General features: G+C 74.4%; 51 protein-coding genes and 1 pseudogene (1 of these 52 only partly in view). 27 read left to right on the top strand and 25 right to left on the bottom strand.

Translation table 11 applies throughout. The features are described from left to right. Nucleotides 1-10 precede the first annotated feature (10 nt). Nucleotides 11-709: pseudogene (locus BMX74_RS04725) on the top strand (MFS transporter); the annotation flags it as partial. Nucleotides 710-789: 80 nt separating this feature from the next. Beyond that, on the top strand, nt 790-1,212 hold the full coding sequence (locus BMX74_RS45400) for an MFS transporter (protein WP_337959835.1): 423 nt from the start codon (nt 790-792) through the stop codon (nt 1,210-1,212). 38 nt (nt 1,213-1,250) lie between these two features. Here BMX74_RS45400 and BMX74_RS04720 read toward each other — a convergent pair whose 3' ends face one another. The 4 genes from BMX74_RS04720 to BMX74_RS04705 all read right to left on the bottom strand — a co-directional run bounded on the left by BMX74_RS04720 (nt 1,251) and on the right by BMX74_RS04705 (nt 8,464). After that, nucleotides 1,251-2,045 carry an aminoglycoside 3'-phosphotransferase gene (locus tag BMX74_RS04720; RefSeq protein WP_055501780.1) on the bottom strand — a complete coding sequence of 265 codons (795 nt, stop codon included), beginning with the start codon at nt 2,043-2,045 and terminating at the stop codon, nt 1,251-1,253. A gap of 88 nt (nt 2,046-2,133) precedes the next feature. Continuing rightward, on the bottom strand, nt 2,134-4,290 hold the full coding sequence (locus BMX74_RS04715) for a SpoIIE family protein phosphatase (RefSeq protein WP_256256795.1): 2,157 nt from the start codon (nt 4,288-4,290) through the stop codon (nt 2,134-2,136). A 251-nt stretch (nt 4,291-4,541) separates the two neighbouring features. Then, nucleotides 4,542-5,735, bottom strand: coding sequence for an SWIM zinc finger family protein (locus BMX74_RS04710; protein WP_091098544.1), 1,194 nt, complete (start codon nt 5,733-5,735; stop codon nt 4,542-4,544). Further along, on the bottom strand, nt 5,732-8,464 hold the full coding sequence (locus BMX74_RS04705; protein WP_256256774.1) for a DEAD/DEAH box helicase: 2,733 nt from the start codon (nt 8,462-8,464) through the stop codon (nt 5,732-5,734). The genes BMX74_RS04710 and BMX74_RS04705 overlap by 4 nt, the downstream gene beginning before the upstream one ends. A gap of 129 nt (nt 8,465-8,593) precedes the next feature. Between BMX74_RS04705 and BMX74_RS04700 the strand changes: the two genes are divergently transcribed. The 3 genes from BMX74_RS04700 to BMX74_RS04690 all read left to right on the top strand — a co-directional run bounded on the left by BMX74_RS04700 (nt 8,594) and on the right by BMX74_RS04690 (nt 10,241). Beyond that, nucleotides 8,594-9,211: a DedA family protein gene (locus BMX74_RS04700; protein ID WP_063791951.1), complete on the top strand. Its 618-nt coding sequence runs from the start codon at nt 8,594-8,596 to the stop codon at nt 9,209-9,211. A 96-nt stretch (nt 9,212-9,307) separates the two neighbouring features. After that, nucleotides 9,308-9,841, top strand: a complete 534-nt coding sequence (locus BMX74_RS04695) for a dihydrofolate reductase family protein (protein WP_091098540.1) — start codon at nt 9,308-9,310, stop codon at nt 9,839-9,841. Nucleotide 9,842: 1 nt separating this feature from the next. After that, nucleotides 9,843-10,241 (top strand): hypothetical protein, encoded by a 399-nt coding sequence (locus tag BMX74_RS04690; RefSeq protein WP_055501775.1) that lies wholly within the window; start codon nt 9,843-9,845, stop codon nt 10,239-10,241. Between the two features lie 369 nt (nt 10,242-10,610). On the opposite strand, the gene BMX74_RS04685 is transcribed toward BMX74_RS04690, so the two are convergent. Continuing rightward, the gene (locus tag BMX74_RS04685; protein WP_218153876.1) at nt 10,611-11,261 is read right to left on the bottom strand and encodes a TetR/AcrR family transcriptional regulator; all 651 of its coding nucleotides are present in this window, start codon (nt 11,259-11,261) and stop codon (nt 10,611-10,613) included. On the opposite strand from BMX74_RS04685, the gene BMX74_RS04680 reads away from it, so the two are divergent. Beyond that, complete coding sequence (locus BMX74_RS04680) at nt 11,244-11,960, top strand: alpha/beta fold hydrolase (protein ID WP_143078557.1); 717 nt, start codon at nt 11,244-11,246, stop codon at nt 11,958-11,960. The two genes, BMX74_RS04685 and BMX74_RS04680, sit on opposite strands and share 18 nt — an antisense overlap. A 40-nt stretch (nt 11,961-12,000) precedes the next feature. Here BMX74_RS04680 and BMX74_RS04675 read toward each other — a convergent pair whose 3' ends face one another. After that, entirely contained in the window at nt 12,001-12,291 is a 291-nt protein-coding gene (locus BMX74_RS04675; protein ID WP_055501773.1) for a hypothetical protein, read from the bottom strand. Nucleotides 12,292-12,326: 35 nt separating this feature from the next. Beyond that, a complete protein-coding gene (locus tag BMX74_RS04670; protein ID WP_091098536.1) occupies nt 12,327-12,779 on the bottom strand; it encodes a carboxymuconolactone decarboxylase family protein in 453 nt (150 codons plus the stop codon). Between the two features lie 108 nt (nt 12,780-12,887). Here BMX74_RS04670 and BMX74_RS04665 point away from each other — a divergent pair, with 108 nt between their 5' ends. The 4 genes from BMX74_RS04665 (at nt 12,888) to BMX74_RS04650 (ending at nt 17,353) form a co-directional block, all read left to right on the top strand. Continuing rightward, nucleotides 12,888-15,704 (top strand): AfsR/SARP family transcriptional regulator, encoded by a 2,817-nt coding sequence (locus BMX74_RS04665; RefSeq protein ID WP_218153875.1) that lies wholly within the window; start codon nt 12,888-12,890, stop codon nt 15,702-15,704. A 53-nt stretch (nt 15,705-15,757) separates the two neighbouring features. Beyond that, nucleotides 15,758-16,528 (top strand): MerR family transcriptional regulator, encoded by a 771-nt coding sequence (locus tag BMX74_RS04660; RefSeq protein ID WP_091098533.1) that lies wholly within the window; start codon nt 15,758-15,760, stop codon nt 16,526-16,528. Between the two features lie 94 nt (nt 16,529-16,622). Beyond that, nucleotides 16,623-17,075: an SRPBCC family protein gene (locus BMX74_RS04655; protein ID WP_091098866.1), complete on the top strand. Its 453-nt coding sequence runs from the start codon at nt 16,623-16,625 to the stop codon at nt 17,073-17,075. Continuing rightward, complete coding sequence (locus tag BMX74_RS04650; RefSeq protein ID WP_201784436.1) at nt 17,072-17,353, top strand: hypothetical protein; 282 nt, start codon at nt 17,072-17,074, stop codon at nt 17,351-17,353. The genes BMX74_RS04655 and BMX74_RS04650 overlap by 4 nt, the downstream gene beginning before the upstream one ends. A 12-nt stretch (nt 17,354-17,365) precedes the next feature. On the opposite strand, the gene BMX74_RS04645 is transcribed toward BMX74_RS04650, so the two are convergent. Beyond that, nucleotides 17,366-18,061 carry a CTP synthase C-terminal region-related (seleno)protein gene (locus tag BMX74_RS04645; protein WP_256256772.1) on the bottom strand — a complete coding sequence of 232 codons (696 nt, stop codon included), beginning with the start codon at nt 18,059-18,061 and terminating at the stop codon, nt 17,366-17,368. Between the two features lie 71 nt (nt 18,062-18,132). Between BMX74_RS04645 and BMX74_RS04640 the strand changes: the two genes are divergently transcribed. The 4 genes from BMX74_RS04640 (at nt 18,133) to BMX74_RS45395 (ending at nt 22,061) form a co-directional block, all read left to right on the top strand. Beyond that, nucleotides 18,133-19,119, top strand: a complete 987-nt coding sequence (locus BMX74_RS04640) for a LysR family transcriptional regulator (protein WP_091098529.1) — start codon at nt 18,133-18,135, stop codon at nt 19,117-19,119. 90 nt (nt 19,120-19,209) lie between these two features. Continuing rightward, nucleotides 19,210-20,166: an ATP-binding cassette domain-containing protein gene (locus BMX74_RS04635; RefSeq protein WP_091098527.1), complete on the top strand. Its 957-nt coding sequence runs from the start codon at nt 19,210-19,212 to the stop codon at nt 20,164-20,166. Beyond that, nucleotides 20,163-20,972 carry an ABC transporter permease gene (locus tag BMX74_RS04630; protein ID WP_091098525.1) on the top strand — a complete coding sequence of 270 codons (810 nt, stop codon included), beginning with the start codon at nt 20,163-20,165 and terminating at the stop codon, nt 20,970-20,972. Before BMX74_RS04635 ends, BMX74_RS04630 begins: the two co-directional genes overlap by 4 nt. A 75-nt stretch (nt 20,973-21,047) precedes the next feature. Continuing rightward, nucleotides 21,048-22,061 carry a Clp protease N-terminal domain-containing protein gene (locus BMX74_RS45395; protein ID WP_082534673.1) on the top strand — a complete coding sequence of 338 codons (1,014 nt, stop codon included), beginning with the start codon at nt 21,048-21,050 and terminating at the stop codon, nt 22,059-22,061. 488 nt (nt 22,062-22,549) lie between these two features. On the opposite strand, the gene BMX74_RS04620 is transcribed toward BMX74_RS45395, so the two are convergent. The 6 genes from BMX74_RS04620 to BMX74_RS04595 form a co-directional block, all read right to left on the bottom strand. Then, nucleotides 22,550-23,431 (bottom strand): helix-turn-helix domain-containing protein, encoded by an 882-nt coding sequence (locus BMX74_RS04620; RefSeq protein WP_256256771.1) that lies wholly within the window; start codon nt 23,429-23,431, stop codon nt 22,550-22,552. Between the two features lie 9 nt (nt 23,432-23,440). Then, the gene (locus tag BMX74_RS04615) at nt 23,441-24,274 is read right to left on the bottom strand and encodes an alpha/beta fold hydrolase (RefSeq protein ID WP_256256770.1); all 834 of its coding nucleotides are present in this window, start codon (nt 24,272-24,274) and stop codon (nt 23,441-23,443) included. A gap of 181 nt (nt 24,275-24,455) precedes the next feature. Beyond that, a complete protein-coding gene (locus BMX74_RS04610) occupies nt 24,456-25,628 on the bottom strand; it encodes a nitroreductase family protein (protein WP_091098520.1) in 1,173 nt (390 codons plus the stop codon). A 567-nt stretch (nt 25,629-26,195) separates the two neighbouring features. Further along, entirely contained in the window at nt 26,196-28,532 is a 2,337-nt protein-coding gene (locus tag BMX74_RS04605; RefSeq protein WP_091098517.1) for an ABC transporter permease, read from the bottom strand. Beyond that, entirely contained in the window at nt 28,525-29,202 is a 678-nt protein-coding gene (locus BMX74_RS04600) for an ABC transporter ATP-binding protein (protein ID WP_201784435.1), read from the bottom strand. Before BMX74_RS04600 ends, BMX74_RS04605 begins: the two co-directional genes overlap by 8 nt. Before the next feature lie 116 nt (nt 29,203-29,318). Next, nucleotides 29,319-29,894 carry a TetR/AcrR family transcriptional regulator gene (locus tag BMX74_RS04595; protein WP_063792059.1) on the bottom strand — a complete coding sequence of 192 codons (576 nt, stop codon included), beginning with the start codon at nt 29,892-29,894 and terminating at the stop codon, nt 29,319-29,321. Between the two features lie 629 nt (nt 29,895-30,523). Here BMX74_RS04595 and epsC point away from each other — a divergent pair. From epsC to BMX74_RS04570, 5 genes are all read left to right on the top strand, one after another. Further along, nucleotides 30,524-31,096, top strand: coding sequence for a serine O-acetyltransferase EpsC (gene epsC / locus BMX74_RS04590; protein ID WP_091098516.1), 573 nt, complete (start codon nt 30,524-30,526; stop codon nt 31,094-31,096). A 144-nt stretch (nt 31,097-31,240) separates the two neighbouring features. Next, nucleotides 31,241-32,227, top strand: a complete 987-nt coding sequence (gene cysK / locus BMX74_RS04585) for a cysteine synthase A (protein WP_305728615.1) — start codon at nt 31,241-31,243, stop codon at nt 32,225-32,227. A 70-nt stretch (nt 32,228-32,297) separates the two neighbouring features. Then, nucleotides 32,298-32,519 carry a FeoA family protein gene (locus tag BMX74_RS04580; protein WP_091098513.1) on the top strand — a complete coding sequence of 74 codons (222 nt, stop codon included), beginning with the start codon at nt 32,298-32,300 and terminating at the stop codon, nt 32,517-32,519. After that, nucleotides 32,512-34,653 (top strand): ferrous iron transport protein B, encoded by a 2,142-nt coding sequence (gene feoB / locus BMX74_RS04575; protein ID WP_091098509.1) that lies wholly within the window; start codon nt 32,512-32,514, stop codon nt 34,651-34,653. The genes BMX74_RS04580 and feoB overlap by 8 nt, the downstream gene beginning before the upstream one ends. Continuing rightward, nucleotides 34,650-34,943 (top strand): FeoC-like transcriptional regulator, encoded by a 294-nt coding sequence (locus tag BMX74_RS04570; protein WP_055501758.1) that lies wholly within the window; start codon nt 34,650-34,652, stop codon nt 34,941-34,943. Before feoB ends, BMX74_RS04570 begins: the two co-directional genes overlap by 4 nt. Here the strand turns inward: BMX74_RS04570 and BMX74_RS04565 are convergent. From BMX74_RS04565 to BMX74_RS04555, 3 genes are all read right to left on the bottom strand, one after another. Continuing rightward, nucleotides 34,894-35,310 (bottom strand): putative zinc-binding protein, encoded by a 417-nt coding sequence (locus BMX74_RS04565; RefSeq protein WP_091098508.1) that lies wholly within the window; start codon nt 35,308-35,310, stop codon nt 34,894-34,896. The genes BMX74_RS04570 and BMX74_RS04565 overlap by 50 nt on opposite strands. Before the next feature lie 140 nt (nt 35,311-35,450). Then, entirely contained in the window at nt 35,451-38,678 is a 3,228-nt protein-coding gene (locus BMX74_RS04560; RefSeq protein WP_177227223.1) for an AfsR/SARP family transcriptional regulator, read from the bottom strand. 80 nt (nt 38,679-38,758) lie between these two features. Then, nucleotides 38,759-40,090, bottom strand: coding sequence for a serine hydrolase domain-containing protein (locus BMX74_RS04555; protein ID WP_091098504.1), 1,332 nt, complete (start codon nt 40,088-40,090; stop codon nt 38,759-38,761). A 352-nt stretch (nt 40,091-40,442) separates the two neighbouring features. On the opposite strand from BMX74_RS04555, the gene BMX74_RS04550 reads away from it, so the two are divergent. From BMX74_RS04550 to BMX74_RS04540, 3 genes are all read left to right on the top strand, one after another. Then, the gene (locus BMX74_RS04550) at nt 40,443-41,630 is read left to right on the top strand and encodes a methyltransferase (protein WP_091098501.1); all 1,188 of its coding nucleotides are present in this window, start codon (nt 40,443-40,445) and stop codon (nt 41,628-41,630) included. A gap of 141 nt (nt 41,631-41,771) precedes the next feature. Further along, nucleotides 41,772-43,988, top strand: a complete 2,217-nt coding sequence (gene recD2 / locus BMX74_RS04545; RefSeq protein WP_091098499.1) for an SF1B family DNA helicase RecD2 — start codon at nt 41,772-41,774, stop codon at nt 43,986-43,988. A gap of 179 nt (nt 43,989-44,167) precedes the next feature. Beyond that, on the top strand, nt 44,168-45,364 hold the full coding sequence (locus BMX74_RS04540; RefSeq protein ID WP_055501752.1) for a L,D-transpeptidase: 1,197 nt from the start codon (nt 44,168-44,170) through the stop codon (nt 45,362-45,364). A gap of 53 nt (nt 45,365-45,417) precedes the next feature. On the opposite strand, the gene BMX74_RS04535 is transcribed toward BMX74_RS04540, so the two are convergent. Both BMX74_RS04535 and BMX74_RS04530 read right to left on the bottom strand, forming a co-directional pair. Next, nucleotides 45,418-45,858 carry a hypothetical protein gene (locus BMX74_RS04535; RefSeq protein ID WP_091098497.1) on the bottom strand — a complete coding sequence of 147 codons (441 nt, stop codon included), beginning with the start codon at nt 45,856-45,858 and terminating at the stop codon, nt 45,418-45,420. Nucleotides 45,859-45,997: 139 nt separating this feature from the next. Beyond that, a complete protein-coding gene (locus tag BMX74_RS04530) occupies nt 45,998-46,612 on the bottom strand; it encodes a TetR/AcrR family transcriptional regulator (RefSeq protein WP_055501750.1) in 615 nt (204 codons plus the stop codon). A 93-nt stretch (nt 46,613-46,705) separates the two neighbouring features. Here BMX74_RS04530 and BMX74_RS04525 point away from each other — a divergent pair, with 93 nt between their 5' ends. Next, entirely contained in the window at nt 46,706-47,113 is a 408-nt protein-coding gene (locus BMX74_RS04525) for a nuclear transport factor 2 family protein (protein WP_236714583.1), read from the top strand. Nucleotides 47,114-47,128: 15 nt separating this feature from the next. Here the strand turns inward: BMX74_RS04525 and BMX74_RS04520 are convergent, their stop codons facing one another. After that, nucleotides 47,129-47,851: a phytanoyl-CoA dioxygenase family protein gene (locus tag BMX74_RS04520; protein ID WP_055501749.1), complete on the bottom strand. Its 723-nt coding sequence runs from the start codon at nt 47,849-47,851 to the stop codon at nt 47,129-47,131. A 56-nt stretch (nt 47,852-47,907) separates the two neighbouring features. Further along, a complete protein-coding gene (locus BMX74_RS04515; protein ID WP_091098494.1) occupies nt 47,908-48,861 on the bottom strand; it encodes a radical SAM protein in 954 nt (317 codons plus the stop codon). A 108-nt stretch (nt 48,862-48,969) separates the two neighbouring features. On the opposite strand from BMX74_RS04515, the gene BMX74_RS04510 reads away from it, so the two are divergent. From BMX74_RS04510 to BMX74_RS46460, 3 genes are read left to right on the top strand one after another with little or no spacing between them, the layout of a single operon-like run. Beyond that, a complete protein-coding gene (locus tag BMX74_RS04510) occupies nt 48,970-49,293 on the top strand; it encodes a DMT family transporter (protein ID WP_055501748.1) in 324 nt (107 codons plus the stop codon). After that, nucleotides 49,290-49,874, top strand: a complete 585-nt coding sequence (locus tag BMX74_RS04505; RefSeq protein ID WP_055501747.1) for a TetR/AcrR family transcriptional regulator — start codon at nt 49,290-49,292, stop codon at nt 49,872-49,874. The genes BMX74_RS04510 and BMX74_RS04505 overlap by 4 nt, the downstream gene beginning before the upstream one ends. Before the next feature lie 22 nt (nt 49,875-49,896). Then, complete coding sequence (locus BMX74_RS46460; protein ID WP_143078556.1) at nt 49,897-50,772, top strand: GNAT family N-acetyltransferase; 876 nt, start codon at nt 49,897-49,899, stop codon at nt 50,770-50,772. On the opposite strand, the gene BMX74_RS04495 is transcribed toward BMX74_RS46460, so the two are convergent. Genes BMX74_RS04495 through BMX74_RS04480 form a run of 4 tightly spaced genes read right to left on the bottom strand, consistent with a single transcriptional unit; the run spans nt 50,745 to nt 56,242 of the window. Beyond that, entirely contained in the window at nt 50,745-53,621 is a 2,877-nt protein-coding gene (locus BMX74_RS04495; protein ID WP_091098490.1) for an FAD-binding and (Fe-S)-binding domain-containing protein, read from the bottom strand. The two genes, BMX74_RS46460 and BMX74_RS04495, sit on opposite strands and share 28 nt — an antisense overlap. Further along, nucleotides 53,618-54,130, bottom strand: coding sequence for an FmdB family zinc ribbon protein (locus BMX74_RS04490; RefSeq protein WP_055503815.1), 513 nt, complete (start codon nt 54,128-54,130; stop codon nt 53,618-53,620). Before BMX74_RS04490 ends, BMX74_RS04495 begins: the two co-directional genes overlap by 4 nt. 10 nt (nt 54,131-54,140) lie before the next feature. Further along, nucleotides 54,141-55,427, bottom strand: a complete 1,287-nt coding sequence (locus BMX74_RS04485; RefSeq protein WP_091098487.1) for a hydroxyacid-oxoacid transhydrogenase — start codon at nt 55,425-55,427, stop codon at nt 54,141-54,143. 14 nt (nt 55,428-55,441) lie between these two features. After that, nucleotides 55,442-56,242, bottom strand: coding sequence for an N-acyl homoserine lactonase family protein (locus BMX74_RS04480; RefSeq protein ID WP_218153874.1), 801 nt, complete (start codon nt 56,240-56,242; stop codon nt 55,442-55,444). A 117-nt stretch (nt 56,243-56,359) separates the two neighbouring features. On the opposite strand from BMX74_RS04480, the gene BMX74_RS04475 reads away from it, so the two are divergent. Next, nucleotides 56,360-56,546, top strand: the 5' end (the start) of a protein-coding gene (locus tag BMX74_RS04475; RefSeq protein ID WP_055501743.1) for a GntR family transcriptional regulator. 524 nt of this gene lie beyond the right edge of the window; the window shows 187 of its 711 coding nt (coding positions 1-187); its start codon is at nt 56,360-56,362; its stop codon lies beyond the right edge, outside the window.

Below are 56,546 nucleotides of genomic sequence, written 5' to 3'. Positions count from 1 at the left end.
AGTGCCACTCATGACGGCCTGCCGCGCAGAACCACCCGAGAGCCCGCCGCCACCACCCGCCCGGCAGCGCGCGGGCGAGCCGGGAGAAGCCGCCGCGCCGGGCATCAGGCTGTCGCGCGGGGCGACCCTGCTGTTCGCCGTGGCGAGCGGCACGGCCGTGGCCAACGTGTACGCCGCCCAGCCGCTGCTCGCCACCCTCGGCCAGGACTTCGGGCTCGGCGAAGGCGCCGTCGGCGCCGTCGTGACCGTCACCCAGGCCGGCTACGGGCTCGGCCTGCTCCTCCTGGTGCCGCTCGGTGACGTGCTCGACAGGCGCAGGCTCGTCTCGGCGCAGTCGCTGCTGCTGGCGGCGGCGCTCGCCGTCCTCGGCACGGCAGGGGCTGCGCCGGCGCTGTTCGCGGCGGCGGCGGCCGTCGGGTTCCTCGCGGTCGTCACCCAGTCGCTCGTCGCGTTCGCCGCCGCCCTGGCGGGCCCCGAGCGCCGGGGCCGCGTCGTCGGCCAGGTGACGAGCGGCGTCGTCGTCGGCATCCTGCTGGCCCGCACCGTCTCCGGGCTGCTGGCCGACGTCGCGGGCTGGCGGGCGGTCTACCTCGTCTCCGCGGCGGCGACCCTCCTGCTCGCCCTGGCCCTCCGCCGCGCCCTGCCGCCGCGGGGCGGCGCCCGCCCAGGGCGGCCCTCGTACCCGGCGCTGCTGCGCTCCACCGTCATGCTGTTCGTCGAGGAGCCGCTGCTGCGGGCCAGGGGCGTGCTCGCGCTGCTCGTCTTCGCCGCGTTCAGCAAGCGTTCGGCCTGGCGGGCGCCGCGGGCGCGCTGGCCGCCGCCCCCGCCGGACGGCTGCACGACCGCGGGCACGCCGGCCGCACCACCGGCGTCGCCCTGCTCCTGCTCACGCTCTCCTGGCTGCCGCTGGCCTTCACCGGGGAGTCGCTGTGGGCCCTCGCGGCCGGCGCGATCCTGCTCGACCTGGCCGTCCAGGCGGTGCACGTCACCAGCCAGAGCATGATCTACGCCCGCCGCCCCGACGCGGGCGGCCGCGTCATCGGCGGCTACATGATCTTCTACTCGGCGGGCAGCGCGCTCGGCGCGCTGGCCTCCACCTCCCTGTACGCCGCCGCGGGCTGGCCCGCCATCTGCCTGCTGGGCGCGGCCTTCAGCCTCCTCGCGTCGGCCGTGTGGGCCGCGACCAGGGAACGCCCCGGCCGACGGCCGTGACCGGCGCAGGCCGCCCCGCGGCCTCGGGTGACGGGCCGCTAGGTCAGATCCCAGAGCAGCCGGTAGTAGGCGATGCGCTCGGCATCCGGTTCGACCCCGTACGCGGCGTACAGGATGGTGTCGTACCCGGGGCCGTAGTTCCACTCGGTGCTCCAGGCCGCGACCGCGAGGTCGGCCCAGCGGTCGGCCACCCCGAGTGAGTCGAGGTCGACGTGCGAGGCGGGCGTGCCGTCGTCGTGGAGCAGGGTGTTGGGGACGCACGCGTCGCCGTGGCAGACGACGAGCCTGTCGATCGGCGGCGGGTCGCCGAGGCGCGCCCGGGCCTCCTCCAGGCTCAGGTGCCGGTGCTCGGGCGACCAGTCGGCCGGCCCCTCTCCCTCGGCGACGCGCTCGTCGGCACGGGGGAGCCGCCGCTCGACGCTCCAGTCGTACGGGCACTCGGCGACGGGCAAGGCGTCGTGGAGCAGGCGCAGCCCGCGCCCGATGCCGGCCGCCGCGGTGGCGGGGTCGGCCATCCAGCGCGGTTCGACGGCGGAACGGCCGGGGGCCTCGGCGGTGACGAGCCAGGCGCCCTCGGCGTCGGCGCCGAGCTCCAGGACACGGGGGACGACCGCCCAGCGGCCCGCCCAGGCCAGCCGCTCGGCCTCGCCCGGCAGGTCGAGCTCCGGGGTGCCGGCGGCGACCCACTTGGCGTACCTGACGCCGCCGGGACCCTCCAGCCGGAAGGTCAGGCCACCCAGCTGGTTGCGCCAGACCGGCGTCACGCGGTCGCGCCCGGCCAGCTCGGCCACGACGCGGGGCACGGGGACGGGCCCGGACGGGATCGCGGACAAGACGGTCTTCCCGGTTTCCGGGAGGGGAGCATTCACAAGCACGTGATCCTGCCCCGCCGGAGCTGCCGGGGCAACCCGTTTTCGCCGGTCACCTGCCCTCGGCCGCCTCCCCGGTCAGGCGCAGCAGGAGCAGGGCGACGTCGTCGCTGCGGCGGTTGGTGCGCCTGGCGTAGGCCATGAGGCTCTCGGCGTCGTCGTCCAGGGTGCGTGCCCCCGCGTGGGCCAGCTCGCCGCCGAGCGCGGCCAGCGAGTCGTCGATGTCGAGGCCCGGGGCCTCGATCAGGCCGTCGGTGTAGAGCGCCAGCACCGCGCCCACGTCGAGCGGCAGCTCCACGCACGGGTACTCCGCCTCGGGGTCGATGCCCAGCAGCAGGCCGCCCGGCAGGTCCAGCACCTCCACCCGGCCGTCCGGGTGACGCAGGAGCGGCTGCGGGTGGCCGGCCCTGGCCAGGGAGGCGGTGCGCGCCGCCACGTCGAGGTGGACGTACACGCAGCTGGCGAACAGGTCGGGGTCGAGGTCGACGAGCAGGTGGTTGGTGCGCCGCAGCACCTCGCCGGGCCGCGCCCCGGCCGTGGCGTACGCCCGCACCGCCGTGCGCACCTGGCCCATGAGGGCGGCCGCCGTGACGTTGTGCCCCTGGACGTCGCCGATGATGGCCGCGACCGACCCGCCGGGCAGCCGGATGACGTCGTAGAAGTCGCCCCCGATGTCCATGCCCTCGGTGCCGGGCAGGTAGCGGGCGGTGGCGTCGAGGCCGGGCACGCGGGGCAGCGCGTGGGGGAGCAGCCCTTCCTGCAGGCCGTGGGCGAGCTCCAGCTTGGCGTCGTACAGCCTGGCACGTTCCAGGGCCTGGGCGATGAGGCCGCCGAGCGAGGTGAGGACGGCCCGTTCCTCGACGCTGAACGGGTGCGGCTCGGTGAAGGCCAGCAGCAGCGTGCCGATGGGACGCCCGGAGGCGATCAGCGGCATGAGCGCCCACGACGACATGCCGTCGTCGGGCGCCACCGCCGACGGGTAGAGCTGGTACAGCTCCTTCTCGGACTCGAAGAAGCCGGGCACCCCGGTGACCATGGTGCGCACGCTGGGCGTGGACGAGGTGAGCGAGGCCCGGCGGTACTGCTCGACGATGGGCTCGGGGTAGCCGCGGTGGGCCAGGACGCGCAGCCGTCCCTCCTCGATGGCGAGCACGACCATGGCCTGGGCGCCGAAGGCGGGCATGATCTGGTCGCTGACGAGGCCGAGCACGTCCTGCACCCCGGCGGCCTGGGTGAGCGTGCTCGCCAGGTGCAGGACGTGGTAGATCGCCCCGGCCCTGGTCGGCAGCGACACGCCGGCGGGCGCGGGCCGCTCGGGGCCGAGGTCGGGCTCCACGGGCGCGGGCGTGATGCGCAGGGTGATGCCGGACATGGAGGGGAACAGCTCGAACGTCAGCCACCTGCCGGGCGGCCGGAGCGCGACGAACGACGTCGGCTGCTGGCTGATCATCGCGCGCCGGTAGCGGTCCTCGTAGACGGGGTCGTCCAGCCAGGGCAGCACGGTCCACGGCTGCACGCCGAGCAGCCGCAGCGGCGACTCGCCGAGCAGCGCGGCGCCCTTGGGGCTGACGTAGGTGAGCCGTCCGCGGGCGTCGAGGGTGGCCATGCCCTCGGGCAGGCGGGCCACCATGGCGCCGAGCGCCTCGGCCGGGGCCGTGCCGGACGGCGCGGGCGGGCAGACGGGGCGGTCGCGGCGGGCGGGCGGGCCCTGCCCCGCGATCTGCTCCAGGTGCTCCAGCCGGCGGCCGAGGACCGCGGCGGCGGCGGCGATCCGGTCGCGGGTGCCGGCCGGCGGCGGCGGGTAGGGGCCCGACCACACGACGAAGACGCCGTAGCGCCCGCCGGACGTGGAGACGGGCACGGCGGCGAGGGAGAACTCGTACGGCAGGGCCACCGCGATGCTCGGGTACTCGCGCACCATGTCCTTCTCGGTGGGCACCCAGACCAGGCGGCCCTCGCGCACGGCGTCGGCGACGGGGATCGGCGCGCGCACCCCGACCCGCTCCCACGGCTGGAGGAACTCTCTCGGCAGGCCCGTCATGACGGTCACCTCAAGGGTCTGGCCGTCGGGGGTGAGCCGGTAGAGCGCGCCGGTGTGCGCGCCGATCTCGTGCAGCATCTCCTGGAGCGCCTGTGTGAGGGCGTCGAGGTCGGCCTCGCGCCGCTCCTCGGGAGTGCCCGTGGCGCCAGAGGGCGGGGGACGTCCCACCAACGCTCACCACCTCCGTCCGCGTCAGGCCTGCGACCGACGAGGGGAAAGGCACCCTCCGATTCCCCACATAGTGGAGGTTACCCCTCCTGACCTGGGCATCTTACGGCCTTTACTCGGGCTGTCGCCGCTGGTCCCCGCACAGGCAGGGGATGCGGGCACTCCGATCGCCCCGCTCGACGACCCGGCGTCCGTGCAGCACGTCGTCTCGGTGGCGTCCTGCCCCTTGAGACGAGGCAGGACGGGCCGGGTCAGGCCGGGTGGGGCTGCCTGGCCAGCAGGGACGACGGGTCGCGCTCGGCCGGCCCCGACGGCCACCACTCCCCGTCACGCAGGCTGAACGGGTACCAGCGGCCGTCACGGCCGTAGCGGAGCTGCACGCCGCCCGCCGTCCAGCGGTTGCGCCACGACTCCACCGCGGGCGGCTCCTCGCCCTCCCACCCGGCCTCCAGGAGCGCCCACGCCCTGGCCAGCTCCTTCCTCGGCGGCGTCCACGCCGACTCCAGCGCCTCCAGCCCCCCGGGGCCGCCGTGCCGCCAGGCCGCCACCGCCGCGTCCAGGCCCAGGTCGAGCCCGTGCTCGGCGGCCAGGCGCACGCGGTCCTGGTACTCGGTCAGCTCCGGCAGCCGGCCGCGGGCCAGCAGCTCGCGGGCGCGGGAGGCGGCCGAGGCGGCCAGCACCCGCAGCGCCGCCAGGTCCACGCCGCGCGCCTCCCCGCGCCGCCCGTCACCGCCGCGCGCCTCCCCGGGGCGGTCGCCCTCCAGCTCCGGGGGCGCGAACGTCACGTCGAACGGCGGCGGCGAGGGCAGCGGCGGCACGCCCCGCTCGAACGCCCGCGCGGCCGGCACGCCCGCGGGCACGCCCGCGGGCACGCCCGCCGGAACGTCCCGCTCCTGCAGCGCCTCGACCAGCTCCTCCTCGCCCCGCCCCCGCAGGAGCAGCAGCACGAACGGGTCACGGTCGAGCAGCCACGACGCCTGGTAGCACAGCGCCGCGGCGTGCTTGCACGGATGGCCCCAGTCGGGGCAGGAGCACTCCGGCTCCAGGTCGCCCACGGCGGGCAGCAGCGGCACGGCGGCGTCCTCGGCCGCCTCCACCAGGTCGTGCGGCATGTCCCTGTCGAGCAGCGCCGCGATGTGCCCCGCCTTGGCGGCCACCTGGTCGAGGAAGCGCCGCCACTCGGCGTCGCCGAGCTGCTCGACGCGCACGACCGTGTCGTACTCGTTCTCGGTGACCGCGGCGATGCGTCCCGGGCTGACGGTGATGGGCCCGACCTGCCCGGTCTTGGCGTACGCGCGGCCCTTGCGCAGCAGCCCGTGGTCCAGCGAGGTGTCCTCGACGGCCTGCACCCAGGCGCGCCCCCACCAGGTGGTGGCGAAGCGGGCGCCGGCGCTCTGCGGCGGGAAGGCGGCGAACCCTCTGACGGCTCCTCCGGCGGCGTTCATCTCAGCTCCACGAGTGCGGCGAGTTCGGCGTCTGTCAGCTCGGTGAGGGCCGCCTCGCCGGAGGCGAGCACCGCCTCGGCCAGCGACCGCTTGGCGGCCAGCATCCCGGCGATGCGGTCCTCGACCGTGCCCTCGGCGATGAGCCGGTGCACCTGCACCGGCCTGGTCTGGCCGATCCGGTACGCCCGGTCGGTGGCCTGGTCCTCGACGGCCGGGTTCCACCAGCGGTCGTAATGGATGACGTGGTCGGCGCGGGTGAGGTTCAGCCCGGTGCCGGCCGCCTTGAGCGACAGCAGGAACACCGGCGCCTCGCCGTCCTGGAAGCGGCGCACCAGCTCCTCGCGGCGGGGCACGGGCGTGCCGCCGTGCAGGAGCTGCGCGGCCACGCCCCGGCCCGCCAGGTGCCGCTCCAGCAGCCTGGCCATGGCGACGTACTGGGTGAAGACGAGCACCGCGCCGTCCTCGGCGAGGATGGTGTCGACGAGCTCGTCGAGCAGCTCCAGCTTGCCCGAGCGGCCCGCCAGCCTGGGCTCGGCCTCGTGCAGGTAGTGGGCGGGGTGGTTGCAGATCTGCTTGAGCCCGGTCAGCAGCTTGACGACGAGCCCGCGCCTGGCCATGCCGGACGCGCCCTCGATCCGCGTCATCATCTCGCGGACCACGGCCTCGTACAGGGCGGCCTGCTCGGTGGTGAGCGCGACGGGACGGTCGGTCTCGGTCTTGGGCGGCAGCTCCGGCGCGATGCCGGGGTCGCTCTTGCGGCGGCGCAGCAGGAACGGCCCCACCAGCCTGGCCAGCCGCTCGGCGGCCTCGCCGTCGCCCGACTCGACGGGCTTGGCCCAGCGCGACCTGAACCGGCCCAGCGGCCCGAGCAGCCCCGGCGTCGTCCAGTCGAGCAGGGCCCACAGCTCCGACAGGTTGTTCTCCACCGGGGTGCCGGTGAGCGCGACCCGCGCGGCGGCGGGGATCTCGCGCAGCGCCTTCGCCGTGCCCGAGGCGTGGTTCTTGACGTGCTGGGCCTCGTCGGCGACCAGCAGGTCCCACGGGTGGGCGGCCAGCCGCGCCGCGTCGAGCCGCATGGTGCCGTACGTGGTCAGGACGAACCCCTCGTCGGCGAGGCTCCTGCTGGAGCCGTGGTAGCGCCGGACCGGGACGCCCGGCGCGAACCTGGTGATCTCCCGCTCCCAGTTGCCCAGCAGCGAGGCGGGGCAGACGACCAGCGTGGGGCCCGAGCCCCGGTGCAGGTGCAGCGCGATGAGCGTGACGGTCTTGCCGAGGCCCATGTCGTCGGCCAGGCAGCCGCCCAGCCCGAGCGACGTCATCCTGGCCAGCCAGCGCAGCCCCTGCAGCTGGTAGTCGCGCAGGGTGGCGGCCAGCGCGGGCGGCGCCTCGACTGGTTCCGGCTCGGTGAGCCTGTCGCGCAGCTCCCGCAGCCAGTCGCCCGGCTCGACGGGCACCTGCTCGCCCTCGACCTCGACCGTCCCGGTCAGGGCGGCGCCGAGCGCCTCCAGGCCGGTGAGGGGTTTGAGGTCGCGCTGGCGGGCCTTGCGCATGGTGTCGGGGTCGACGAGCACCCACTGGTCGCGCAGCCGCACGATCGGGCGGTGCGCCTCGGCCAGGCGGTCCATCTCGGCCTCGGTCAGCCGCTCGCCGCCGAGGGCGAGCTGCCAGTCGAAGCGGGTCAGGTGGCGGCCGCCCAGGAACGACGGCAGGTCGGAGGGCCCGGGCTCGTGCCCGCCGACGACGGCGCGGGCGGTCAGGCCGCGGACGAGGGAGCGCGGCCAGTGGATCTCGACCCCGGCGGCGGCCAGCCGCCCGGCCGCCCCGGCCAGCAGGTCCCCGACGTCGCCGTCGGAGAGCGGCAGCTCGTCGGGCACGGCGGCGTCGAGCAGGGACTCCAGCCTGGGCCAGGCGCGGGCGGCCCTGCGGATGGCGAGGGTCGTCTCGATCCTGGCGCGCGGTCCGAGGCCCGGGTCTCGGCCCTCCCACAGCGCGGCGGCGTCCACCATCAGGGACGGGTCGGCCAGGCTGTGGAGCTGGACGACGGCGCGGAACCCCGGCTCGGCCGGGTCGTCGCACTCCAGCCGCAGCGACAGCCGCACCCCCGAGTCGAGCCCCGCGGACACCTCGTCGGCCCAGCGGCGCAGGTGCGGCACCTTGACCGGCCTGGCGGCGGCGAAGGCGGTGGCGCCGGTGGCGCGCACGGCTCCGGGGGAGCGCGGCATCGCGTCGGCGACCGCGTCGAGGAAGGCGCGGACGAGGGGTTCGGCGTCGGGCAGCCGCGGCCCGTCGCCGGTCGGGCCCTCCGGCGGCCCGTCGAGGGGGACGCAGCGGGCGGTCGCGGGCATGGCGGCGGCCAGGTCGCGTACGCGTTCGGCGTCGGCCGCGTCGAGCGGCCCCGCCCGCCAGGAGTCGTACCCGCCGGCGGTGACGCCGGGCAGGATGCGGCCGCGGGCGACGAGCTGGAGCGCGACGAGCGCGACGGCGCCCCAGAAGCGGGCGGCGGGGTGGGCGGAGGCGTCGGCGCGTGCCCTGGCCAGCGCGGACACGGCCTCGGCCACCGGCACCCTGGTGCCGGTGGCCTGCCTGGCGCGCAGCTCACCCTCATGCTGCTCGACGACGGCGAGCCGGTCGTCGCCGCCGGTGTCGATGAACGTCACCTGGCCCGTCCTGGGCGGATCGCCCGGCTCGAAGACGACTGCCCGCTGCACCAGATCCGTCAAGAGACTCACGACCGTACAGCGTACGGTATGCGGGGACCGCGCCGGACCGCCCGGTGCCGGCTCGTCCACGGCGATGGGCGCACTCCCGCGCACCTCGCCGGACATCACCGATCGCGGATCTTCCATAGCCTCTGAGGCATGACTGATTGGCTCGTAGGACTGATGGAGAGCCTCGGCGCGCCGGGGGCCGGCCTCGCGATCGCGCTCGAGAACCTGTTCCCGCCCCTGCCCAGCGAGGTGATCCTGCCGCTGGCGGGCTTCACCGCCGCCAGGGGCGAGATGGACCTCCTCGACGTGCTCGTGTGCACGACGCTCGGCTCGGTGTTCGGCGCGCTCGCCCTGTACTGGGTGGGGGCGATGCTCGGCCGCGAGCGGACGCTGGCGATCGCCGCCAGGCTGCCCCTGGTCAAGGTGTCCGACATCGAGAAGACCGAGGCCTGGTTCCTGCGCCACGGCCGCACGACCGTCTTCTTCGGCCGGATGATCCCGATCTTCCGCAGCCTCATCTCGGTGCCCGCCGGTGTCGAGCGGATGCCGTTGCCGCAGTTCACGCTGCTCACCACCGCGGGCAGCCTCGTCTGGAACACCGTCTTCGTCCTGGCCGGCTACTTCCTCGGCGAGAACTGGCACCTGGTGGAGGCCTATGTCGGCATCGGCACGAACGTGGTGATCGCGCTGGTGGTGCTGGCCGTCGTGGTGTTCGTCGGCGTGCGCCTGGGCGAGCGGCGCAAGGGCAGGCACGCCCGCCGCCGCTGAAGGGCCGGCCGGGGCCATGAGGCCCTGGTCGGCCCTTGACAATTTTATTTGTCGGCGAGAGGATGAGGTCACCTCGAACGAACAAGGAGACCACCGATGAGGAAGATCGTCGCCGGACTGTTCATCTCGCTCGACGGCGTGGTGGAGGCCCCCGAGACCTGGCACTTCCCGTACTTCAACGACGAGATGGGGCAGGAGGTCGGCCGGCAGATGCAGGAGGCCGACGCCATGCTGCTCGGCCGGCGCACCTACGAGGAGTTCGCCTCCCACTGGCCGCACCAGGACTCCTCCGACCCGATCGCCGGCCACATGAACGGCACCACGAAGTACGTGGTCTCGACCACGCTGACGTCGCTCGACTGGCAGAACAGCACGCTGGTGACGCTCGACGGCCTGTCCGAGCTGAAGAAGCAGCCGGGCAAGAACATCTCGATCGTCGGCAGCCCCACCCTCGTCGTGTCGCTGCTGCGCGAGGGCCTGCTCGACGAACTGAACCTGCTGGTGCACCCCATCGCCGTCGGCAAGGGCAAGCGCCTGTTCCCCGAGGACGGCGCGGCCATCCCGCTCGCGCTGACCGCGTCCGCCACGCTCAGCACCGGCGTGCTGAGCCTGACCTACACGGGGGCCTGACATGGCGGCCAAGACCGTGGCGGACAAGCTCCTGGTCAAGCCGGACGCGGCCGTGTGGGTCTCCGACCCGGCGTACCGCGCGCTGCTCGAACCGCTCCCCGGCGGCGCCCGGCACGCCGACCGCATCGAGGAGGCCGCGGTCGCGGTACTGTTCGCCGCCGACGCCTCCGCGGCCCGCCAGGTCCTCGACGAGAACCGCGACCACCTGACGCGTCCCGCCACCCTGTGGGTGGCCTACCCCAAGGGGAACAGGTCCGACGTCAACCGCGACACGCTCTGGCCCGTCGTCGCCGAGTACGGGCTGCGCCCGAACGGCCAGGTGGCCGTGGACGACGTCTGGTCGGCCCTGCGCTTCCGCCCCCTCAAGGAGGGCGAGCCACCTTTCACCGGCGGCCGCTGACCCGGGTGTCCGCGGGCGGCCACCCGCCGCCGATTACGGTGAGCGACCGGCCGCCCAGGTTTCCGGTGTCACCGCCACGCCCGCCGAAACCCCCATATACGCACATCAACCCCCAGGTTTACGGGTGGCTCGCGGATTTTACCCAGCACCCACGGTTCACTGGCGATTACCGGGGGTAATCACGAAGCGTAGTTGCCAGGTCACCGGAAAGGGGGTTACGCATCTCGGCCAGGACGTCCGTCGTGATCTCCGGCGTGGCCGACGCGATCCCGCGCGACCGCGGCCGCGGCGGGCCCGCCTTCCCCGGGCTCTCCTGACCGTGGCCCACACCCGCCGAAGGCCCTGGAACCGGTGAGGCCGCTTCCCGGTTCAGGGCCTTCGGCACCCACCGGCCCCCTCCGAGGGCGCCATGCGGCCGAGGTGGTACCGCAGGACGCGCACCGCCTCCCCGGCGCTGCGCTGACCGAGCAGGACACTGGTGCCCAGACCGGCCGACATGGCAAGCAGCCCCGCCGCCTCGCTCTCCGGGTCGAGGCCCGCGGCGATCTCCCCGGCGGCCTGGGCCGCGCGGAGCCGATCGGTGACGAAGACCTGCATCTGGTTCGGGGCGTCCAGGAAGGGCTGGGCGGCCAGCGCCGGGTCGGTCACCGACAGCACCGCGTAAGCGGTGTACACGAGGTGGAAGATCCGGCTCTCCTCGTCGGCCGGGACGGCCTGGGTGAGGACGGCCTCGACGACGCACAGCGGGCTCACGCCCGCCCCCGCGCCGCCCACCCGCTCCTGGACCCGGGCGGCGATCCGCCGCGCCAGGTGCTCCAGCGCGAACAGCAGCAGCTTCTCCTTGGACTCGAAGTAGTACTGCACGACGGCCACGGCGAAGCCCGCCTCCGCCGCCACGGATCGCATGGTGACCGCGTGCAGCCCCTTACTCCCGGCGATGCGCAGCAGCGCCTCGGCACCGTGCACGTGCACCGCGCCGGCGCCGCGCACGGGGAGCCGATCGTGCTGCTGCACGGCCACGGCGCGAACTCCTCCACCTGGTACCCCCAGATCGAGGCGTTCGGCGAGCGGCACCCCGTCTACGCCGTCGACACCATCGACGATCCGGGCCGCAGCGTCCAGCGCGCCCTGGTGAAGGACTCCCAGGACAACGCGGCCTGGCTGAACGACGTGTTCGAGGGGCTCGGCCTGGAGCGGGTGCACCTGGTCGGCCTGTCCTACGGCGGCTGGCTGACGCTCAACCAGGCCGTGTACGGCGCGGACCGCCTGGCCTCGATCACCCTGCTCGACCCCGGCGGCCTGCAGAAGGTGCCCGCCCGCTTCCTGGCCGGCGCGATCGCCGGCCTGTTCGCGATGGCGTTACCGCGCCGGTGGCGGCCCTGGCTCGCGCGGGTGCTGGCCAACCACGCGCTGATCGCGCCGCCCCGGATGACGGCGCCGATCCTGCTGGGCACGCGGACCTACCGCCCGTCCTACCGCCCCGCGGCCCGGCCCTTCACCGACGACGAGCTGCGCTCGGCACGCGTCCCCGCGCTCGTGCTGCTCGGCGGGCGCAGCACCCTGCTCAGCCCCCGCAAGGCGCTGGCTCGCGTGCGGGCGCTCGTCCCCGGCGTGCGCGCCGAGATCGTGCCGGGCGCCGGCCACGGGCTGCCGCTGGAGGCGCCCGACCTGGTCAACGCCCGCATCCTGCGCTTCATCGACTCCGAGGTTCAGGCGTAGCCCGCTGACAGGGGCTCCGGCCGGCGGGGGCGGGCCGGCCTCAGCGCTCGTCGACGACCTGGCCGTTCTGCGCGGTGCCGTCCTTGGTGAGGGCCATGGTCAGCGGCGCCTCGGGGAAGGTGGGCAGGGCGGCGAGCGCGGCGCCGAGCTGCTCGGCGGTCTCCCAGTGCCAGGTGTCGGTGTAGGTGCCGTCCTCGAGCCGGACGAGCACGACGTGGGTGAGCCCCGGGTGTCCCTCCCGTACGGTCGCGATGAGGGAGGTGCGGCGGGCCAGGAACTCCTCCAGGTCGGCGTCGGCGACGGAGTAGCGGTGCGAGCGGACGACGGACATGTGCGTTTCTCCTCGTGTGCGTGGGGGCGGGGTGCTTACCAGGTGCCGGCGACCTGCCGGATCGGGGCGTTCAGGCGGTTGAAGAGGTTGGTGATGGCGGTCATCAGCAGGATCGAGGCGAGCTGCCGCTCGTCGAAGTGGTCGGCGGCGTTGTCCCAGACGTCGTCGGGGACGGCGTCGGTGCGGTCGGCCAGCCGGGTCGAGGCCTCGGCCAGCGCCAGCGCGGCCCGCTCGGCGTCGGTGTAGTACGGCGCCTCGCGCCAGGCGGCGAGCAGGCCGACGCGCTCGTCGCTCTCGCCGAGCTTGCGCAGGCTCTTCAGCCCGGCGTCGACGCAGAAGCTGCAGCCGTTGATCTGGCTGACCCGCAGGTGGATCATCTCCATGAGCTCCGCGGGGAGCCCCTGCGCGTGGGCGGCCTTGATCAGTTCCTGGATCGGCTTGAGCGCGGCGGGGATGATCGTGGCGGGGTTCTTCATGCGGGCTTCCACGGTGGTTCCTTCCGTACGAGTTGAACGTCCTAGCGGGATGTCCCGGTTGGCGTGAGATCAGAGTGGCTGCCCGGATTGATACATTCGCTATGCGCGCGCGATGTGACGGTGACCGGGGGGACGATGCTGCGCTTCACCTTGCTCGGACCCGTCCAGATGGTCGTCGACGGCGCTCCGCTGACAGGCATCGCCCCACGTCACCGCGCTGTGCTGGCCTACCTCCTGCTCAACTCCGGCCGGGTGATCAGCATCGAGCGGCTGATCGACGCGATGTGGGGTTACGACCGGCCCGACACCGCCCGCTCGCAGATCCACGCCTCCATCACCGTGCTCCGCAAGGCGCTGCGCGCCGCCGGCGCCGCGGACCTGCTGCAGACGCGGGCCGGCGGCTACGTGGCGCAGCCGGAGCCAGGGCAGGTCGACACGCTGGAGTTCACCGAGCTGGCGGCCGCCGGCGAGCTGCGCCAGGCGCTGGGCCTGTGGCGCGGCGAGGCGCTGGAGGACGTCCACGCGCACTACGTCGCCGGCGTGCGGGAGCTCTGGCACGACCGGCGGCTGTCGGCCTACGAGCGCCTGGTGGCGGGCGAGCTCGCCGCCGGGCGGCACGGCGACCTGCTCGACGAGCTGGCCGCCCAGGCGAGCGCGCACCCGCTGCGCGAGAAGCTCAACGCCCACCTCGTCCTGGCCCTGCACCGGTCGGGCCGGCAGGCCGACGCCCTGGCGGCGGCGCGCGCCTACCGCACCGCGCTGGCGGACGAGCAGGGCCTCGACCCCGGGCACGCCTTTGCCGAGCTGGAGCGGGCGGTCCTCGCGGACGACCCCGCCCTGCGCCTGGCCGGCCCGGCCGCCCCAGCGCCCGCCCCGGAACCCGTGCCCGGCGTCCCGGCGCGCCGCTCCACCTTCCTGCCGTACGACATCCCCGACTTCTCCGGACGTGCCGCCGAGCTGGAGCAGCTCGTGGGCGAGCGCCACGGTCCGGCGGTCGTCACCATCGACGGCATGGCGGGGATCGGCAAGACCGCGCTCGCCGTCCACGTCGCCCACCGGCTGGCCGCCCGCCACCCCGACGGGCAGCTCTTCATCGACCTGCAGGCCCACACCGCGGGCAGGGAGCCGGTCGACGCCTCCGCCGCGCTGGAGGCCCTCCTCCGCCAGCTCGGGGTGCCCGCCGACCGCATCCCGGTCCCGCCGGCCGAGCGCGGCGCCCTGTGGCGCGCCGAGCTGGCCGGCCGGCGCGTGCTCGCCGTCCTGGACAACGCCCTCGACGCCGACCACGTACGCCCCCTGCTGCCGGGGCACACCGACACCTTCGTCCTGGTGACCAGCAGGCGGCGCCTCGTCGGCCTGGACGGGGCCCGCCCGCTGTCGGTGGAGGTGCTGGCCGAGGAGGACGCCGCCGCCCTGTTCGAGCGGATCGTGGGCGAACGCGCCCGCCACGAGCCCGACGCCGTACGCGAGGTGCTGCGGCTGTGCGGGCACCTCCCGCTCGCCATCCGGATCGCGGCCGCCCGCCTCCAGCACCGTCCCCGCTGGACCGTGGCCTATCTGGCAGGCCGGCTGCGCGACCACCGCAGGCTCCTGGACGGCGTGTCGGCGGCCTTCACCCTCTCCTACGAGCAGCTCGACGAGGCGGAGCAGCGCATGTTCCGCCTGCTCGGGCTGGTGCCGGGCCGCGACATCGACGCGTGCGGCGCCGCCGCGCTCGCCGGGATCGCCGAGGAGGAGGCGGAGGAGCTCCTGGAGAACCTCCTCGACGCCCACATGCTCCTGCAGCTCGAACCCGGCCGCTACACCTTCCACGACCTGCTCCGCGAGCACGCCCGCTCGATCGCCGAGGACGACGGCGCCGTCATGCGGCTGCTCGCCTACTACCTGCACCGCTCCCGCGCCGCGATGGACCGGCTCTTCCCGCACAGCGTCGGCCAGCGGGAGGGCATCCCCCAGCCGGCCACCCCGGTCCCGCCCGTCCGCGACGCCGCCGAGGCCATCGCCTGGCTCGACGCCGAACGCGCCAACATCATCGCGACCGCCGTCGACGGGCCCGAGATCTGCCTCGGCCTCCTGGCCCTGGCGATGCGTCCCTACCTCGACCGGCAGGCGCACCACGACGACGCGCTCACGCTGCACAGTCTGGCCCTCCAGCGCAGCCGCACGCTCGGCGACCGCGAGGTCCAGGCGCGGGCCCTCACCGACCTGGCGTGGACGTACTGGCGGCTCGGCGAGTACGAGCGCGCGGAGGAGCACGCCCACCAGGCGCTCGACGCCGGCGAGGAGACAGGCGAACGGGCCAGGGCGCTGCTCACCCTGGGGAACGTGGCCCTGCGCCGCCGCCAGGACGCCCAGGCGGAGCAGTACCTCAAGCAGGCGCTCGACCTCACCAGGATCGCCGCCGACACCTGGGGTGAGGCCCACGTGCTCGGCATCCTCGCCCTCGCGCTCGACCGGGCCGGACGCCCCGAGGAGGCCCGCCGCCACCTGGACCTGGCGCTGGCGCTCCACCGCAAGGTCGGCGACCCGGCGGGGGAGGCGGCGACGCTCGGCCACCTCGGCGTCGTCCTGCGCCGGCAGGGCGAGCTCGCAGGGGCCCGCGCCCGCCACGAGCAGGCCGCGGCGCTCCACCGCAGGCTGGGCAGCACCGCCGACGAGGCGGCCGCGCTCAACGGGCTGGCCGAGGCGGCGGGCGATCCCGTGCGGGCCGTCGAGGAGCACACGGCCGCGCTCGCCCTCGCCGACCGTTCGGGCAACCGGCCGGAGCAGGCCCGCGCCCACGACGGGCTGGCGCGCGCCCACCTCGCCCTCGGGCACCCGGAGCAGGCCCGCGAGCACGGACGGCTGGCCCTCGGCCTCTACGGCGAGCTGGGAGTGCCGGAGGCGGAGGACGTCCGCGCCTTCCTGACGCACGACGCGGAGCCCGGCCGCCACTGACCGCACGCTCACGGCTTGACCCTCACGCCGCGTCGGCCCCCACAGTGGGAGGCATGGAAGCACAGGAGTACACCGTGGGTGTCGTCGCCGAACTCGCCGGGGTGTCGGTGCGCACCCTGCATCACTACGACGAGATCGGCCTGCTCGAACCGACCGGACGCAACGCCGCCGGTTACCGGATCTACTCGGCGGACGACCTGCGCGTGCTGCGCCGCATCCTGTTCTACCGCGAGCTCGACTTCGACCTCGACACGATCGGCGCCATCCTCGCCGACCCCGCCCGTACCGACGTCGACCGGCTGAACGAGCAGCGCCGGCTGCTCACCGCCCGCATGGAGCGGCACCGGGCCATGCTCGCCTCGATCGACAGGGAACTGAACGCGCGCAGCCTCGGCCTGACCCTCACCCCCAAAGAACGGCTGGAGGTCTTCGGCAGTACCCGGCTGGAGGACGGCGCCGCGCGGGCGGAGCAGCGCTGGGGCGGATCCGACCTATGGCGGCAGCGGCAGGAGCGCGCCTCCCGCTACTCCGCCGACGACTGGCACGAGATCCGCGGCGAGCAGTCTGCCATCCACCAGCGCCTGCTCGACGCGATGCGCGCGGGCGTCCCCGCCACCAACCCCGCCGTCATGGACCTGGCCGAGGAGCATCGGCGGCACCTCCACCGCCGCTTCCACGACTGCGACCACGACACCCACCGGGCCCTGGCGGCGTCCTATCTCGCCAACGAGCGGGTCGGGCTCAACTTCGACGACGTGGCCCCGGGCCTGTCCCGCTACGTCCACGACGCCATCGTGGCCAACGCCGACCGCGCCGCCCGCTGACGCCCGTCCGCGCGGGGTCGCCTCCGGCACGTCGGGCGCGTCAAGCCCGATCATGAGGACGTACGCCGTGAAGGCGGCGACGGAAGGGGACGTGATGAACGGACGCGTGTACGTCGGCGCGGCGGTCGAGGTGGCGGCGCCGCAGGAGGAGGTGTTCGCGCTGATCACGGACTGGCCGCGGCACCGCGAGTGGATGTTCATGACCACGGCCAGGCAGGTGGGTCCCAGCGCGCTGGAGGCCTACACCGGCGTGCGGCCGTTCGGCTTCCTCGACACGATGACGATCACCCGCTGGGAGCCGCCCCGCCTCGTCCTCGTGGACCACACCGGCGCGCTGGTGCGCGGCAGGGGCGCCATCCGCGTCACGCCGGCCGGGGCGGGCAGCCGGGTGGTGTGGGCGGAGGAGCTGGCGCCGCCCTTCGGGGTGCTCGGCCGGGCGCTGTGGCCGCTGGTGGCTCCGGTGGTGTCGGCGCTGGCCCGCCACTCGCTGCGCAGGCTCGCCCGCCTGGCGCAGTCGGGGCCCGGGTGCGTCCGGTGTACGCGATGAACGAGCGGCAGCCCGCCTCCAGGACGCTCGCCCTGGGACGCGGCTCGTGCAGCCAGCGCCTGGCGGTGCTGGAGGCCGTGGCACGCGCCTGCGGCGTGGCGACCCGCGTCAGGGGGCTGCTCGTGGACGGCCGCTTCTGGCACCCGCGCTTCCCCCTGCTGCGCCCGCTGGTGCCGGGAAGGGTCGTGCTCGCCTGGCCGTGCGGGCAGACGCTGTGCGCGCCCGCGCGGCTCGCCGCCGACCTGGTGCTGAGCCGGCGCACCCCCGCCGCTCCCTGACCCGCGCGGCCCTCAGGCGGAGGTGCGGGCGGCGGCGTGGCGGCTGACGGCGGCGGCGAACGCCGAGATCACCGGGTGCGGGCGCCGCCCGTCGCCGGCCAGCTCCGGCTGGAACATCGTGGCCAGGAAGAACGGGTGCCGCGGCAGTTCGGCGACCCGCACGCCGCCGTCCTCCGCGTGGCCGGAGAACACCATGCCGTGGGCGGCCAGGGTGGCCTGGTAGGCGTCGTTCAGCCCGTACGAGCAGATGTAGGCCTCCATGGTGGTGGGCGCGCCGACGATCTGCTCGATCAGCGAGCCGGGGTGCAGCCGTACCAGCCCCTCGTGCCCGGCCAGGGAGCAGGTCAGCGGCGTCAGCAGGAAGTCGCGGGCGTCCGGCTCGTTCTCGGCGTGGGCGACGTCCAGACCGCAGACGTGCCTGGCGTACTCCAGCAGCATGTGCTGGAACCCGCCGCAGGTGCCGAGGAACGGGATGCCCCGCTCCCTGGCGGTGCGCGCCGCCTCGACGGCGCCCTCCTCGCTGCGGTACGGGCTGCCGGGCACCAGCCAGACGCCGTCGAAACCGGCGAGGTCGTGCGCCTCCGTCGTCGGGATCCAGTAGGCGTCGAGCGCGATGCCGTCGCGCTGCCTGAGCGCCTCGATGAGCAGCGGGACGCGGGCGTGCGAGCGGACGGCGGGGGAGCGGTCTCCCACCAGGGCGATTCTCATGCCCACCATCGTGGCCGCCGTCGCCGCTTCAGCGCCAACGATGATGTCTGCACCTGCTATAAGCAACTGTGATGGACCCGCACCTGCTTCGCACCTTCGTGACCGTGGCCCGCCTCAGGTCGTTCTCGGCGGCGGCCGGCGAGCTCGGCTACACCCAGTCGGCGATCTCCCAGCAGATCGCGGCGCTGGAGTCCGACCTCGGCCTGCCACTGCTGAGCCGCAGGCCCGTCGAGCCGACCCCGGCCGGGGAACGGCTGCTGGAGCACGCAGGGCCGCTGCTGCTGCGCCTGCGCGCGGCCCGCGCGGACGTGCTGCGCGCGGCGGCGCCTCCGGCGTACCGGCTGCGGCTGGCGGCCACGCCCCTGGCGCTGAACGCGACACTGGCCGGGCGGCTGGCCCGCGCGCGGGCCGCCCAGCCCCGGCTGGAGGTGACGGTGCTCGGCTGCGGCCGCGAGGACGTCGCCGCGCTCGTCGCCTCGGGCGAGGCGGAGATCGGGCTGGCCGACGGCGTCGCCGCGCCCAGCGACCCGCTGCGCCTGCCCGAGTCGGGCCCGCTGACCGTCGTGGGCGTGGCCGAGGAGGAGCTGGTCGTGGCCCTGCCGCCGGGGCATCCGCTGGCGGGCCGGCCGGGGCTGCGGCTGGCCGACCTGGTGGACGCCCGCTGGCTGCAGACCACCCTGTGCCCGCTGGAGCGGCTGCGCGCGCTGCAGGGCGAGGGCTTCCCCGCGGCGCTCGACCACCGGGGCGACGACGTGCAGACCGTGCTCAACCTGGTGCGCGCCGGCCACGGCCTGACCCTGCTGCCCGCCCCCCTGCTGCCCGCCACCCTTCCCGCCACCCTGCTGCCCGCCACCCTTCCCACCGCCCTTCCCACCGCCCTTCCCGGCGCACCGCTGTCCGCCGGCCCGTTGCCGGCCGCCCCCGGCGCCTCGGGCGCGTGCGGGGTGCCGCTGCTGACGCCGCGGCTGGTGCACCGGGTGGAGATGCTGCACGGGGCCCTGCCGCCCGGCCCGGCCGCCGACCTGGCCCGCACGCTGGAAGCCAGGGAACAAGCCTGACGGGCGCCCCTGCGGAGCCGACGGCGTTCTGACGGCGTTCTGACGGCGCTTCGTGCGGCCGATGCCAGCGCCCTGCCACAGCATCGCGGCATGGATCACGCGATCGACGCCGAGGGCCTGGTCAAACGGTTCGGCCGGACCACCGCCCTGGACGGCATCACCCTTACCGCGCGCCCGGGCACCGTGCTCGGCGTGCTCGGCCCCAACGGGGCCGGCAAGACCACCGCGGTACGCATCCTGGCCACGCTGCTGCGTCCCGACGCGGGCCGCGCGTCCGTCGCCGGGATCGACGTGCTGCGCCACCCCTCCCGCGTCCGCCGCGCCATCGGCCTGACCGGCCAGTACGCCTCCGTCGACGAGGACCTGACCGGCACCGAGAACCTCGTCCTCATCGGCCGCCTGCTCGACCTCCGCGTCCGCGAGGCCAAGGCCAGGGCTGCCCGGCTGCTGGAGGAGTTCGGGCTGGCCGGAGCCGCCGGGCGGCGCGCCGGCACCTACTCGGGCGGCATGCGCCGCCGCCTCGACCTCGCGGCCGGCCTCGTCGGCAACCCCGAGGTCATCTTCCTGGACGAGCCCACGACCGGCCTCGACCCCGCCAAACGCGAGGACATGTGGGCCATCGTCCGCCGCCTGGTGGCCGACGGCGTCACCGTGCTGCTCACCACCCAGTACCTGGAGGAGGCCGACGCGCTGGCCGACGCCATCTCGGTCGTGGACCATGGCCGGGTCATCGCCCACGGCACCGCGGGCGAGCTCAAGCGCGTCGTCGGCGGGCAGACCGTCCTGGTGCGGCCCGCCGACCCGTCCAGGCTGGAGGAGGCGTCCGCGATCCTCGCGACCGTCGCCGGCAGGCCCGCCGAGTCGCCGGGCAACGGGGTCGCGACGGTGCCGGTCGGCGGCGACGCCGCGTTCACCGAGATCGTGCGGCGGCTGGAGGCCGCCGGCATCTCCGTCACCGAGCTGTCACTGCACCTGCCCAGCCTGGACGAGGTGTTCCTCACCCTGACCGGCCGCGGCGCCCACGACGAGGAAGGAGCCGCCGCATGACCCTCACCGCCGAACGCGCCGCCGCGCCCGCCCGGCCGGGCCCCCGCCCGTTCGGGCTGGCCCGTCACAGCCTCGCCCTGGCCCGCCGTAGCGTGCTCAAGACCCTGCGCACCCCCGAACAGCTCCTGGACGTCACGCTCCAGCCGATCATCTTCGTCGTCATCTACGTGTTCCTGCTCGGCGGGGCCGTCTCCGGCTCCACCCAGGAGTACCTGCAGTTCCTGATGCCGGCGATCCTCGTGCAGACGGTGCTGTTCGGCGGCATGGCGACCGGCGTCAACCTCAACACCGACATCAAGAAGGGGGTGTTCGACCGGTTCCGCAGCCTGCCGATCGGCCGCGCCGCGCCGCTGGCGGGCTCGGTGCTCGGCGACCTGATCCGCTACCTCGTCGCCATCGTGGTGCTGCTCGGCTTCGGGTACGCGCTCGGTTTCCGCGTCCAGACCGGGCCGCTGCAGGTGCTGGCGGCCTGTCTGCTGACCGTCTTCTTCTCCTTCTGCGTGAGCTGGGCGTTCGTGCTGCTCGGGGTGCTGATGCGGGAGCCGGGGGGCGTGCAGGGGATGGCGTTCATCGTGCTGTTCCCGCTGACGTTCGGGACGAGCATGGTCACCCCGAAGAGCACGCTGCCCGGCTGGCTGCAGGCGTGGCTGGAGATCAACCCGGTCGACCACGCGATGCAGGCGTCGCGGGCGCTCATGCTGGGCGGCCCTGCGGGGGCGGCGGTGGCCTGGACGGTGGTCTCCGGGCTGGTGTTCCTCGCCGTGTTCGCCCCGCTCGCGGTGGCCGCCTACCGTCGCCGGACGTAGGGGTTGCCCGATAACCCTGTGGGGGTTATAAGTAGGGGGTAACCCCTTGATAACCCCAATGGAGGGACGTCGGTCATGCCGAAGATCAACGTGTACCTGCCGGACGAGCTGGCCGAGGCGGTCAAGGAGGCGGGCGTGCCGGTCTCCGCGATCTGCCAGCGGGCGCTGGAGCAGGCGGTCCGCCGCATCACCACCATCCGGCAGGCCGTCCTCACCGACCTGGAGGACGACGACCTCGGAGCGCGGCTGCCGCACTTCACCGCCCGCGCCAGAGCCGTCGTCAAGCTCGCCGTGAGGCAGGCGCGAGCCGAGTCCGCGCCTGCCATCGGCACCGGCCACCTGCTCGCCGCCATGGTGGCCGAGGGCGAGAACCTCGCCCTGCACGTGCTGCGCGCCGTGGACATCGACCCCGACCAGGCACGCCGCGACCTGCGACGCCACACGGGCAGCAAGGAGGACGGCCCGGGGAAGGGCGGCGCGGCGGAAGGCAGGCGTGACGGCGGCCCGGAGGAGAGCGCGCGGGAGGAAGGCGGCACGGGACGAGGCGCTTCCGAGCCGGGCGTCTCAGGGTCTTCGGGGCAGGCAGGCCCGGGCGAGGCCGCACCCGGAGAAGGCGCGTCAGTGCATTTCGACGGGCCCGCCGCCGCCGCGCTCGAACTCGCCGTCACCGAGGCGACCGCGCTCGGGCACAACTACGTCGGCTGCGAGCACCTGCTGCTGGGCCTGGTCACCGAGCCCGACGGCGTCGCCGGCGAGGTGCTGCGCACCCTGGGGGCCGAACCCCGGCTCACCCGCCGCGCGGTGACGGCCGCGCTGGCCGGATACGTCCACCTGCGCGCCCAGACCGCGGCAGCGTCCGCGAGCACCACCAGCCCGCCCGCCGACCCCGCGCAGGCCCTGGCGGAAGCCGTACGCCACCAGCTCCAGCCCCTCGTCGAACGCATCGAGAACCTGGAACGCCACCTCGCCCCCAAGCCAACGGCGAACCCGACGACGACGGGCACCCCGGCCCCGGCAGGGATCACCGCCGTCGACCCGGCAGCCCCTTCCGAAGGCGGCACCGACACCTCCACGGGCCCCGACGCCTGACCTCGGCCCCACCACGCGCCCCGGGGCCTGACCTCGGCCCCTCCACGCGCCCCGGGGGCGGCGCGGCACCCGACCCCGCATAACCCCGCCCCCACCCCCACGCACCGCCACAACCAGCAGGAAATCCGCCCGCTCCCAGGCCCCGAATGCTCCTTCAGATCCTGCCGCCGCCCTCGGCGGCACCTCAGACGGCCTTGCAGGTGCCGCCGGGCTTGGCCGGGCCGGGGACGCTCTTGCAGGCGCTGCCGCCGGGCTCGGCCACACCTCAGGTGCTGCCACCGTCGCGGACCATCAGCGAGCTGGTGCACACCTCACAGGAGCCGATGGCCTACACCGGGCTGCACTGCACGCAGGGCCGGATGAAGGCCACCAGCGTGAAGGCCCCGGCGGCCTACCCCACGCTGCGACGACGCCGGCAGACCTCCACCCCGCACGGGCTCGCGCCTCTGCCGCCGAAGACGCCCCCGACCTCCCGGGAGGCAAGCTGCTCAGCGAAGGTCGGGGACGCGTTCGCCGTCCTTCGCCGGGCACCGGGTTGGCGACGAAGCCGGCCACGCGATGTCGTCGACCGCGAGCCACGGCGCGACGGCCAGGGCCGTCGGTGTGAGACCGGCGAACGCCGTGACCTCACGGTGGAGGTGGGACTGGTCGACGTAGCCGCTCTCGCTGGCAACGCGGGCGGCGGCGTGACCCGCCGCGAGCAGGTGGGCGGCGTGGTCGAAGCGCACCAGCCGGGCGGCGCGTTTGGGCGTGATGCCGAGCTGGGACCGGAAGCGGGACCACAGGCGCTTGCGGCTCCAGCCGACCTCGTCCGCCAGGTCGTCGACCCGCACCTGCCCCCGGCTGGTGAGCGTCCGCCGCCAGGCGTGGGCGACCTGCGGATCGACCGGGGGGTGGGCGCCCAGCCGTCGGCCGAGGATGTCCACCGCGATCGTGAACCGTTCGTCCCACGACGCGGCGGCGCGCAGCCCGTCCTCGGCCCGCCCGGCGTCGCGGCCCCAGACATCCTCAAGGGCTACCACCGTCCCGCTGAGCTCGGTCGATGCGCCGAACAACGCAGCCGCCACGACCGGCTCCAGCCGGATCTGGAGGCACTGGCCGGCTCCCCGGCCGGTCGCCCGGAGATCGCCCGGGAGGAGCCCGACGACGACGCTGCCGCGCTCGTGCCGGCCGTGGGTTTCGTAGACGATGCCTTCTCCCTCGCTCAGATCGACGAGCAGGGTGACGGACGGGTACGCGACCATGGAGATGTCCACCGAGGGGGCACGATGGCGGAACCCGGCCATGCTGACCCCCGGCAGCCGCACCGACGGGCGTGGGACCGCGACGTCCACCCACGCCCGGTCAGGTGGCGTCCCGGTCGGCGACACATGGCCAGTCTAGGCATCAGGGATCACGGGTCGTCGGCCGCCCATTGCCGTGAAATCCAGCAGCAGGTCGCCGGTCGTCTCGGGCGCCTCCAGCATGGGTAGGTGCCCGACGCCCGGCAGCAGCTCGACCCGCGCGTTCGGCACCGCGTCGTACTGGTGCGCCGACGACGGCTCCCAACGGGGGTCGGCAGCGCCGAAGACCACCAGCACGGGGACCTGGAGGGCGGCCAGACGCTCGGGCACGCTCCGCTCGGCGATGTAGGCGGTGTTGCAGCGCAGCACCGTCCTCATCACGCGGTAGGTGATGCCCCGTACGTCGGCGACCACGTCGTCCGGGAGGTCCACCGGGCGAGCGGCCGTCGCGACGATCCCCTTGCGGATCAACGCGTCCGAACGTCTCGACCACAGCAGCGGGCCCAGAGGCGGGGCCAACAGGGCCCGAAGGAGGAACGGCTGCCGAAGGAGCGCGTCCGGACTCGGGCCGCTGCTGATCAGCGCAAGCGAACCCACGAGGTCGGGACGTTGCTCGGCAAGCGCGGTGGCGACGTAGCCGCCGCTGGAGTGTCCGACCACGGCGACATGACGAAGACCGAGGTCGTCCAGCAGCGCCGCCACCTGGCCCGCCTGCGCGGGCACGTCGTACGACGGCGCGGGCGGGGACTGCCCGCAGCCCGGCAGGTCGACCCGGATGAGGTGGTGGTGGGCGGCCAGTGCCGGGACCATCGGGCGCCAGAAGCCGCCCGAGGCCCCCGATCCGTGGATGAGCAACACCGGCGGCGCCTGCCGAGGGCCGTCATGGACCACGTGCATCCCATGCGAATGCTCAATGTCGTACTCACTCATGCGGAGACTGTGCACGGGCGGTCGGCTGTCAGTCTTGGACAAATGTTCCCGCGCGGTGGAAGACCGACGGCCCGCCACCATGACGGCCGTGCCGATGTCCCAAGACCGGAGAACGGGCCCGGCGGATCGCCCCGATGCTCCGGCTCCTCTCAGGCCCTTGTTCCCGAAGGGCGGCGGACGGTCAGCGTAGTTCGAGCACCTCGGGGACGGGCCTCCGGGGCGTGGGCGGGACGAGCGGGCCGTAGCCGAGGCGCAGGATCATCTGGACATGCCCGAGCCGCCCCGCCGTCACCCCGGCGTGGGCGCCGTCGTGCAGGTCGAGCGGCTGACTGAACAGCGAGGCCGACACGCCGTGCACGGTCGCGGAGAGCAGCACCCGCTGAAGCGCCTGCCCGGCCGCCAGCCAGTCGCGCGGCCCGTCGCCCTGCGTGAGCAGCACGCCGACCAGCGGGTCGTCCTCGAAGTCGGCGACCTCCCTGCCCGGCGCCCCGGGCGCGAAGTCGCGCAGCGGCAGCGCGCCGCCCCGTGGCCGCGGCCCGAACGCGTACCAGGGCACCCCGTCGCAGCGCGGCCCCCCGGCACCGCCCGCGATCCCAAGCTCCTGCCCGATGTCACGATCCCGAACGATCCCGGGGCCGTCCGCGATCCCGCCGCGGCCTGCGGTCCCGGCGTGGACCGTCATACCGGCGTGGGCCGGCGCGGGGCCGTGGTCGGGCGTGGGTGCGCCAGCGTGGGCCGGAGCGGTGTCATGGTCCGATGCTGGGGTGCCGCTGTGGCCCGGTGCCGTGGCTGTCCAGCGGGCGAGCTCGGCGTGGTAGCCGGCCTCGCCGGTCACCATGCGGTCGGCCGCCGCCACCATGTCGAGCACGCGGCGCGCCGCCATCCTGTCGAGCAGCACCAGCGTCGCCCCCTCCGCGTGCGCCGCCGTCACCAGGTCGAGGATCACCTCGGGAGGCAGCGGACGGGCCTCGAACGGGAACCGGTTCGTCCTGCGGTGCGGGATCACGGCGTACAGGCGGTTCTCCTCGGGCGTCGCGGGCAGCCCTTCGGTCGCGCGCACGACCGCGAGCAGGTCGGGCGCGTCCCCGGGGGCGGGCATGGCGGTGACGTTCGGCGTGTGGCCGCTCACCCTGATCGCCAGCCTCATGTTGAACAGCGCCGCTCCGCAGCTGATGCCGAGGCCGCGGCCCATCGGATCGACGACCGGCAGCAGCCGGTCGAGGTCGGCGTAGAACTCCAGCGTCTCGTCGTCGACGCGGCGGAAGCGCCACGGCTGGGTGTTGTGCACCGAAGGCGCCGCGACGGCGGCGCGGATCACGCGGCCCACGCCGGCGGGGGTGGTGAAGGGCTTCACGTCGTTTCCAGGATGAGGTGGGCGATCGTCGGGGGATCTTCGTGGATCTTCGGGAATCGTCGGGGATGAGCCTCCCGCCACCTCCGGGTGCGGAGATAAGGGCTTTGGTCCCGAAAAGGCGGTCCGTTCGTCAGCTTTCCTGCCCCGCGCCGCCCCGTCGTCCCACACGGCGGCCGGCGCCTGGTCGAGGCCGGCGCGGTTGCGGCGGGTGGCGCCGGAGAAGCCGCGGTCGATGTAGATCCGGTCTTCGGGGACGCCGAGGGCCCACATGGCCTCGGCACGCAGTGCCGACCGGTCGAACACCGCCAGGCCGATGATGCTGTGGCCAGAGGCGCGGCGATCGCCGAGTGTCGGTGTCGTCGGCGCGACTCCGGCCCTCTCCGCTGACACCCACGCCACCGCCCGGGTGGCCACACGGGCGAAGGCGCCGACATGACGTCGGATCATCCTCCGTGGAGTCGACGGATCAGGGCCGAGAGGTCCAGTTGATGAGCGGCCACGGCCAGGCCACCGATCACGACGGCGAGCGCGAGCAGAATGAACAGCGTCTTACGCATCAGAACTCCTTCAGACGTAGGCCAGGGCCTGGCGGATGGTCAGCCGGGCGGCTCGGCGGGCGGGGGCCGCTCCGGCCAGGGCCGAGCCGGCGACAGCGGCCAGGGCCCAGAGGCCGAGAGCTAGGGGGGAGATGGTGAGCGGCAACGGGGCGCGGAAGGCCAGGTCGCCGAGCAGGTCGCCGATCATCCAGCTCACGGGCAGGGCCAGCAGGGCGGCGGCCAGCCAGCTGAGCAGCCCGACGAACACGGTCTCGCCCAGCACAATGCCCAGCACGGTGCGCGGGGTGGCGCCGATGGCCTGCATGACGGCGAACTCGCGGGTGCGCTCCACCATGCTGGTACCGGTGGTGGCGGTCAGGCCGAGCACGCCGATGATCGCCATCAGCACCGCCAGGGCTATCAGAGCGCCGATCAGGACGAAGGTGTGGCCCCCGACCGCCTCACGCAGCTCGGCGGTGGCCAGGTTCGAGCCCTCGACGCGGGCGTCGCGGAGCACGCGTTGCACGGCCGCGGTGTCGGAGGTGGCGATGCGCAGATCGCGGGCGGGGCCGGCGTGTTGTTCGAAGGCGGTCTTGGTGACGTAGGCGGCGGCCGGTGAGCCGATCTCCCGGACGGTGCCGACGATGTGCCAGGTGGTGGCGCGGCCGTCGAGGTTGAGGGTGAGGGTGTCGCCGGCTTTCGCGTCCGGGAGCGGGTTGGCGGCCATGGAGTTCAGCACGACTGCGTTCGTGTCGCCGGGGGCCAGCCATCGGCCCGAGGTGAGGGGCAGGTCCAGAAGTCTGGAGTCCTCCGGGACGCCGCGCAGGCTGAAGCTGCCATGACCGCCGTCGGGGTAGGTGGAGACCACGTCCCCGGCGGCGGTGGGGGCGCCTCCCCAGGTCTCCACACGGGTGACGCCGGGAGTGGTGCGGATGCGCTCGACGAGGGCGGGGTCGGCGGCGGCCAGCCGTACCTCCATGTCGTAGCGGCGGGCGGCCATGCCGTCGTCGACGGTGCGTTGCCAGGCGGCGGCCACGTTCAGGCCGGCCAGGAACAGCGCGCCGCCGACCGACAGCAGGCCAAGGGTGAGTGCGAGCCGGGCACGGCGGCGGAAGGCGTTGCGCAACGCCATCAGCAGGGTACGGCTGAGCCCGGTCAGCCGGGCCGAGACGGTCTCCTGGCGTACGCCGTAGTCGCTGATTGCCTCGCGGATGGTGAGGCGGGCGGCCCGGCGGATCGGCACGGCCGCCACCAGGAGCGGCACCAGCACGGCCGCCACGAGCTGGCTGGCGTACACCCACAGCGGGACGGCCTGGCTGTGCAGGTTCAGGTTGAGCAGATCGGCCACCACATCCGCGAACGCGCGGCCGGCGAGCGTCCCGACCGGGACGCCGACCGCGGCGGCGGCCAGGCCGAGCAGCAGCACCTGGACGGCGTACAGGCCGGCGATCTGGCCGGTGCGGGCGCCGATGGCCTTCATCACACCGATCTGGCGGATCTGCTGCACCAGCATGCCGCCGATCACGGCCGCCACCAGGATCGCGGCCAGCATGAGCCCGAGCAACGCGAAGATCAGCAGCATCAGCATGAGCGCCTGCATCTGCCCCTCGTGCGGGTGCTGCCCGGGCGGCGGCACCTGGATCTCGTGCACCTGGTTCCCCTGGGTGCGCAGCCAGGCCGCCAGCTCGCGGCTGGTCTGCGCGATGCCTTCCCGGGTGGTGGCCTCGGTGCGGATCTTCAGCTCGTCCAAGGTGGCGCTCCCGCCGAGCACGGCGAGCGTCTGCGGGGTGATGTAGCCGTAGCCGGCGCGATCTTGCCATGCGGGGGCGAGCGAGGGGTCGTGCACGGTGCCGGAGACGGTGATGGTGCGGCTCTGTCCGCCGGGCAGGCGGACCTCGACGGGTCCGGGCGGCACCATGTCCCTGGCAGCACGTTCGATCAGCATGGTGCCCGACGGCGGTGGCCAGGCCCCGGACTCGCGGGCGAACGTGGAGATCCGCATGTCGTCGAAGTCGGGCACCACGAACAGCACCAGCGTCCGCCATTCGTCGGGTCCGATCCGCATCGTGGCGGTGAGAGTGGCTCTGGCCTGGGCGTCGGTGATGCCGGGGCGGCCGCGGACCTGCTCGGCCAGCGCGGCGTCGGCCCGATCCAGCTCCAGGGTGGCCGCGGCGGGGGCAGTGCCGAGGTAGTTGCGGGTGATCTCGCGTGAGGCGATCGCGTTCGCGCTGAGCACGGCGCCGATGCCGGTCACCCCGGCCGCGATGGCCACGATCATCATGACCGTACGTCCCCAGGCCAGAGCCATGTCACGGCGGAGCTTGCGCCAGCGCGGCCCGGACAACCGCTCAGACAACGGGCTAGACATGCGCGCTCACCGTCGCGTCGGCCAGCTCCACGGTCGAGGTGATGTACGGGGCCGCGTCGCTGCCGTGCGTGACCATGACGACGGTGGTGCCCTCGGCGGCGATGGCCGCGAACAGCTCCAGCACCGCGATTGCGGTGGACGAGTCCAGGTTGCCGGTGGGTTCGTCGGCCACCAGCAGCGGCGGGTCGTTGGCCAGCGCGCGGGCGATGGCGGCGCGCTGCTGCTGGCCGCCGGACAACGCGGCGGGCAGCTTGTCGGCCTGCTGGGCGATGCCGAACCGTTCCAGCAGCGCCAGTGCCCTGGGGCGGCGCTCGGCGCGCGGGTAGGTGTCGCAGAAGTCCATGGGCAGCATGACGTTCTCGGCGACGGTCAGCGTGGGCAACAGCTGGAAGAACTGGAACACCACGCCGACGTTGCGCCCGCGCCAAACGGCCAGCGCCTGCTGGTCCAGCTCATGCACGGCGGCTCCGGCGACGTGCACCTCGCCGCTGGTCGGCCGGTCGATCCCGGTGATCATGTTGATCAGGGTGGACTTGCCGCTGCCGGAGCGGCCGACCACCGCGAGAAACTCGCCGGCGTTGGTCTTGAGCGAGACGCGGCGCAGAGCCGTGAACGGGCCTTGCGGGGTGTCGTAGGTCTTGGTGACCTCGCGTACGTCGATGACGGGCACCTGGCCTCCTATCGGAACATCGAGTCAGTTTCAGTACACGATGTTCGACATGGAGAGGCGCGGTCAATCGACGAAACCGCAGTTCAGTGCGGTAGTGAACAGATCAGCGAAATTGTTCAGATTCCGTAGACGGCCTGAACCCCGGGCGCGATCAGCCGCATGTACATGTCGGCCATCTCCTCGGCCGTGTACGGCAGGTCGTCGTCCAGCCACCACACCAGCAAACCGAGCAGCGAGCTCAGCAGGAACTCCATGGTGACCTCCACCGGCACCGCGCCGTCCCGGCGCGGCAGGAACTCCGGCATCCGCCGCGCCATGACCTCCTCGATCCTGCGGCGCAGCCCGGCTCTGATCACTTCCGCGCCCCGCCTCCCGGCCAGCGCCTTGTACAGGTTGCGCTGCCGCTCGGCGTGCTCGAAGGCGGCCAGCACCGGATTGGGCTCAGTACGGCTGGCGAAGTGGCGCTCCATGTGCTCCTCGAACGCCGCCGCCAACTCCTCCAGGTTGCCGAGCAGGAGATCGTCCTTGTCGGTGTAGTGCGCGTAGAAGGTGGAGCGGCCGACGTCGGCGCGATCGATGATGTGCTGCACGGTGATCCGGTCGTAGCCCGTCTCCAGGATCAGCTCCACCAGGGCACGGCGAAGGAGTTCCCTGGTCCGCCGCACCCTGCGATCCGGGCTGGCTGTCGGCATCGAGGCCTCCAGGATTCGGAACACTGTATTCAGCACCATACGCCATGTTCATGAACAGCTGATCCGCTCCGCCACACACCCGCCTCTGTACTGTCGGCTCTCGAAGGCGGCGTCCAGACGCTGACCGAGCGGCGCGGCCGGTCACCGGCGTCACCGACATCAGCGGTTCCGGCCTGGAAGCGATCACTGAAATCCTGCCAGGCCTCCTACGGCGTCCATGCCGGACCGCCCCCAACCGGCAGCGGAGGAGGAGACGCGGTCCGATCACCGGTGCCCGGTGTGGGGATTGGCCTCGGCGTAGACGTCGTCCCTTCGCCCGAGATCATTCTCACCGCCACCGGCTGTTCCCAGGTTCCTCGACCCCGGTGTCATCGCCGGGTGCCGGGTGGGCGCAAGAGGCGAAGGTCATGGGTTCGGGGGACGTGCGGCGCTGGCCGCGGGAGGCGTCGGCGTCCTAGCGTCTGCGGCATGCCCATCGCGTCTTTGCCGCCCCGCCGCCTGGCCGGCCGGCTGTTCGCGATGCCCATGACGGGATTCCACGTCAGGCGCGGTTTCGATGAGTCCTGTCGCGGTTGGACGCACGCTCCCGCGTTCCGCCGCCGACACGTCGCCTGCCGAGGAATCCCGTCATGCTCGAAGACGTCCGCGCCGCCTGCCGGCGCGACCCCGCCCTGCGCGGCGCCCGCCGCGTCGAGGCCGTGCTGTATCCCGGCCTGTGGGCCGTGTGGAGCCACCGGGTGGCCCACCGCCTGCACAGGCGCGGCGTCCCCTTCCTGCCGAGGCTGATCTCGCAGGTCACCCGCCTGCTGACCGGCGTGGAGATCCATCCGGGCGCCAGGATCGGGCGCCGGCTGTTCATCGACCACGCCATCGGCGTCGTGATCGGGGAGACCGCGGTCGTCGGCGACGACGTCACGCTCTACCACCGGGTCACGCTCGGCGGCCGCGGGTTCCACGCCGACGCCAAGGGCGCCGTCCGGCATCCCGTCATCGGCGACCGGGTCGTCGTGGGCGTCGGCGCGTCGGTGCTCGGCCGGGTCCACGTCGGCGACGACGCCGTGATCGGGGCGCACGCCGTGGTGCTGACCGATGTGCCGCCCGGCGCCCGGGTGCGTCCCGCGACCCCGGTCATCATCCCGCCCGCCCGGGACGCTGAAGTCGCGCCCGCCCAGCGCACTGTCCCGCCTGCCCCTGCCCGCTGAAGTGCCGCCCGCCCCCGCGCACCGTGCCCGCCTGCGCTGAAGTCCTCCCCGCCTGAACCCCCTGAAGTCCTGCCCGCCCTGATCCCGATCTCTCCGTTCCGCCCCTGAAGTCCCCCTCCCCACCGCACGCGAAGGAGTCCTGCCTTGCCCGCCGTCCACCGCACCCGGCCCGCCACCGCCATGCCCGCCATGCCCGCCGTCCACCGCGACGTCCTCGATCTGGTGGGACGCACCCCGCTGGTCCACCTCTCGCGCTTCGCGGCGGGACTGCCCGGCGTCCTGGTCGCGAAGCTGGAGTCCGCCAACCCCGCCGGCAGCGTCAAGGACCGCATCGCCAAGGCGATGATCGAGGCGGCCGAGGCCGCGGGCCTGCTGTCGCCCGGAGCCTGCATCGTCGAGCCCACCAGCGGCAACACCGGCATCGGCCTGGCCATGGCGGCCGCCGCCCGCGGCTACCGGCTCACCCTCACCATGCCGGAGAGCATGAGCGTCGAACGCCGCGCCCTGCTCGCCGCGTACGGCGCGCAGCTCGTCCTCACCCCCACCGCCGACGGGATGAGGGGGGCGATGGCCGAGGCGGCCAGGCTGGCGGAGCGGCACGGCTGGTTCATGCCGCAGCAGTTCGCCAACCCCGCCAACCCCGAGGCCCATCTGCGCTCCACCGGACGGGAGATCTGGGAGGACACCGGCGGGCAGGTCGACGTGCTCGTCTGCGGCGTGGGCACGGGCGGCACCGTCACCGGCGCCGGACGTTTCCTGAAGGAGCGGAAGCCGGGCGTGCGCGTGGTGGCGGTGGAGCCTGCCGACTCGCCGGTGCTGTCGGGCGGCGCGCCAGGACGGCACGACCTCCAGGGGCTGGGCGCCGGGTTCGTCCCCGAGGTGCTCGACACGGGGGTCTACGACGAGATCGTCCGGGTGCGCGGGGACGAGGCGCGGGCGGCGGCGCGACTGCTGGCCCGTACCGAGGGGATCCTGGCCGGCATCTCGGGCGGTGCGGCGCTGCACGCGGCGGCGGCGGTCGCGGGGCGGCCGGAGAGCGGCGGACGGGTGGTCGCCGTGGTCCTTCCCGACACCGGGGAGCGCTACCTCAGCACCTCCCTGTTCGGACGGACAGAGGACTTTCGGCCCTGAAGCCGCGGTCACCCGCACCCCTATCATCAGGGCGGATTTTGGTTTGCCTTACCTAAGCTAGGGGTTCGCGATGAGGACCGTCCGCCATCTGACGCCACCCGCCACCGTCCGCCTGGGGCGCCTGCTCGCCGGGCCGGAACGGCCGCGGCTGCTGGAGCTCGGCCTGCTGCCCGGAACCGTGGTACGGGTCCTGAGCAGGGGCGCGACGGGCGGCTTCGTGCTGGCGGTCGGCGACACGCGCATCGCGATCGACGACGGCACCGCCGCGGGCCTGGAGGTCGCGGATGCGTGACGGCCTGCCCGCGGCGGCTCCCGCCCGGCTGCTGACTCCGCCCTGCTGCGACGAGGGCAGGGGGCGCGAGGTGGCGGGGGCGCCCACCGTCGTCCTGGTGGGCAACCCCAACGTCGGCAAGTCCACGCTGTTCAACGCGCTCACCGGCGCCAGGCAGGCGGTCGGCAACTGGCCGGGCAAGACCGTCCGGGTGGCGCGCGGGACCTGGGACGCGGCGCCCGGTCCCGCCGTCACCCTGATCGACCTGCCGGGCACCTACAGCCTCGAACCGCGCTCACCCGACGAGGAGCTGACCAGGGACCTGCTGTGCGGGGCCGAGCGGCGTCCCGGCCTGGTCGTGGCCGTCGTGGACGCCGCCAACCTCGCCCGCAACCTGTACCTGCTCGCCCAGGTCCTCGAGGCCGGACTGCCCGTGGTCGTCGCCCTGACCATGGCGGACGTCGCCGCGTCCCGCGGGCTGCGCGTCGACCCTGGACGGCTGTCCGCCGAGCTCGGCGTGCCGGTGGTGCCGGTGGTGCCGCGCCGGCGCGAGGGCGTGGACGACCTGGCCGCCGCCGTCGCCGACGCGCTGCGTGACCCGGTCGTCCCGTCGCCGCCGCCGCTCGGCGAGCAGGCCGAGCAGGCGGTGGCCGCCCTGCTCCCCGCCTGCGCGGCGACGCCGTGGCCGCCCCGGCTGCTGGCCACCGCCCTCCTCGGCGGCGGCGCGGACGTCCCCGGGGTGCCGGAGGAGCTGCGCGAGCGGGCCGCGCGGCAGGGCGAGCTCCTGCTGGCGTCCGGGGCCGCCGACGACGAGTACGGCGGCGTGCCCGCCCTGCTGGCCGAGGGCCGCTACGCCTGGGCGCACCGGGTGCTGTCGGCGTCGGCGGAACGTCGGGGAGCGGCGCCGTCCTGGAGCGACCGGGCGGACCGGGTGCTCACCTCGCGCCTGTTCGGCGTGCCGGCGTTCCTGCTGGCGATGTGGGGGGTGTTCGCCGCCACCACCACGTTCGTCGCACCCGTGCAGGACCTGCTGGGCCGCCTGTTCGACGGCCCGCTGTCCGGCTCGGCGCGCGACCTGCTCGCCGCGCTCGGCGCGCCGCCGTGGCTGACCGGGCTGGCGGTCGACGGGCTCATCGGCGGCGTGGGCCAGCTGCTGACCTTCGTCCCGCTGATGCTCGTCATGTTCGTCCTGCTGACGCTGCTGGAGGACTCCGGGTACATGGCGCGGGCGGCGTTCGTCGCCGACCGGCTGATGCGCCTGGTCGGCCTGCCGGGGCGGGCGTTCCTGCCGATCATCGTCGGGTTCGGCTGCAACGTGCCCGCCCTGTCGGCCACCCGCATCCTCGGGCATCCCGGCCAGCGGCTGCTGCTCGGTCTGCTCATGCCGTACGTGAGCTGCACCGCCCGCCTCACCGTGTACGTGCTCCTCGCGACGGTCTTCTTCGGCCGCGCGGGCGGCACCGTGGTCTTCGGCATGTACCTGCTGTCGGTCACCCTGGTCGTCACGATGGGGCTGGTGCTGCGCCGCACCCTCTTCCGCGACCTGGCTCAGGAGTCGCTGCTGCTGGAGCTCCCGCCGTACCGGATGCCGTCGGCGCGGGTCGTGGCCGTGCGCACCTGGCAGAAGCTGTCGGGGTTCCTGCGCACGGCGGGCACGGTCATCGTCGGCACGGTCGCCGCGGTGTGGCTGCTCGCCGCCGTCCCCGTCGGGGTCGAGGCGGAGTTCGGGCAGGCGCCCGTGGAGCACAGCGCGCTCGGCGCCGTCTCGGACGCGCTCGCACCCGTCTTCGAGCCGCTCGGCTTCGGCGACTGGCACGCGGTGGCGGCGCTGAGCACGGGGTTCGTGGCCAAGGAGGCGGTCGTCGCCACGATGGCGCAGACCTACGGCAGCCAGGAACCCAAGGACTCCTCGCGGCCGGGCACGCTGGCGCCGGCCCTGCGTGACACGTTCGAGGCGACCTCCGGCGGGCATCCCGTCGCGGCCGTCCTGGCGTTCATGGTGTTCCTGCTCGCGTACACGCCGTGCATGGCGACCCTGGCCGCGCAGTGGCAGGAGATCGGGCCGCGCTTCACCCTGATCGGCCTCGTCACGCAACTGTCGGTGGCCTGGCTGCTGGCGCTGGCCGTCTTCCGCGTCGGCAGGATCTTCCTGTGAACGGGGCGCTGCGGCAGGTCCTGGCCGAGATCGTCGCCGCGCGCGGCACCGCGCACCTGGGCGAGATCGCCCGGCGGGCCGGGATCACGCGGGACGAGGCCGAGGCGATCGTGGACTACTGGGTCGAACGCGGCCGGCTGTCACGGGACCGGCTCGGCGGCTGCCCGCCGCGCGGCTGCGGCGGCTGCGCGCTCGCCGACGGCTGCTCGGCCCGCGACGGGCAGGCGCAGGTCACCGCCATCACGGTACGTCCGCGGGCGGCGCGGGAGCCGGAGCCGGGCGGCGGGTGAGCCGCCTGGCCGTCTCGGCCACCGACTCCAGCACGCGCTCGGCCTCCTCGGCGTCGTAGCCGATGTGCTTGCGCTTGCGCACCCCGTACGTGTGCAGCGTGACGTGCTCGTCCGGGACGACGCCGTGGCGCGCGAGCGTGGACAGCACGCAGGTCAGCGGGCAGCCGTCGAGCGCGAGAACGGGACGTCCCGAGGTGGCCACGCGCACGAGCGACGGCACGTCGCCGCCCACCCCGGCGATGCACGACATCTCCGCCAGGCCCTCCCGGTCGAGCCGCAACGCCAGGTCGTTGGCCATCTGCGCGGCGCTGGAGCAGCCCGAGCAGGAGTACACCAGGGGCAGGTCGGCGCGTCTCGGCCGGGACATCGATGCTCCTCATCGCCGGTGAACGGGTCGGCCGCCATGGTGGCACCCGGCGGCGGCGCCGCGCCGCGGACCTTCGGCCCGCATCCGTGTGACAAGAGTCCCGTCCGCGGGCCGCCGCGCTCGAGCGGCCTTCGCCCGGCTCAGCCCTGCGGCGGGCCGGTGAGCACCAGGGCGAGGGCGGCGGCACGGTCCAGGCGGCGGCCCTGCTCGTACGCCCGCTCGTACGCCTCGCCGCCCAGCCGGTCGCGCAGCAGCGCCGCCAGGCGGGCCACGTCCAGGTTCGAGGCGTCGGGCGCCCCGCGCAGCTGCTCGGCGGCCCCCAGCACGGCCGCGGCCTGGCCGGGACGGCCCACCGCGGCCCGCAGCCCGGCCAGCGCCACGGCGACGTGCGCCAGCACCGGCATGTCCCTGGCCGACATGGCGAGCCGGGCCGCCCGCCTGATCCGCTCACCGGCCGCGCCCGGGTCGCCCAGCGCGGTCGCCAGGTGCGCCTGCCCGATCAGGACGAGCGCGCGGAACTGCGGCGCCGTCGAATCCGACGTCTCCAGGTGCTCCGACGCGGCGGCGTACTCGCGCGCGGCGGCCTCCAGGTCGCCCTCCAGCCGCGCCAGGTCGCCCAGCGCGCAGTGGGCGAACGCCACGTTGCGGCCCGACAGCTCGTGCCCGGGCTCCGCGCGCCCGCTGCCCGGGGTCGTCATGGCGAGCAGCTCGGCGCGGGCGCGCTCCACCTCGCCCTTGCGCACCAGGATGGTCGCCTCCCACACCCGCTGGTGCCTCAGGTCGCCGTCGGGGTTCAGCTCCCGCAGCAGCGTCACGGCCTCACGCATCGCCTCCAGCGCCGCGTCGAAGTCGCCGAACACGGCGTGCGCCTCCGCCTGCGACGTCAGCGCCAGCGCCAGCCCCCACCGCTCGCCGCAGGCGCGCAGCTCCCTGCACGCCTCGCCCAGGTCGGCGCGCGAGCCGCGCATGTCGCCGTCGTTCTCCTTCATGGCGGCCCTGACGGCGTACAGCATGCCGCGCGCCCACGGGTCGGGGTGGGACAGCCGCTGTTCGATGACCTTCAGCCCCAGCTCGCTGTCGTCGGTGAACAGCGCCAGCGCCGGCTGGAGCATCGCCAGCACCGGGTGGCCGGTGGGGGGCGGGGGCGGGTCGATCGCCTGCCTCAGCTCCTCGACGGCGGACGCCATCACGGCGTCGCCGCCGGCCAGCGCGCCGTTGATGAGGTAGGTCGCGGTGGCGATGAGCCTGGCCTGGCTGGGCGCGGGGCCGGGCACGTCCAGGGCGAGCTTGATCCAGCCGGTCGACTCGGCGCGGGTGCCGCGGATCGTCCAGAACACGCCGAGGGCGGCGGCCAGGCGCAGCGCCGTGCCGGCGTCGCCGGTGCCGACCGCGTGGTGCAGGGCGGCGAGCAGGTTGTCGTGCTCGGCCACCAGCCGGGCGATCCAGGCGAGCTGGTCGTGGCCGCGCAGGTGCGGCTCGGCCCGCTCGGCGAGGTCCAGGAAGTGGGCGGCGTGCCGGCCGAGGATCTCGTCGCTCTCGCCGCGCGCCGCCAGGCGGCGCAGCGCGTACTCCCTGATGGTCTCCAGCATCCGGTACCGGCCGTGCTCGGCCGCCTGGACGAGCGACTTGTCCACCAGGGCGGCGAGCAGGCCGAGGCTGCCGCCGGGGTGCGCGGCCGGGGCCAGGTCGAACCCGGCGACGTGTTCGGCGCCCGCCAGGTCGAACCCGCCCGCGAACACCGCCAGGCGTTCGGCCAGGCGGCGTTCCGGCTCCTCCAGCAGGTCCCACGACCACGCCACGACCGCCTGCAGCGTCTGGTGGCGGGGCAGCGCGGTGCGGCTGCCGGCGTTCAGCAGCTGGAACCGGTCGTCCAGCCGGTCGGCCAGCTCCCGCGGTGACAGTACGCGCAGCCGGGCCGCGGCCAGCTCGATCGCCAGCGGCAGGCCGTCCAGGCGGCGGCAGATCTCGGCGGCGACGTCCGGCTCGATCACCAGGCCGGGACGTCCGGCGGCGGCCCGGTCGGCCAGCAGCCGCACCGCGGGCTCGGGCGGCAGCGGCGGCACCGGGCCGAGCGCCTCCCCGGCGACGCCCAGCGGCTCGCGGCCGGTGGCCAGGACGCGCAGCCGCGGGCAGCGGCCCAGCAGCTCCTCCGCCAGGCGCGCGGCGGCCTCGACCAGATGCTCGCAGTTGTCGAGCACGAGCAGGACGCGGCCCGGCGACAGCACCTCCACCAGCTTGCCGAGGGTGTCGGCGGGGCCGCCGATGAGCGGGCTGCCGCCCAGCGCCGCCAGCACCGCCTGCGGCACGTCGGCCGGGTCGGTGACGGACGCCAGCTCGGCCAGCCACACCGCGCTGTGCTCGGCCAGCAGCTCGGCGGCGACCGTGGTGGCCAGCCGCGTCTTGCCCGCCCCGCCGGGGCCGACCAGGGTGACCAGGCGGTGCGCGGCGAGTCTGGCCCGTACCAGGCGAAGCTCGCTCTCGCGGCCGACGAAGCTGGTCAGCGGGGCGCGCAGGTTGGTGCGGGGGGAGCGGGCCGGTTCGGCGCGCAGCGCCGCCAGGTGGGCCTCGCGCAGCGCGGGACCCGGGTTGGCGCCCAGCTCTCCGGCCAGCCGGCGGCGGACCTCCTCGTAGGCGGCCAGCGCCTCGGCCCGCCTGCCCGCGGCGAGCAGGGCTCTGACGCGCAGGGCGTGCAGGCGCTCGCGCAGGGGATGGCGGGCGGCCAGCTCGCCCAGCTCACCCACCAGCTCCCCGGCCTCCCGCACGGATTCCCGCACGGATTCCCGCACGGCCTCCCGCGCGCCGGACGCGCCCGCCGCCCGCGCCGCTCCCGGCGCGCGCGTGGCCCGCGGGCCGGCGCCGCCCTCCCACGTCCCGGAGCCGGCGGCCAGGACGGCGAGCTCGGCCTCCGCGCGGTCCTCGACGGCGGCCAGCCGCGCCTCCTCCAGGCGGGCGGCGTACCCGGTGGCGAACGGCGCGGACGCCACCTCGCCCAGCGCCGCGCCCCGCCACAGCGACAGCGCGCCGGCCAGCAGCGCGGCCCGCCCGGCCGGGTCGTCCACGCCGCGGGCGCGGGCGGTGAGCCGGTCGAACTCGGCCGCGTCGGTGTCGGCCTCCAGCCGGTAGCCGCCCGGCACCGACACCAGCGCGCCCGGCTCGGGCAGCGCCCTGCGCAGCCGCGAGACCAACGTCTGCAGGGCGTTGCCCGGATCGGCGGGCAGCCCCTCGGGCCACACGGACGCGGCCAGCTCCTCCACCGTCACGGCACGGCCCGCGGCCAGGGCGAGGCGTACGAGGAGGGTGCGCAGCCGCGCGCCGCCCACGGCGGCGCCGGGCTCGACCTCCAGCGGCCCCAGGATCGCCACGCGCACACGACCATGCTGCCACCGGCCGGGCCCCGCACCGCGCGGAGGCGGAGACGGAGACGGAGACGGAGCCGGGCGGCCGGGGGTCAGGCCTTCCAGCCGGTGACCCCGCCGGGGACGGGCGCCGCCGGGTCGTACGGCGTGCGCGTGAAGATGAACGTGTTGAGGTCGAGGTGGTCGTCCGCCGCGCGCAGCGTCTCCCCGGCGTAGTAGCCGTCGAGGCCCAGCCAGGTGCCGTCGTCCTGCGGGACGAAGCGCGAGGCGCGCCCGCCGCCCACGACCGGGGTCAGCGACAGGCAGCGTCCCGGCAGCACCCGCAGCGCGTACGCCTTGGGACCCCAGTACCACAGCCCGGTCAGCGCGAGCAGGCCGGGATCGGCGGCGACCGGCTCCCACTCCTCGGGCAGGCGGGGCTCGTGCTCGTCGAGGATGTCGAGCAGGTCGGTGAGCAGGCCGCCGCTCATGCCGCTGGTGGTGTTGGCCATGAACAGCACGCCCAGCCGCTCGGCCGGGTCGGCCCACACGGTGGCCAGGAAGCCCGGCATGGAACCGGTGTGACCGGACAGCCGGCGACCGCCCTCGCGGGCCAGCTGCAGGCCCAGCCCGTAGCCGGAGGTCCAGGAGTCGCCGTCGGCCACCCCGGCGGGCTCGCGCATCTCCTCCAGCGTGTCGCGGCACAGGACGTCGCCGGTGTCGCCGGCCAGGAACGCCGCCCAGCGGGCCAGGTCGTGGGGCGTGGACCACAGCTGACCGGCCGGGCCCATCGCGACCGCGTCGTGCTCGGGCTCGGGCAGCACCACGTCGGCCCACGGGTGCACGGCGTAGCCGGTGGCGTGCGGCGGGCGCGGGCGGGCGGTGGTGGCGTTCATGCCGAGCGGCCGCAGCACCTCCTCCTCCACGGCCTCCAGCCAGGGCCTGCCGCGCAGGCGCGCGACCAGCTCGCCGAGCAGGCCGTAGCCGAGGTTGGAGTAGTGGAAGCGGCGGCCGGGACGGTGCTTGAGCTCACCCGGGCCCACCCGGTCCAGCAGCTCGCCCGTCTTGAGGCCGGGCGTGCGCTCCCACCACTCGGTGGGCGGCTCGGCGGTCATCCCGGAGGTGTGCGACAGCAGCTGCGCGACGGTGACGTGCCCGAACGGCGTGCCGGGCAGGTGCGCGTCGAGGGTGTCGGCCAGGCGCAGCGCGCCCTCGTCGCGCAGCCGCATGACGACCGTGGCCACGATGCTCTTGGTGATGGAGCCCAGGCGGTACTGGGTGGCGGCGGTGGGCGGGGCGCCGTCGACGCGGCCCCGGCCGCCGAACCACGCCAGCCGCCCGTCGCGCACGATGGCGGCCGTGACCGACGGCACCCTGTTCTCGGCCTGTTCGACGGCGAGCCTGCGCAGCAGCGCCCGCGCCGTCGTCTGTCCCACCTGGCTCATGGGCGTCAAGACTAGCGGCTGGGACGGCCCGTCCTTCCCGGGGCGACCGGCCACGGGAGCAGGTGGAGCCGCGGGGGTTTGGCGGGGCCGGGCACCATGTGGGAACCTGGTGGCCGGTCTCAGAGAGGGTCGCCCGTGACATCCGGCATGGTTCAAGGCGCCGTCCCCGGCATGGTGCTCGGCGACGTCCCCGCTCGCGCTTCGACGCGGGAGCGGCAGCCCTTCCGGCCTTGAACCGCCGGCCCTGACCTGGTCGTCCACGCCCGCCGCAGCGCGGCGCGGGCGGCTCGCGCCCGCTCCTCGTCGAAGTGCTTCTCGTGTCCTTAGCACGTTCGACCACGAGGAGTACGCGGTGTCCACCATCCGCTGGACCGAAGCCGACGTCGTCAGAACCGCCCGCTGGCACTCCGGGAGCGCCGCCCCGCCACCGCGCGAGGTGGTCGTCGCGGACGACCGCATGAGCGCCGCCACCGCCCACCGCCTGGCCCGCCGGGGCACGGCGCTGCTGTGGCGCGGCGACTACCACAACGCGCGGCAGCTGCTGCGGGCGATGAGCCGCCGCCTCGGCCACCCGCCGTCCCCGCGTCCGGGAGACGACCCGGCGCGGGCCTTCCACCTGCACCGCGAGGCCCGAGGGCGACGCGCCCGCGTCCTGGGCATGCTGCTCGTCCTGCTGGAGGACGGCCCCGCAGCGGGCGGCCCCCGAGAGGACGGCCCGGGAGAGGACCGTCCCGGGCGGGGCGGGCACGTGCTGAACCTGCGCAGGGCGCCGGACGTCCGGCAGGCGTGCGCGGAGGCCTACGGGCAGCCGCGCGGGCCGGTGGCGGTCGCCCTCACCGAGCTGCTGGGCGTCCTCGGGGCGCACCAGTGGCGGGTCAGGGGTGTCGAGGTGCCGGCGCTCGGCGCGCGCATCCACCCCCACTACGGGGTGTTCTCCCCGGTCAGGGGCGAGTATGTCGACCTGGTGGCCCGCGCGCCGCTGCCGCCGGGCCCCGTGCCCGCCGCCACCGCGTTCGACCTCGGCACCGGCACGGGCGTGCTCGCCGCGGTGCTGGCCGGGCGCGGGTTCGGACGGGTCGTCGCCACGGACGCCGGCCCGCGGGCGCTGGCGTGCGCCCGTGACAACGTCCACCGGCTGGGCCTGGCCGGCCGCGTCACCGTGACCGGCCCCGCCCTCTACCCCGGGGGCCGCGCCCGGCTCGTGGTGTGCAACCCGCCCTGGCTCCCCGCCCGGCCCGTCTCGGAGCTCGAACGCGGCGTCTACGACGCGGACGCCGCCATGCTGCGCGGCTTCCTCGACGGGCTCACCGGCCACCTGGAGCCGGGCGGCGAGGGCTGGCTCATCCTGTCGGACCTGGCCGAACACCTCGGCCTCAGGACGCGCGCCGAGCTGCTCGCCCGCATCGCCGGGGCCGGGCTGTGCGTGCTGGGCCGGATCGACACCAAGCCGCGGCACCCCCGCTCGGCCGACGCCGCCGACCCGCTGCACGCCGCCCGCGCCGCCGAGACCACGTCCCTGTGGCGGCTCGCCCCCGCCTGAGCCGTGAAGGGGTCGTACCCGGCCCGCGCTCCCGCCGCCCGCCGCCCGCCGAGAGACGAGAGACGATCGGCGGAGGCGTTCCCCCCGCCGCTGTTCTAATCTTGCCCAGAAGCGGCGGGCGGACAGGGAGAGGGTCGTTCGGTGAAGCAGGACGGATCGGCCGGGCCCTCCGCCGCGCATCTCGACTGCGTCCTCGAACGCATCACGTACGCCAACGAGGAGACGGGCTACACGATCGCGCGGGTGGCGACCGAGCGGTCCGGCAGCGAGCTGCTGACGGTGGTCGGGCCGCTGCTGGGCGCGCAGGTGGGCGAGTCGCTGCGGCTGAGCGGGCGCTGGACCTCCCACCCGCGTTACGGCCGCCAGTTCGAGGTGTGGTCGTACGCGACCGTGCTGCCCGCGACCGTGCAGGGCATCCGCCGCTACCTCGGCTCGGGCCTGATCAAGGGCATCGGGCCGAAGATGGCCGAGCGCATCGTCGACCACTTCGGCACCGGCACCCTGGAGGTGATCGAGCAGCAGCCGGAGCGGCTGGTGGAGGTGCCCGGCCTCGGCCCGAAGCGGACCAGGATGATCGCGGCCGCCTGGGAGGAGCAGAAGATCATCAAAGAGGTGATAATCTTCCTGCAGGGCGTGGGGGTGTCCACGTCGATCGCGGTGCGCATCTTCAAGCAGTACGGCGAGGCGTCCATCTCGGTGGTGCGCGGCCAGCCGTACAAGCTGGCCGACGAGGTGTGGGGCATCGGCTTCAAGACCGCCGACACGATCGCGCAGGCGGTCGGCATCCCGCACGACAGCCCGGAACGGGTCAAGGCGGGCCTGCGCTACACGCTGTCGCAGGCCGCCGACGACGGCCACTGCTACCTGCCCGCGCCCAACCTCGTCGCCGACGCCGTCAAGATCCTGGAGGTGCCGTCCGAGCTGGTCGCCTCCTGCCTGGAGGAGCTGGTGGCCGAGGAGGGCGTGGTACGCGAGCCCGTCCCCGCGGGCGACAACGTGGTGCCGGCGGTCTACCTGCCGCCCTTCCACCGGGCGGAGCTGTCGCTGGCCTCGGGCCTGCTGTCGCTGCTGCGCTCCTCGCACGACAGGCTGAAGGCCTTCGCCGACGTCGACTGGGCCAAGGCCGAGTCGTGGCTGCACGGCGAGACCGGCGCGGAGCTGGCGCCCGAGCAGCGCCAGGCGGTGCGGCTGGCGCTGACGGAGAAGGTGGCGGTGCTCACCGGCGGCCCCGGCTGCGGCAAGAGCTTCACCGTACGCTCGATCGTGCTGCTGGCCCGCGCCAAGCGGGCCAGGGTGATCCTGGCCGCGCCCACGGGGCGGGCGGCCAAGCGGCTGGCCGAGCTGACCGGGCACGAGGCCACCACCGTCCACCGGCTGCTGCAGCTGCGCCCAGGCGGCGACGCGACGTTCGACCGCGACAACCCGCTCGACGCCGACCTGGTGGTGGTGGACGAGGCGTCGATGCTCGACCTGCTGCTGGCCAACAAGCTGGTCAAGGCGGTCGCGCCCGGCGCGCACCTGCTGTTCGTCGGCGACGTCGACCAGCTGCCGTCGGTCGGCGCGGGCGAGGTGCTCAAGGACCTGCTGGCCGCCGACGACGTGCCGCGGGTGCGGCTGACGCAGATCTTCCGCCAGGCCCAGGAGTCGGGGGTCGTGGTCAACGCGCACCGGGTCAACACCGGCCGCCATCCGGTGCTGGAGGGGATGAAGGACTTCTTCCTGTTCCCCTGCGAGGAGCCCGAGGAGATCGCCCAGCTCACCGTGGACGTCGTCGCCCGCCGCATCCCGGCGAGGTTCGGGCTCGACCCGCGGCGTGACGTCCAGGTGCTGGCGCCGATGCACCGCGGCGCGGCGGGCGCGGGGGCGCTCAACATCGCGCTGCAGGAGGCGCTGACGCCCGCCCGCGAGGGCATGCCGGAGCGCCGCTACGGCGGGCGCGTCTTCCGCGTCGGCGACAAGGTCACCCAGCTGCGCAACAACTACGACAAGGGCGCGGCAGGGGTGTTCAACGGGACGGTCGGCATCGTCACCGACATCCGGCCCGACGAGCACAAGCTCACCGTCCTGACCGACGAGGACGAGCCGGTCGACTACGCCTTCGACGAGCTGGACGAGCTGGCGCACGCGTACGCGGTGTCCATCCACCGCTCGCAGGGCAGCGAGTACCCGGCGGTGGTGGTGCCGCTGGCCACCAGCGCCTGGATGATGCTCCAGCGCAACCTCCTCTACACCGCGATCACCCGGGCCAAGAAGCTCGTCGTCATCGTGGGTTCGCGCCGGGCGCTGGCGCAGGCGGTGCGCACGAGGGGCGCCGGCCGCCGGCACACGAGCCTGACCCACCGCCTCGGCACCCGCTGAACCCGCTCTCCGCACCGGCCCCAAGGGGGCTGAACGACGCCTTGACCGGCCGTTGACCTGCCTTGACCTTGAGAAGTGATCGAAATGTGACCGAACTCTCCTAAACGAAGCGGCGTCTTACATGCAGGAGCATTAACCTTTTTTGAGGTGTGTACGACACCGTGGGGGAGAGGACTGTCTTGAACGTTGCGTCCGCTTGGAGAAAGCCTGTCGCCGGGGCCGCGCTGCTGGCCGCGGCGGCCCTGACCGCGTCCTGCTCGGCGAGCGGGAACGCCGCCAGCAGTGGCCCGGGCGAGTCCGACGCGACCACCGTGGCCACGCCGCAGGCCCCGGTCATCAAGATCAGCCCCGCCGAGGGCAGCGCCAAGGTGAGCCCTGACAAGAAGATCGTCGTCACCGCGTCGGGGGGCGCGCTGGACGAGGTCGTGGTGCAGGGCGGCGGGCAGCAGGTCGAGGGCGCGTTCAACACCGACAGGACCAAGTGGGTGTCCAAGTCGCCGTTGCGCCCGTCCACCAGCTACGACGTCTCCGCCAAGTCGGGGCAGACGGCCGCCACCAGCAGCTTCCGCACGCTCAAGCCGGAGCTGGAGCTGCAGGTGGCCGACGTGACGCCCAACGCCAAGGGCGAGACGCTCGGCGTGGGGGCGCCGATCATCGTCACCTTCAACCAGGCCGTCTCCGACAAGGCCGCCGTCGAACGCGCCCTGGAGGTGAAGGCGGAGAAGCCGGTGACCGGCGCCTGGCGCTGGATCAACGACACCGTCGTCATCTACCGCACCGCCAAGTACTGGCCCGCCCACCAGAAGGTGACGTTCAACGCCAACATCACCGGCGTCAAGGCCGGCAAGGGCCTGTACGGGGTCAAGGACTACACGGCCAACCTGAAGATCGGCGCCAAGGTGATCAGCAAGGTGGACGCCGGCAAGCACATGATGTACGTCTACAAGGACGGCAAGCGGGTGCAGACCATGCGCATCAGCGCCGGCATGGCCACCACCCGCGAGTACACCACCACCTCCGGCATCCACCTGACGATGGAGCGCGGCAACCCGGTGCGCATGATCTCGCCCGGCCGTAAGAAGGGCGACCCCGGCTACTACGACGTGATGATCAACCACGCCGTGCGCATCTCCAACTCCGGCGAGTACGTCCACGCCAAGGACAACGTCTGGGCGCAGGGCGTGCGCAACGTCAGCCACGGCTGCATCAACGCTCGCCCCGACCAGGCCAAGTGGTTCTACGACAACGTCCAGCGCGGCGACGTCGTCGACATCACCGGCACCACCAGGAAGCTCGAGTGGAACAACGGCTGGGGCTTCTGGCAGATGCCGTTCTCGGAGTGGAAGAAGGGCAGCGCGCTGCGCGGCGAGTCCTGACCCCGCGCCCCCGCGGCGGGGGTCAGGCGGCCAGGACGTGTCGGCCGCGGAGCCTAGTGGAGATCGCAACCCCTCCAGTACCAGCTGACCCCCTGGAACTTGTTCCACCGCGGCCAGGTGTACGACCTGGTGCCGTCGGGCCCCACCTGCATCCATCCGGTGTCGGGCCGTCCCTTGATCCGGACCTTGAACCAGACGGGCTGGTCGCAGCCGTTGTAGGCGGTGACCTTCTGGGTCGCCCGGCCGACCCGGTGCGAGGCGTGGGCGTACGGGGGCCGCGTCGCACCCGGCATCGCGGCCGCGACGGAGCGGGAACCCGCCGGGGCGGCGGTGCCGGCGTGGGACGCAGCGGAGCCTTGCGAGCGGGCCGGTGCAGCCGTCGCCGCCGTCGCCGCCGATGATCCGAGCAGCGAGACGAGCACTGCGGCGCCGGCGACCGTGAGGGCGCCGAGGTTCTTCCTCGTCATGAGCTTCCTCCTCCTCTTGATGGTCATCGAGGCCTCCTCGCGGGCGAGGTGGTGAAGGAAGTGTGTGGCGGGGCGTGTCGAGGATCGGTTGAGATCGCGTTGAGCAGACCCCGTCACGGGTCGCGGGCGCGAGACCGATCGTGCCGCCCGGGGCGTGGGCGGGCCGTCACCGAGTCGGCGGGAGGCCCGATGCCGGGTCGCTCGCGCCGAGGGCGCGCAGCAGGGTGACGTGCAGGGCCCGCTCGGCCTCCTCCCGCCCGACGAGCCCGGCCGAGACCGCCTCGCTCGCCGCGTGGCCGAGCCTGATCGTCACCGTGACGAGCCAGCCGGGCGGCAGCGTGGCGTCGAACTCCCCTGAGTCCTGGCCGCGCCGGATGACGCGTTCGAGACGCTCGGCCACAGGCGCGTGCAGGTCACGGTCGGCCTGCGGGGTGACGGGCAGGGCGGCGATCCTGGCCATGAGCGCCGGGTGGCGCCCGGCCACGCGGGAGGCGGCCCGCAGCACGCGCGGCAGCGCCCGCGCCGCCGGGCCGTCGTCGGGGTCGGCGGCGTCCATGGCGGCCACGGCCTGCTCGGTGATCCGCTCGACGACGGCGGACAGCAGCCGCTCGCGGGTGGGGAAGTGGGCGTAGACGGTCTGGCGGGTCACGCCGGCCTCGGCCGCGATCGCCTCGACGCTGACGTCGGGGTCGGCGTCGAGGAGCCGGACCGCGGCGTCGAGGATGGCGGCCCTGCTGCGCCGGGCGTCGGCACGCTGGTTCCTGGCCGGGGACGCACTCATCTCTTACACCTTGCCAAAGTTTCGGGGGCATGCAACTCTTACGGACTGTAAGAGATCGTACCGGGAAAGGCCCGGACGCCGAGGGGGAAGCCCGTGAACAGGCTCAGCGACACCGACCCGAGAAAGTTCATCGCCGACTTCGTCATGTCCTTCACCGAGGACCTGCTGCGCGACGACGAGGACCCGGCGGCGGTCGTCGACCGCTACCACACACCGGAGATCGTCCAGATCGCCGACGGGCACCGGATCGACCGCGACAAGCTCATCGCGCACACCCGCCCGGTGCGCAAGAACCGCCCCACCTGCCGGGTCGAGGTGCACGAGGCGCTGGCCGACGGGGACGCCCTCGCCGCCCGGTACACCCTGCACACCCGCATGCGGGGCAAGGACCTGTCCATCGAGGCGCACTTCTTCGGACACTTCGCCGAGGACGGGCGGATGCGCCGGGCGCACATCCTGACCCGCACCCTGCCCGCCCGGGAGGCCGCCCCCACCGCCTGACCCCCGCCAAGGCGGTCAGGCGACGGCGCGCGACAGGACGCTCGGGCCGCCCGGGGCGAGGGGCCCGGCCAGCATCACCGGGGCCTGCGACATGAAGCGCGGCTCGGCGCCCAGGTGCTCCTGCGCGGCGTGGACGGTGAACGGGTGCAGCAGGTACGCATCGCCCGGCACCCCGGTGGCCGTCACCTGCGGACGGTGCGCGCTGGCCGCGTCGACCAGCGGCCCCGCGGCCATCGGGTCGAGCACCTCCTCGCCCAGCAGCGCGGCCACGTCCCGGTGCGAACCGGCCCGCACCCGGGTGGGCGCGTCGTGCTCGCCCACGTCCGACAGCAGCACCAGCAGCAGGAGCGTGTGCGGGCGGCCGCTGACGCCCCACGAGCCGTCGGCGCGAGGGGTGTTGGCGTCGATGTGCCAGCCGCGGTCGTCGGCGGGCGCCACCCGGGGGAAGCGGACCGGCATGTTGCCCAGGCTGCCCCGGGGCAGCCAGCCGCCCGGCCCGGCCACCAGGTCCAGCGCCTCGCCCAGCCGCTCCGACCACGCGATCTGCCCGAACGGGCCCTCGCCCGTCAGGTCGGACGTCCACACGACCGGCTGCCTCCACCCGGACGGGTCGTCGGGCGACAGGCCGATGCGCTCCCACAACAGGGCGCGGGCCGCGTCGCCCACCTCCCGCGGCACCACGGCCTCGACCTTGGCGAAGCCTTCGGCGGCGAAACGGTCGACATCGATGATCGGCATACCCGGCACGCTAACAGCGCCGTCCACCGATTTTCCGGCCCGGCCCCGCGCCGAGGTCAGACCAGGGACAGCTGCGGGAAGCGCGGGCGGCGCACCGGAGGCGGCGGAGCGCCGCAGGGCAGGCCGTACACCTGGCACAGCTGCGCGATCTGCCCGGTGATGCGCTGCTCGTAGCCGGGGGAGGGCAGGCCCGCCCGGTCGTACAGCTCCTCGTAGCGGGCCACCAGGTGCGGATGGGCCTCGGCCAGCCAGCCGAGGTACCACTCGCGCGTGCCCGGCGGCAGCCGCAGCACCACCGGCTCCACCCCCCGCGCCCCCGCGCCGGCGATGCGCCGCACGGTCGCGGCGAGCTGGTCGGCGGCGTCGCTGAGCAGCGGCAGCACGGGCGCCATCAGCACCCGGCAGTCGACCCCCGCCTCCACCAGGGCCGAGACCAGCTCGAGGCGGGACTGCGCGCCGCCCGCGCCGGGCTCGACGGCGCGCCTGATGCGCTCGTCGACGAACGCGATGGACACCGCCACCTGCGCGCCCGCCTCGGCCAGCAGCGCGGCGTCGCGCAGCACCAGCGGGCTCCTGGTGTAGACGGTGAAGGGCACCGCGGCCTCGCCCAGCGCCGCGATCAGGCCGGGCATCAGCGTGTAGACGCGTTCGGCCGGCTGGTAGCAGTCGCCGCTGACGCCGACCGCCAGCGGCTCGCCGCCCCAGCGGGCCAGCTCGGCGCGCAGCCGGGACACCGCGTTGGCCTTGACCACCACCCGGGTGTCGAAGTCGCGCCCGGCGTCGAGGCCGAGCCTGCGGTGACCGGAGCGGGCGCCGCAGCCGCGGCAGGCGTGGGCGCAGCCGCGGTAGGGGGACAGGGCCCAGGACTGGGCGATGCCGGCCGTCTCGGGCACCCGCTCGATCACGGCGCGGGCCTGGGTCTCGTAGAACCCGTCGCGCACGACGGCCCGCCGCTCGATCGGCGGACGCTCGTCGACGGCGTCGACCAGCGAAAGCGCGTCCCAACCCACGCCCTCCAGTGGAACACGTTTTCGACTCGCTTTTCAAGCGGATCAGCCACACCCGGCGGCGCTAAACTAGGACACCTGTACCACTATTTACCCGTTCGGGGGTATGCCATGGCCTGGATCCTGCTCGCATTCGCCATCGCCTCGGAAGTCCTGGCCACCTCCGCGCTCAAACTCAGCAACGGCCTGACCCACCTCGGCTGGAGCGTCGTCGTCGCCGCCGGCTACCTCGTCTCGTTCGTGCTGCTGGCCCGCGCGCTGAAGCTCCAGCTGGAGATGGGCACCGCCTACGCCGTCTGGTCCGGCGCCGGCACCGCCGCGATCGCGCTCATCGGCGCCGCCTTCATGGGAGAGTCACTGAACCCGGCCAAGATCGGCGGTATCCTCCTGATCATCGGTGGCGTCGTCGTCCTCAACCTCGCAGGTGGCCATTGAACCCCCAGCAGGAGCCCGCGCCGGCCCCCTCCGCCGGCCCGCCCCCGGTCCAGGAGCGCGGCCGCCGCCGCCGCGCCCACCTGCTGGCCGCCGCCGTCGGCCTGCTCGCCGAAGGCGGCTTCGCCGCCGTCACCCACCGCAACGTCGCCCGCCGCGCCCGCCTGCCGCTGGCCGCCACCACCTACTACTTCGCCTCACGCGACCAGCTCCTGGCCGAGGCGTTCGCCCAGCTCGTCGAGGCCGAACTGGCCACCACCCGCGACTGGGTCGCCCGCCACGGCCTGCGCGCCCTGCCCGAACAGGTCGCCGCCGCCGACCGCGCCCGCCAGCTCGGCCTGTGGGAGCTGTACGTCCACGCCGGACGCGACCCCGCGCTGCAGCGCATCGCCCGCCGCTGGACCGACGGCTGCGTCCGCCTCGTCGCCGACGCCCTCACCCTGCCCGAGACCGACCCGCGCGCCCGCCTCGTCTACACCACCCTGTCGGCCCTGTGGCTGGAGCACGTCGTCGAGCAGCGCCCCCTCGCCGACGCCCGCGCCCTGCTCGACGCCGCCGTCGAAAACGCTTTGCGGCCCGCCTGACCCCTGCCTACACTTGCGCCCCGTGCTCGAACCCCGCTACCCGATCAGCACCAAGCGGCTCACGCTGCGCCCCTTCACCCCCGACGACCTCGACGCCGTCCACGCCTACGAATCCCTGCCCGAGGTCGCCCGCTACCTCTACTGGGAGCCCCGCGACCGCGACACCGCCCGCGGCTTCCTCGACAAGAAGATCGCCCGCACCGCGCTGCGCGAGGAGGGCGACGCCATCGACCTGGCCATCACGCTCACCGCCACCGGCGAGGTGATCGGCAACACCCTGCTCGCCTGGACCAGCCGCCGGCACCGCCAGGGCGAGATCGGCTACGTCCTGCACCCGGCGCACCACCGCCGCGGCTACGCCGCCGAAGCCACCCGCGAGATGCTGCGCCTGGGCTTCGAGCAGCTCGGCCTGCACCGCATCGTCGGCAGGCTCGACGCCCGCAACACCGCCTCCGCCAGCGTGCTGCGCAAGCTCGGCATGCGCCAGGAGGCCCACCTCGTCGAGAACGAGGTCGTCAAGGGCGAGTGGACCAGCGAGATCGTCTACGCCGTGCTCGCCCGCGAATGGCCCGCCGCGCCCGCCCCGGCGAGCGTGCTGCACCTGGCGCTGCGCTCCGACTGGGAGGCCGCCCGCCCGGCCGGCGAGTACCGCGTCTCCACCCTCGGCCGCACCCTGGAGCAGGAGGGCTTCATCCACTGCAGCCGCGACGCCGCCCAGCTGCGCACCGTCCACGACACCTTCTACACGGCCGTGACCGAGCCGCTGGTCGTCCTGCACATCGACACCACCGGCCTGGACGTGCGCGTGGAAGGCGGCTTCCCCCACCTGTACGGGCCGCTGCCCGCCGGCGCGGTCACCGCCGTCCACCCCTACCCGCCGGAGCCCGGCACCGCCTGAGCCCGCCCCGCCAGCAGCTCGGCCAGGTGGAAGGCGCGTACGTGCGCGAGCTGGTCGAGCTGCGTCCTGCAGGAGAACCCGTCGGCCAGCAGCACCGTGCCCGGCGCGGCCCGGCGCACCGCGGGCAGCAGCTGCGTCTCGGCCACCGCCACCGACACCTCGTAGTGGCCGCGTTCCATGCCGAAGTTCCCGGCCAGCCCGCAGCAGCCGCCCACGGCGCTCACCTGCGCGCCCGCCCGCGCCAGCAGCGCGCGGTCGGCCTCCCAGCCCATCACGGCGTGGTGGTGGCAGTGCGGCTGGGCCAGCACCCGCACGCCCGACAGGTCCGGCGGCCGCCAGCCGGGCAGCTCGCCGAGGAACTCCGCCAGCGTCCGCACCGCCCCCGCCACCACCGCCACGTCATCTCCACCGGCACCCTCACCTTCACCGGCACCGGCACTGTCGCTGCCGAGCAGGTCGGCGGCGTCGGAGCGCAGCACCGCCGTGCACGACGGCTCCAGCGCCACGATCGGCGTCCCGGCGCGCGCGTGCCCCGCCAGCGCCGCCACCGTGCGCCGCAGCAGCCGCCCGGCGGCGTCCAGCTGGCCGGTGGAGATCAGCGTCAGCCCGCAGCACTGGCTGTCACGCTGCACCGCCACCTCGCACCCGGCCCGCGTCAGCACCCGCACCGCGGCCTCGGCCACCTGCGGGGCGAAGTGGTCGGTGAAGGTGTCCACCCACAGCAGCACCCGCCGCCCGCCGGCTCCCGCCGTCCCGCCCGGCCGGCCCGCCCGCGCGGGACGCAGGCGGCGGAAGCGCCGCCCGGCGAAGGCCGGCAGCGGCCGCCGCGCGTCGATCCCGCCGGCCCGCTTGGCCAGCGCCGCCACCGGCCCCACCCGCAGCACCGCGTTGACCGCGGCAGGCGCCAGCGACGCCAGCCGCGCCCAGCGCGGCAGCCAGCCCAGGCTGTAGTGCACCGCCGGCCGCAGCCGGCCCCGGTAGCTCTGGTGCAGCACCTCCGCCTTGTACGTCGCCATGTCCACCCCGGTCGGGCAGTCCGACACGCACCCCTTGCACGACAGGCACAGATCCAGCACCTCCCGCACCTCCGGCGCGCGCAACCCGCCCGGCAGCCTGCCCGCCACCGCCTCCTGCAGCACCCTGGCCCGGCCCCGCGTCGAGTCCTTCTCGTCCCGCGTCGCCTGGTACGACGGGCACATCACCGCCCCGGGACCGGCCGCGTGGGAACGGCACTTGCCCACCCCGGTGCAGCGGTGCACCGCCGCGGACAGGTCGCCGCCGTCGTGCGGGTAGCGCAGGGCCAGCCCGCTCGCGCGCGGGGGCGGCGGCTGCAGCCGCAGCGCCTCATCCAGCGGGGCGGGACGCACGATCACGCCCGGGTTCAGCACCTCACCGGAATCGAAGACCGCCTTGACCTGCGCGAACGCCTCCAACGCGGCGGGGGAGTACATCAGCGGCAGCAGCTCGCCCCTGGCCCGGCCGTCGCCGTGCTCGCCCGACATCGACCCGCCGTGCTCGGCCACCAGGCGCGCGGCGTCGGTCAGGAACGACCGGAACACCGCCGCGCCGTCGGCCCTGCCGAACGGGAAGTCGATGCGCACGTGGACGCAGCCGTCGCCGAAGTGCCCGTACGGCAGGCCGGTCAGCCCGTACCCGGCCATCAGCTCCTCGAAGACCCGCAGGTAGGCGCCGAGCCCCTCGGGCGGCACCGCGGCGTCCTCCCACCCGGCGTGCGCGGGCGCTCCGGCAGGGGTGCGGGCGGACAGGCCGGCGCCGTCCTCACGGATGCGCCACACGGCGGCGGCCTGCGCGGCGTCGGCGACCAGCAGGCTGTCCAGCGCGCCGGACCCGGCGACCAGCGCGCGGGCGGCGGCCCCGGCCTCGGCGGGGGAGGAGCCGCCCAGCTCCGCGAGCAGCCACCCCCGGCCGCCCGGCAGCGGCGGCACGGCGTGGTCGCCGCGGCGGCGGCGCACCGCCTCGACGATGCGCGCGTCGATCCCCTCCAGCGCGACCGGCCGGTGCGGCAGCAGCGCCGGCACCGCGTCGGCGGCGGCGGCCATGTCGGGGTAGCCGAGCACGGCGAGCACCGTGTGGGCGGGGGCGCGCACCAGCCGCACCTTCGCGCCCAGCAGCACCCCCCACGTGCCCTCGCTGCCTGCGAACGCCCTGGCCACGTCGAAGCCGTTCTCGGGCAGCAGGTGCTCCAGCGAGTAGCCGGAGATCTGCCGGGAGAAGCGGCCCATCTCGGTGCGGATGACGGCCAGGTTGCGCCCCACGACCTCCCGCAGGGCGCGCAGCGCCGGCGACGAGCCCGCCGCGTCGGTGGACAGGCGCTCGCCGCCGCCGGTCAGCACGTCCAGGGCCAGCAGGTTGTCGGCGGTGCGGCCGTAGGCCAGGGCGCGCGAGCCGCACGCGTTGTTGCCGATCATCCCGCCGAGGGTGCACCTGCTGTGGGTGGACGGGTCCGGGCCGAAGCGCAGCCCGTACGGGGCGGCGCGGCGCTGCAGGTCGTCCAGCACCACGCCGGGCTCGACGGTGGCCGTACCCTCCTGCGGGTCGAACGCGGTGATGCGGCCCATGTGGCGGGAGAAGTCCAGGACGAGGCCGGGGCCGACCGCGTTGCCCGCGATGGAGGTGCCGCCGCCGCGCGCGGTCAGCGGCACGCCCTCGGCCGCGCACCAGGCCAGCGCGGCGGCCACCTCGTCGGCGTGGCGGGGGAAGGCCACCGCCAGCGGCGGCACCCGGTACAGCGAGGCGTCGGAGGAGTACTCGGCGCGGCGCCGGGAGGAGGCGTCGACGTCGGCGACGCCGGCCCGGCGCAGCGCCTCGGCGAGGTCGGCGGGGTTCAGGAGGAGTCCCCTTCCCGGCCCGCGGCGGGAGCCCCGGCCACCCCGCCGTGCCCCTGCCCGTGAGTGTGCCCGTGACCGTGCCCGTGAGTGTGCCCGTGACCGTGCCCATGGGTGTGACCGTGAGTGTGCCCGTAGGTGTGGCCGCCGCCCAGGGGCAGCGGGTCGCCCGCCCGCAGCGGCGCCGCCTCGAACCGGCCCTCGTGCGCCAGCACCGGCCTGCGGTCACCCGCCAGCTCCGGGTTGCGCTCCTCCAGCGCCCGCCGCGACTCGGCCGCGCGCCGCAGCCCCGTCACGTACTCGCGGTCGGCCCCGTACGTCCCCCGCCACGTCTGCGGCATCAGCTCCGGCGGCGGCGGCAGCGCCCCCGACGCCCGCCCCCCGAAGCCGAACGTCGAAGGCACCTTGCCCGTCTCCGCCCCGCACTCCCGGCAGGCGGGAAGCGGCGCGGTGAACGACTGGATCACCTCGAAGCGGTGCCCGCGCACGCAACGCAACTCGTAGATCGCCATCCTCAGCACCTCACCACAACGCGATCGAACGGGTCAGAATGGCCGCCACGTCCTCCTCGCCGACCGGGCGAGGAGCGGTGGCCAGCAGCCGCTGCTGCTTCATCGCGCCCTCGACCAGCGCGGGCACGTCCTGCTCGCCGTAGCCGACGCCGCCGATGCCGTTCGGGATGCCGATGTCGCGCATCAGCGCCCGCAGCACCGACGGCAGGTGGCCGGCCAGGTCGGAGGGCCGCTCGGCGTCCGGGGCGAGCAGCTCGGCCGCGCGCAGGTGCCGGCCGGGGTCGGCCTCGAAGGTGAACCTGAACGCCTCCGGCGCCGACAGCGCCACCGCCATGCCGTGCGGCACCATCGGCTCGTCCTTCGGGTAGCCGTCCGGGTGGAAGTCGCGCACCCGTCCGGCGATGGGGTAGGCGTTGGCGTGCGGGATGTGCACGCCGGCGTTGCCGAAGCCCAGCCCGGCGAACGTCGCCGCCATCGCCATCCGGCCCCTGGCCTCGGCGTCGCCGCCGTCGCGCACCGCGGCGCGCAGCGACCGCGCCAGCAGCCGCAGCGCCTGCTCGGCCCACATGTCGGCCACCGGGTTGGCCCCGCAGTACGGCACCCGCTCCTGCGGCTTCTTGCGCTCGTAGGAGGTGTAGGGGCGGGCGGTGTAGCTCTCCAGGGCGTGGCACAGGATGTCCATGCCGGCGGCGGCGGTCACCCCGGCCGGCTGGGTCATCGTCAGCTCCGGGTCGACCACGGCGAGCACCGGCCGCAGCCTGGCATGGCTGATGCCGGTCTTGACCTTCAGCTCCAGCACGTCCAGCACGCAGATCGTGGTCGACTCCGAGCCGGTGCCGGTGGTGGTCGGCACCGCGACCAGCGGCTTGAGCGGCTCGGACGGGGCGCGTCCGCCGCCGACCGGCACGTTGATGTAGTCCATCAGCGTGCCCGGGTTGGTGGTCAGCAGGTTGACGGCCTTGGCGGTATCGATGGCCGAGCCGCCGCCGACGGCGACGAAGGCGTCCCACGGGCCGCTCGCCCGCGCGTGCTCGATCGCCGCCTGAAGGCTCGCGTCGGTCGGCTCGACGTGCACGCCGTCGTAGACGTGCGCCTCGATCCCGTAGCCGGCGATCTGCTCGGCGATCCTGGCCGGGGAGCCGGTGGCGGCCACGCGGGCGTCGGTGACGACCAGGACGCGGCGGACGCCGTACTGGCCGAGGTCGAAGCCGATCTCGGCGGAGGCGCCGGTGCCGAACTTCAGCGCCGGGGCGCCGTAGGTGAAGACGGACTCGGGGTTGCTGGGCGCGGTGAACACTCGATCGTCCTTTGCTACTGGTAGAAGCCGTCGGGGGCGGTGCGCAGGGAGCGCAGCTGCTCGGCGTCGTGCCCGAAGATCACCGTCGCGTCGGAGCGCTCGGCGATGGAGCGGATCTTCTCCACGGAGGCGTACCAGGCGGTCAGGTCGTTGACGATGGCCGCCGGGGTGGCCGGCGGGCCGTAGGAGTCGCCCATGTAGACGGCGTCCGAGGTGAAGATCATGGTTCCGGTCTCGGGCAGGTCCACCTTCATGGCCATGGTGCCCACGGTGTGGCCGGGCGCCTCGATGAGGGTCACGCCGGGCAGGATCTCGGTGTCGCCGGAGACCGTCTGGAAGTCCAGGCCCTCGTAGTCGGCCTTCAGGTGCGCGCCGTCGAAGGCGCCCTCGTAGCCGAAGGCGAACTCCTTCTCCTTGTCGTTGCACACCAGGCGGGCCCCGGTGCCGGCGAACATGCGCACGTTGCCGGCGTGGTCGAAGTGCAGGTGCGACAGCACCACGTAGTCGAGGCTGTCGGGGCTGACGCCGAGCCGTCCGAGCTGGGCGTCGAGGTACTGCTCGTCGGAGACCTGGTCGTAGGGGAAGAACTCCTGCAGCCCGGTGGGGATCCAGCGGGTCTCCCAGTCGCGCGGGCAGCTGGTGTCCCACAGCAGCGATCCCTCGTCGGTCTCGACGAGGACGGCGTGGGTGGTGCACGGGTACCACTCGACCGGGCGGTCGCGCTCGGCCCTCGGCCTGATGGTGCGTCCGGGCTTGAGCAGCAGCCAGGTCAGGTCGCAGCTCATCGCCCCGCAGTCGAGTACGTGGAGTTTCACGGGCGTTCCCCCATCCAGAACGGCGGATTACCGGAATGTAGCATGCTGCATGCTAACCATCGATATGTCGGTTTGAGTAGGCTTCAGGCGGAAGAATCGCGAGGCGAAAGGGCCACGGTGCAAGCGGTCGACGGCACGTCCACCCTGACGGATCAGGTCTTCGAGTCCGTCCGCAAGGCCATCCACTCCGGCGAGCTGCGCCCAGGACAGCTCTACTCCGTCTACCAGCTCGCCGCCGAGCTCAAGGTCTCACGCACCCCCGTACGCGAGGCCATGCTGCGCCTGGCCGAGGCCGGGCTCGTCC

The organism is Nonomuraea pusilla (assembly GCF_900109355.1).
GTDB lineage: Bacteria > Actinomycetota > Actinomycetes > Streptosporangiales > Streptosporangiaceae > Nonomuraea > Nonomuraea pusilla.
The sequence above is the reverse complement of the archived record's forward strand: the minus strand, read 5'-3'. Positions and strand labels throughout refer to the sequence as shown.

What these genes read in the sequence shown, in the direction of transcription:
- BMX74_RS04710 (WP_091098544.1), bottom strand. Translation starts at nt 5,735, where the DNA reads ATGAACGCCGCCGGAGGAGCCGTCAGAGGGTTCGCCGCCTTCCCGCCG.
- BMX74_RS04700 (WP_063791951.1), top strand. Translation starts at nt 8,594, where the DNA reads ATGACTGATTGGCTCGTAGGACTGATGGAGAGCCTCGGCGCGCCGGGG.
- BMX74_RS04695 (WP_091098540.1), top strand. Translation starts at nt 9,308, where the DNA reads ATGAGGAAGATCGTCGCCGGACTGTTCATCTCGCTCGACGGCGTGGTG.
- BMX74_RS04690 (WP_055501775.1), top strand. Translation starts at nt 9,843, where the DNA reads ATGGCGGCCAAGACCGTGGCGGACAAGCTCCTGGTCAAGCCGGACGCG.
- BMX74_RS04675 (WP_055501773.1), bottom strand. Translation starts at nt 12,291, where the DNA reads ATGTCCGTCGTCCGCTCGCACCGCTACTCCGTCGCCGACGCCGACCTG.
- BMX74_RS04660 (WP_091098533.1), top strand. Translation starts at nt 15,758, where the DNA reads ATGGAAGCACAGGAGTACACCGTGGGTGTCGTCGCCGAACTCGCCGGG.
- BMX74_RS04655 (WP_091098866.1), top strand. Translation starts at nt 16,623, where the DNA reads ATGAACGGACGCGTGTACGTCGGCGCGGCGGTCGAGGTGGCGGCGCCG.
- BMX74_RS04650 (WP_201784436.1), top strand. Translation starts at nt 17,072, where the DNA reads ATGAACGAGCGGCAGCCCGCCTCCAGGACGCTCGCCCTGGGACGCGGC.
- BMX74_RS04645 (WP_256256772.1), bottom strand. Translation starts at nt 18,061, where the DNA reads ATGAGAATCGCCCTGGTGGGAGACCGCTCCCCCGCCGTCCGCTCGCAC.
- BMX74_RS04640 (WP_091098529.1), top strand. Translation starts at nt 18,133, where the DNA reads ATGGACCCGCACCTGCTTCGCACCTTCGTGACCGTGGCCCGCCTCAGG.
- BMX74_RS04635 (WP_091098527.1), top strand. Translation starts at nt 19,210, where the DNA reads ATGGATCACGCGATCGACGCCGAGGGCCTGGTCAAACGGTTCGGCCGG.
- BMX74_RS04630 (WP_091098525.1), top strand. Translation starts at nt 20,163, where the DNA reads ATGACCCTCACCGCCGAACGCGCCGCCGCGCCCGCCCGGCCGGGCCCC.
- BMX74_RS45395 (WP_082534673.1), top strand. Translation starts at nt 21,048, where the DNA reads ATGCCGAAGATCAACGTGTACCTGCCGGACGAGCTGGCCGAGGCGGTC.
- BMX74_RS04615 (WP_256256770.1), bottom strand. Translation starts at nt 24,274, where the DNA reads ATGAGTGAGTACGACATTGAGCATTCGCATGGGATGCACGTGGTCCAT.
- BMX74_RS04605 (WP_091098517.1), bottom strand. Translation starts at nt 28,532, where the DNA reads ATGTCTAGCCCGTTGTCTGAGCGGTTGTCCGGGCCGCGCTGGCGCAAG.
- BMX74_RS04595 (WP_063792059.1), bottom strand. Translation starts at nt 29,894, where the DNA reads ATGCCGACAGCCAGCCCGGATCGCAGGGTGCGGCGGACCAGGGAACTC.
- epsC (WP_091098516.1), top strand. Translation starts at nt 30,524, where the DNA reads ATGCTCGAAGACGTCCGCGCCGCCTGCCGGCGCGACCCCGCCCTGCGC.
- BMX74_RS04580 (WP_091098513.1), top strand. Translation starts at nt 32,298, where the DNA reads ATGAGGACCGTCCGCCATCTGACGCCACCCGCCACCGTCCGCCTGGGG.
- feoB (WP_091098509.1), top strand. Translation starts at nt 32,512, where the DNA reads ATGCGTGACGGCCTGCCCGCGGCGGCTCCCGCCCGGCTGCTGACTCCG.
- BMX74_RS04565 (WP_091098508.1), bottom strand. Translation starts at nt 35,310, where the DNA reads ATGTCCCGGCCGAGACGCGCCGACCTGCCCCTGGTGTACTCCTGCTCG.
- BMX74_RS04555 (WP_091098504.1), bottom strand. Translation starts at nt 40,090, where the DNA reads ATGAGCCAGGTGGGACAGACGACGGCGCGGGCGCTGCTGCGCAGGCTC.
- BMX74_RS04535 (WP_091098497.1), bottom strand. Translation starts at nt 45,858, where the DNA reads ATGACCATCAAGAGGAGGAGGAAGCTCATGACGAGGAAGAACCTCGGC.
- BMX74_RS04530 (WP_055501750.1), bottom strand. Translation starts at nt 46,612, where the DNA reads ATGAGTGCGTCCCCGGCCAGGAACCAGCGTGCCGACGCCCGGCGCAGC.
- BMX74_RS04520 (WP_055501749.1), bottom strand. Translation starts at nt 47,851, where the DNA reads ATGCCGATCATCGATGTCGACCGTTTCGCCGCCGAAGGCTTCGCCAAG.
- BMX74_RS04510 (WP_055501748.1), top strand. Translation starts at nt 48,970, where the DNA reads ATGGCCTGGATCCTGCTCGCATTCGCCATCGCCTCGGAAGTCCTGGCC.
- BMX74_RS04490 (WP_055503815.1), bottom strand. Translation starts at nt 54,130, where the DNA reads ATGGCGATCTACGAGTTGCGTTGCGTGCGCGGGCACCGCTTCGAGGTG.